Annotated in this window: 48 protein-coding genes, 1 tRNA gene and 1 pseudogene (2 of these 50 cut by a window edge); 28 read left to right on the forward strand and 22 right to left on the reverse strand. The window is 71.4% G+C overall.

The genetic code is table 11. From position 1 onward, the window contains the following. From A9O67_RS10775 to adk, 6 genes are all read left to right on the forward strand, one after another. A protein-coding gene (locus A9O67_RS10775; protein WP_068610201.1) for a MotA/TolQ/ExbB proton channel family protein crosses the window boundary here: on the forward strand, nucleotides 1–366 show its 3' portion. It extends 270 nt beyond the left edge of the window; only the last 366 of its 636 coding nucleotides appear in the window; the start codon falls outside the window, past its left edge; its stop codon occupies nucleotides 364–366. Nucleotides 367–396: 30 nt separating this feature from the next. Next, on the forward strand, nucleotides 397–816 hold the full coding sequence (locus A9O67_RS10780; RefSeq protein ID WP_068610203.1) for an ExbD/TolR family protein: 420 nt from the start codon (nucleotides 397–399) through the stop codon (nucleotides 814–816). Then, a complete protein-coding gene (lpxK, locus tag A9O67_RS10785) occupies nucleotides 816–1,892 on the forward strand; it encodes a tetraacyldisaccharide 4'-kinase (RefSeq protein ID WP_068610204.1) in 1,077 nt (358 codons plus the stop codon). Before A9O67_RS10780 ends, lpxK begins: the two co-directional genes overlap by 1 nt. Before the next feature lie 27 nt (nucleotides 1,893–1,919). Next, nucleotides 1,920–2,129, forward strand: coding sequence for a Trm112 family protein (locus tag A9O67_RS10790; RefSeq protein ID WP_068610633.1), 210 nt, complete (start codon nucleotides 1,920–1,922; stop codon nucleotides 2,127–2,129). 13 nt (nucleotides 2,130–2,142) lie between these two features. Beyond that, complete coding sequence (gene kdsB, locus A9O67_RS10795) at nucleotides 2,143–2,928, forward strand: 3-deoxy-manno-octulosonate cytidylyltransferase (protein ID WP_068610206.1); 786 nt, start codon at nucleotides 2,143–2,145, stop codon at nucleotides 2,926–2,928. 148 nt (nucleotides 2,929–3,076) lie between these two features. After that, nucleotides 3,077–3,733 (forward strand): adenylate kinase, encoded by a 657-nt coding sequence (adk, locus tag A9O67_RS10800; protein ID WP_068610207.1) that lies wholly within the window; start codon nucleotides 3,077–3,079, stop codon nucleotides 3,731–3,733. Nucleotides 3,734–3,754: 21 nt separating this feature from the next. On the opposite strand, the gene A9O67_RS10805 is transcribed toward adk, so the two are convergent. Then, entirely contained in the window at nucleotides 3,755–4,804 is a 1,050-nt protein-coding gene (locus A9O67_RS10805; protein WP_231960327.1) for an asparaginase, read from the reverse strand. 115 nt (nucleotides 4,805–4,919) lie between these two features. Between A9O67_RS10805 and rmuC the strand changes: the two genes are divergently transcribed. Further along, the gene (rmuC, locus tag A9O67_RS10810; RefSeq protein WP_068610209.1) at nucleotides 4,920–6,749 is read left to right on the forward strand and encodes a DNA recombination protein RmuC; all 1,830 of its coding nucleotides are present in this window, start codon (nucleotides 4,920–4,922) and stop codon (nucleotides 6,747–6,749) included. 123 nt (nucleotides 6,750–6,872) lie between these two features. Here rmuC and A9O67_RS10815 read toward each other — a convergent pair. From A9O67_RS10815 to cysS, 6 genes are all read right to left on the reverse strand, one after another. Continuing rightward, a tRNA-Ser gene (locus A9O67_RS10815) sits at nucleotides 6,873–6,965 on the reverse strand. A gap of 55 nt (nucleotides 6,966–7,020) precedes the next feature. Next, nucleotides 7,021–8,304 carry an aspartate kinase gene (locus tag A9O67_RS10820; protein WP_068610211.1) on the reverse strand — a complete coding sequence of 428 codons (1,284 nt, stop codon included), beginning with the start codon at nucleotides 8,302–8,304 and terminating at the stop codon, nucleotides 7,021–7,023. A gap of 83 nt (nucleotides 8,305–8,387) precedes the next feature. Then, entirely contained in the window at nucleotides 8,388–9,485 is a 1,098-nt protein-coding gene (gene tilS / locus A9O67_RS10825; protein WP_231960328.1) for a tRNA lysidine(34) synthetase TilS, read from the reverse strand. Beyond that, on the reverse strand, nucleotides 9,430–10,407 hold the full coding sequence (locus tag A9O67_RS10830) for an acetyl-CoA carboxylase carboxyltransferase subunit alpha (RefSeq protein WP_068610215.1): 978 nt from the start codon (nucleotides 10,405–10,407) through the stop codon (nucleotides 9,430–9,432). Before A9O67_RS10830 ends, tilS begins: the two co-directional genes overlap by 56 nt. Before the next feature lie 73 nt (nucleotides 10,408–10,480). Next, nucleotides 10,481–11,167, reverse strand: coding sequence for a DNA-3-methyladenine glycosylase family protein (locus tag A9O67_RS10835; RefSeq protein ID WP_082955529.1), 687 nt, complete (start codon nucleotides 11,165–11,167; stop codon nucleotides 10,481–10,483). Continuing rightward, a complete protein-coding gene (cysS, locus tag A9O67_RS10840) occupies nucleotides 11,164–12,540 on the reverse strand; it encodes a cysteine--tRNA ligase (RefSeq protein ID WP_068610217.1) in 1,377 nt (458 codons plus the stop codon). The genes A9O67_RS10835 and cysS overlap by 4 nt, the downstream gene beginning before the upstream one ends. A 101-nt stretch (nucleotides 12,541–12,641) precedes the next feature. On the opposite strand from cysS, the gene A9O67_RS10845 reads away from it, so the two are divergent. From A9O67_RS10845 to A9O67_RS10860, 4 genes are all read left to right on the forward strand, one after another. Next, complete coding sequence (locus A9O67_RS10845) at nucleotides 12,642–13,196, forward strand: tetratricopeptide repeat protein (protein ID WP_068610219.1); 555 nt, start codon at nucleotides 12,642–12,644, stop codon at nucleotides 13,194–13,196. Between the two features lie 190 nt (nucleotides 13,197–13,386). Next, nucleotides 13,387–13,896: a peptidylprolyl isomerase gene (locus tag A9O67_RS10850; protein ID WP_068610221.1), complete on the forward strand. Its 510-nt coding sequence runs from the start codon at nucleotides 13,387–13,389 to the stop codon at nucleotides 13,894–13,896. A 33-nt stretch (nucleotides 13,897–13,929) separates the two neighbouring features. Further along, on the forward strand, nucleotides 13,930–14,748 hold the full coding sequence (locus A9O67_RS10855; RefSeq protein WP_068610223.1) for a UDP-2,3-diacylglucosamine diphosphatase: 819 nt from the start codon (nucleotides 13,930–13,932) through the stop codon (nucleotides 14,746–14,748). Between the two features lie 62 nt (nucleotides 14,749–14,810). Next, entirely contained in the window at nucleotides 14,811–15,668 is an 858-nt protein-coding gene (locus tag A9O67_RS10860) for a M90 family metallopeptidase (RefSeq protein ID WP_082955531.1), read from the forward strand. A 13-nt stretch (nucleotides 15,669–15,681) separates the two neighbouring features. On the opposite strand, the gene A9O67_RS10865 is transcribed toward A9O67_RS10860, so the two are convergent. From A9O67_RS10865 to A9O67_RS10895, 7 genes are all read right to left on the reverse strand, one after another. Beyond that, on the reverse strand, nucleotides 15,682–18,216 hold the full coding sequence (locus tag A9O67_RS10865) for a DUF349 domain-containing protein (RefSeq protein ID WP_231960329.1): 2,535 nt from the start codon (nucleotides 18,214–18,216) through the stop codon (nucleotides 15,682–15,684). A 122-nt stretch (nucleotides 18,217–18,338) separates the two neighbouring features. Continuing rightward, nucleotides 18,339–19,034 (reverse strand): CBS domain-containing protein, encoded by a 696-nt coding sequence (locus A9O67_RS10870; protein WP_068610227.1) that lies wholly within the window; start codon nucleotides 19,032–19,034, stop codon nucleotides 18,339–18,341. Between the two features lie 57 nt (nucleotides 19,035–19,091). Next, nucleotides 19,092–20,306: a radical SAM family heme chaperone HemW gene (gene hemW, locus A9O67_RS10875; protein ID WP_068610641.1), complete on the reverse strand. Its 1,215-nt coding sequence runs from the start codon at nucleotides 20,304–20,306 to the stop codon at nucleotides 19,092–19,094. 23 nt (nucleotides 20,307–20,329) lie between these two features. Beyond that, complete coding sequence (gene rdgB, locus A9O67_RS10880; RefSeq protein ID WP_068610229.1) at nucleotides 20,330–20,959, reverse strand: RdgB/HAM1 family non-canonical purine NTP pyrophosphatase; 630 nt, start codon at nucleotides 20,957–20,959, stop codon at nucleotides 20,330–20,332. Nucleotides 20,960–20,963: 4 nt separating this feature from the next. Further along, nucleotides 20,964–21,728, reverse strand: coding sequence for a ribonuclease PH (rph, locus tag A9O67_RS10885; RefSeq protein ID WP_068610231.1), 765 nt, complete (start codon nucleotides 21,726–21,728; stop codon nucleotides 20,964–20,966). A gap of 17 nt (nucleotides 21,729–21,745) precedes the next feature. Further along, nucleotides 21,746–22,693, reverse strand: coding sequence for a PP2C family protein-serine/threonine phosphatase (locus tag A9O67_RS10890; protein WP_068610232.1), 948 nt, complete (start codon nucleotides 22,691–22,693; stop codon nucleotides 21,746–21,748). After that, a complete protein-coding gene (locus A9O67_RS10895) occupies nucleotides 22,690–23,709 on the reverse strand; it encodes a serine/threonine-protein kinase (protein WP_082955533.1) in 1,020 nt (339 codons plus the stop codon). The genes A9O67_RS10890 and A9O67_RS10895 overlap by 4 nt, the downstream gene beginning before the upstream one ends. Nucleotides 23,710–23,781: 72 nt before the next feature. On the opposite strand from A9O67_RS10895, the gene A9O67_RS10900 reads away from it, so the two are divergent. From A9O67_RS10900 to A9O67_RS10915, 4 genes are all read left to right on the forward strand, one after another. Then, the gene (locus A9O67_RS10900) at nucleotides 23,782–24,687 is read left to right on the forward strand and encodes a YicC/YloC family endoribonuclease (RefSeq protein ID WP_082955534.1); all 906 of its coding nucleotides are present in this window, start codon (nucleotides 23,782–23,784) and stop codon (nucleotides 24,685–24,687) included. A 5-nt stretch (nucleotides 24,688–24,692) separates the two neighbouring features. Further along, a complete protein-coding gene (gmk, locus tag A9O67_RS10905) occupies nucleotides 24,693–25,313 on the forward strand; it encodes a guanylate kinase (RefSeq protein WP_068610237.1) in 621 nt (206 codons plus the stop codon). Between the two features lie 32 nt (nucleotides 25,314–25,345). Continuing rightward, nucleotides 25,346–25,549, forward strand: coding sequence for a DNA-directed RNA polymerase subunit omega (gene rpoZ / locus A9O67_RS10910; protein WP_068610239.1), 204 nt, complete (start codon nucleotides 25,346–25,348; stop codon nucleotides 25,547–25,549). Between the two features lie 71 nt (nucleotides 25,550–25,620). Further along, the gene (locus tag A9O67_RS10915) at nucleotides 25,621–27,912 is read left to right on the forward strand and encodes a RelA/SpoT family protein (protein ID WP_068610241.1); all 2,292 of its coding nucleotides are present in this window, start codon (nucleotides 25,621–25,623) and stop codon (nucleotides 27,910–27,912) included. A 37-nt stretch (nucleotides 27,913–27,949) separates the two neighbouring features. Here the strand turns inward: A9O67_RS10915 and greB are convergent, their stop codons facing one another. Then, nucleotides 27,950–28,525 carry a transcription elongation factor GreB gene (gene greB, locus A9O67_RS10920; protein WP_068610243.1) on the reverse strand — a complete coding sequence of 192 codons (576 nt, stop codon included), beginning with the start codon at nucleotides 28,523–28,525 and terminating at the stop codon, nucleotides 27,950–27,952. A 95-nt stretch (nucleotides 28,526–28,620) separates the two neighbouring features. Between greB and A9O67_RS10925 the strand changes: the two genes are divergently transcribed. Genes A9O67_RS10925 through A9O67_RS10945 form a run of 5 tightly spaced genes read left to right on the forward strand, consistent with a single transcriptional unit; the run spans nucleotide 28,621 to nucleotide 39,592 of the window. Beyond that, the gene (locus A9O67_RS10925) at nucleotides 28,621–32,148 is read left to right on the forward strand and encodes an exodeoxyribonuclease V subunit gamma (RefSeq protein WP_068610245.1); all 3,528 of its coding nucleotides are present in this window, start codon (nucleotides 28,621–28,623) and stop codon (nucleotides 32,146–32,148) included. Beyond that, nucleotides 32,145–35,924, forward strand: coding sequence for an exodeoxyribonuclease V subunit beta (gene recB, locus A9O67_RS10930; RefSeq protein ID WP_068610246.1), 3,780 nt, complete (start codon nucleotides 32,145–32,147; stop codon nucleotides 35,922–35,924). Before A9O67_RS10925 ends, recB begins: the two co-directional genes overlap by 4 nt. Continuing rightward, nucleotides 35,921–37,849: an exodeoxyribonuclease V subunit alpha gene (recD, locus tag A9O67_RS10935; protein ID WP_068610248.1), complete on the forward strand. Its 1,929-nt coding sequence runs from the start codon at nucleotides 35,921–35,923 to the stop codon at nucleotides 37,847–37,849. Before recB ends, recD begins: the two co-directional genes overlap by 4 nt. Before the next feature lie 44 nt (nucleotides 37,850–37,893). Further along, nucleotides 37,894–38,712, forward strand: coding sequence for a proteasome-type protease (locus A9O67_RS10940; protein WP_068610250.1), 819 nt, complete (start codon nucleotides 37,894–37,896; stop codon nucleotides 38,710–38,712). A gap of 4 nt (nucleotides 38,713–38,716) precedes the next feature. After that, entirely contained in the window at nucleotides 38,717–39,592 is an 876-nt protein-coding gene (locus tag A9O67_RS10945) for an alpha/beta hydrolase (protein ID WP_068610252.1), read from the forward strand. On the opposite strand, the gene A9O67_RS10950 is transcribed toward A9O67_RS10945, so the two are convergent. Both A9O67_RS10950 and A9O67_RS10955 read right to left on the reverse strand, forming a co-directional pair. Then, nucleotides 39,576–40,406 carry an undecaprenyl-diphosphate phosphatase gene (locus A9O67_RS10950; protein ID WP_068610253.1) on the reverse strand — a complete coding sequence of 277 codons (831 nt, stop codon included), beginning with the start codon at nucleotides 40,404–40,406 and terminating at the stop codon, nucleotides 39,576–39,578. The genes A9O67_RS10945 and A9O67_RS10950 overlap by 17 nt on opposite strands. 56 nt (nucleotides 40,407–40,462) lie before the next feature. Continuing rightward, nucleotides 40,463–40,843 (reverse strand): hypothetical protein, encoded by a 381-nt coding sequence (locus tag A9O67_RS10955; RefSeq protein WP_068610255.1) that lies wholly within the window; start codon nucleotides 40,841–40,843, stop codon nucleotides 40,463–40,465. Nucleotides 40,844–40,994: 151 nt separating this feature from the next. Between A9O67_RS10955 and A9O67_RS10960 the strand changes: the two genes are divergently transcribed. Further along, nucleotides 40,995–42,428, forward strand: coding sequence for a diguanylate cyclase (locus A9O67_RS10960; protein WP_082955536.1), 1,434 nt, complete (start codon nucleotides 40,995–40,997; stop codon nucleotides 42,426–42,428). Between the two features lie 10 nt (nucleotides 42,429–42,438). After that, on the forward strand, nucleotides 42,439–44,505 hold the full coding sequence (locus A9O67_RS10965) for a glutamine--tRNA ligase (protein WP_068610257.1): 2,067 nt from the start codon (nucleotides 42,439–42,441) through the stop codon (nucleotides 44,503–44,505). Nucleotides 44,506–44,515: 10 nt separating this feature from the next. Here A9O67_RS10965 and infA read toward each other — a convergent pair whose 3' ends face one another. After that, nucleotides 44,516–44,782, reverse strand: a complete 267-nt coding sequence (gene infA / locus A9O67_RS10970) for a translation initiation factor IF-1 (RefSeq protein ID WP_068610259.1) — start codon at nucleotides 44,780–44,782, stop codon at nucleotides 44,516–44,518. Between the two features lie 344 nt (nucleotides 44,783–45,126). Between infA and A9O67_RS10975 the strand changes: the two genes are divergently transcribed. Then, entirely contained in the window at nucleotides 45,127–46,182 is a 1,056-nt protein-coding gene (locus tag A9O67_RS10975; protein ID WP_068610261.1) for an MFS transporter, read from the forward strand. Between the two features lie 12 nt (nucleotides 46,183–46,194). Here A9O67_RS10975 and A9O67_RS10980 read toward each other — a convergent pair whose 3' ends face one another. The 3 genes from A9O67_RS10980 to A9O67_RS10990 all read right to left on the reverse strand — a co-directional run bounded on the left by A9O67_RS10980 (nucleotide 46,195) and on the right by A9O67_RS10990 (nucleotide 51,058). Further along, a complete protein-coding gene (locus tag A9O67_RS10980; protein WP_068610263.1) occupies nucleotides 46,195–47,349 on the reverse strand; it encodes an alpha-hydroxy acid oxidase in 1,155 nt (384 codons plus the stop codon). 93 nt (nucleotides 47,350–47,442) lie between these two features. Continuing rightward, nucleotides 47,443–47,937: a bacteriohemerythrin gene (locus A9O67_RS10985; protein ID WP_068610264.1), complete on the reverse strand. Its 495-nt coding sequence runs from the start codon at nucleotides 47,935–47,937 to the stop codon at nucleotides 47,443–47,445. A gap of 70 nt (nucleotides 47,938–48,007) precedes the next feature. Continuing rightward, nucleotides 48,008–51,058, reverse strand: coding sequence for an Rne/Rng family ribonuclease (locus A9O67_RS10990; protein ID WP_068610266.1), 3,051 nt, complete (start codon nucleotides 51,056–51,058; stop codon nucleotides 48,008–48,010). 532 nt (nucleotides 51,059–51,590) lie between these two features. Between A9O67_RS10990 and A9O67_RS10995 the strand changes: the two genes are divergently transcribed. The 5 genes from A9O67_RS10995 to lexA all read left to right on the forward strand — a co-directional run bounded on the left by A9O67_RS10995 (nucleotide 51,591) and on the right by lexA (nucleotide 55,558). Further along, nucleotides 51,591–52,607, forward strand: coding sequence for an RluA family pseudouridine synthase (locus A9O67_RS10995; RefSeq protein WP_068610645.1), 1,017 nt, complete (start codon nucleotides 51,591–51,593; stop codon nucleotides 52,605–52,607). A 49-nt stretch (nucleotides 52,608–52,656) separates the two neighbouring features. Next, nucleotides 52,657–52,968, forward strand: coding sequence for an H-NS histone family protein (locus A9O67_RS11000; RefSeq protein WP_068610647.1), 312 nt, complete (start codon nucleotides 52,657–52,659; stop codon nucleotides 52,966–52,968). A 95-nt stretch (nucleotides 52,969–53,063) separates the two neighbouring features. Continuing rightward, the gene (locus tag A9O67_RS11005) at nucleotides 53,064–53,765 is read left to right on the forward strand and encodes an HAD family hydrolase (RefSeq protein ID WP_068610268.1); all 702 of its coding nucleotides are present in this window, start codon (nucleotides 53,064–53,066) and stop codon (nucleotides 53,763–53,765) included. A gap of 31 nt (nucleotides 53,766–53,796) precedes the next feature. Further along, complete coding sequence (gene ylqF / locus A9O67_RS11010) at nucleotides 53,797–54,774, forward strand: ribosome biogenesis GTPase YlqF (RefSeq protein WP_068610270.1); 978 nt, start codon at nucleotides 53,797–53,799, stop codon at nucleotides 54,772–54,774. A 97-nt stretch (nucleotides 54,775–54,871) separates the two neighbouring features. Then, on the forward strand, nucleotides 54,872–55,558 hold the full coding sequence (gene lexA, locus A9O67_RS11015; RefSeq protein ID WP_068610649.1) for a transcriptional repressor LexA: 687 nt from the start codon (nucleotides 54,872–54,874) through the stop codon (nucleotides 55,556–55,558). Nucleotides 55,559–55,569: 11 nt separating this feature from the next. Here lexA and thiC read toward each other — a convergent pair. After that, nucleotides 55,570–57,091 (reverse strand): annotated as a pseudogene (gene thiC, locus A9O67_RS11020) (phosphomethylpyrimidine synthase ThiC) (its annotated part continues 305 nt past the right edge of the window); the annotation flags it as partial.

A 57,091-nucleotide genomic window follows, 5' to 3' on the forward strand; every position in this document is an offset into this window, starting at 1 on the left:
GAGCTGCGCGCCGGGCTGGAATCCGCCGGCCGCCTGGCCGCGGCGCAGTTGCAGCGCTACCTGGGGGCGCTGGCCACCGTAGCGTCGGCAGCGCCGCTGCTGGGCCTGCTCGGGACGGTGATCGGCATGATCGAGATTTTCGGCTCGCAGGCCAGCCCCGGGGGCTTGATGCCGGGCGGGGGCAATCCGGCGCAGCTCGCGCACGGCATTTCGGTCGCGCTCTACAACACGGCCTTCGGCCTGATGATCGCCATCCCCGCGCTGATTTTCTGGCGCTACTACCGGGCCCGGGCGGATGCGTTTCTGCTCCAGCTCGAAGTGGGGGCCGAGCGGTTCGTCCACCACCTGCTCACCCTGCGCCGCTGACCCCTGCCCTCTCCCCTGCGCGAGGTCTGCATGAACTTCCGACACGGCAACCGCGAGGAACCGGAGATCAACCTGATCCCGTTCATCGACATTCTGTTGGTGGTGCTGATCTTTTTGATGCTCACGACCACCTTCAGCCAGGCGACCGCGCTGCAGGTCAACCTGCCGGTCGCGAATGCCGAGCCGCCCCCGCAGAGCCCCACCGAAATCGTGGTCACGGTCGGGCCGGACGGCCGCTACGTGGTGGACAACCGCGTGCTGGACGCGCACGGGGTCGACGCGCTGGTGGCCGCGCTGCGCGCGAGCCAGGCCTCGCGCAACGACAGTCTGCTCGTCATCCAGGCCGACGCGGCGGCCAGCCACCAGTCGGTGATCAACGTCATGGACGCCGCGCGGCAGGTCGGCCTGGTGCAGATCACGTTTGCCACGCAGCACGGCGAGCGCCGCTGATGCCCGCCGGCCTGGACCTGCCATCGGCCTGGCTGGGGCGGGGACCGCTGGCCTGCAGTCTGCTGCCGCTGGCCGCGCTGTACCGCGCGGTGCTGGCCGGGCGCGCGCTGGCGTGGCGTCTGAGCGGGCGGCAGGCGCAGCGACTGCCGGTGCCGGTGGTGGTGGTCGGCAATGTCGTGGTCGGCGGGGCGGGCAAGACGCCCACCGTCATCGCGCTGGTGCGCCACCTGCAGGCGCGGGGCTGGCGCCCGGGCGTCGTCTCGCGCGGCCACGGCCGCCGGCCCGGTCAGGATCTGCACGTCGTCGAGGACACGGCCGACCCCGAGCGCTGCGGCGACGAACCGGCCCTGATCGTGCGCGAGACCGGCGCGCCGCTCGCCGTGGGCCGGGACCGCCAGGCCGCCGCCCGCGCCCTGTTGCAGCGCCATCCCGAGGTGGACATCGTCGTCAGCGACGACGGCATGCAGCACTGGGCCCTGGCACGGGATTTGACGATCGTCGTGTTCGACGACCGGGACGTGGGCAACGGCTGGCTGCTGCCGGCCGGGCCGCTGCGCGAGCCCTGGCCCGGCCCCATCTGGGGCGGCGGACCGGCGCTGGTGTTGCGCACGGCCGCGCCGCGGCGCCCCCCTCGCGCCCATCCGTATGCCGAGTTTGCCGCGACCCGGGCCTTGGCGGCCGATGCCGTCGATGCCCGGGGCCACCGCCACGCGCTGGGCGACTGGGCAGCACAGGGCTCGCCAGTGGGGGCCTTGGCGGGCATCGCTAGGCCGCAGGCATTTTTTGACCTGTTGCGTCAGCGGGGACTTGCCCTGGCGCAGACCCTGGCGCTGCCCGATCATGCGTCGGCCGACCAGATCGGCGCCGCGCTGCGCGAGGCCACCGCAGCCCCCGGGGCGCCCCGCGTCTGGCTGTGCACGGACAAGGACGCGATCAAGCTGCACGGTCTGCACGACCCGCCCCTGCCCGGGCAGGCATCGCTGTGGCGCGTACCGCTGGTGTTCACCCCCGAGCCGGCGTGGTTTGCGGCGGTGGATCGGCATCTGGAACGACTGCGCCCACGGCCTGCGCTTTGACCGATCCAAGGCGCTATGATGCCCGCCATGGATCCGAAGCTGCTCGAACTGCTCGTGTGCCCCGTCACCAAGGGCCCGCTGGTGTATGCGCGCGAGACGCAGGAGCTGATCTCCCGCGGAGCCCGGCTGGCCTACCCGATCCGCGACGGCATCCCCATCATGCTGGAAAACGAAGCCCGCGCCCTGGACGAGGCCGAACTGGACCGGCTGGCCCCGCCGCGCCCCGCGGCCCCCTGACGCTGCCGACGCCATGCCTGTCGATTTCCACGTCGTGATTCCGGCGCGGCGCGCCTCCACCCGCCTGCCCGACAAGCCGCTGGCCGACATCGGCGGCGCCCCGATGGTCGTGCGGGTGGCCCAGCGCGCCCTGGTCAGTGGGGCCCGCTCATGCACCGTCGCGACCGACGACGCGGCAATCGCCGACGCATGCGCCGCCGCGGGTGTCGCCGCCCTCCTGACCCGGGTGGACCATCCCAGTGGCAGCGACCGGCTGGCCGAGGCGGTGGACCGGCTGGGGCTGCCCGACGACGCGCTGGTGGTCAACGTCCAGGGAGACGAGCCACTGATCGACCCGGCGCTGGTGCGGGCCGTGGCCCAGGTGCTGCAGGACCGCCCCGACTGCGCGGTGGGGACGGCCGCCCACCCGATCGCCACGGCGGCGGAGCTGTTCAACCCGAACGTCGTCAAGGTGGTGCTGGACCGGCGGGCGACGGCGCTGTACTTCAGCCGCGCGCCCATGCCTTGGTGGCGTGACGCACCGTGCCACGATGGCGAGCTGGACCTCGCCACCTGGCCCGCGCAGGCGCGGCCGCTGCGGCACATCGGCCTGTATGCGTACCGTGCCGGGTTTTTGCGGCGCTTTCCGCAATTGCCGGCCGCGCCCCTGGAGCGCTGCGAAGCGCTGGAACAACTGCGCGTGCTGTGGCACGGCGAGCGCATCGCCGTCACCGTCACCGAGCACGCCCCCGGCCCCGGTGTAGACACCCCGGAGGACCTGGAGCGCGTCCGCGCCCTGTGGGCACACCTGCACGGCTGAACCCCCAGTGGTATCGCAGCCTGTAAGGCTGTGTCGGGGTGCGCATGCTATTCTTTGGCGCTGGCCGAGCGCCAGCCGCCGCCGGTCTGCGAGGCACCCCACCGCGCAGCGGCCCCGCTAACACGATCGCGACGAGTAAAGGAAACCCATGAGACTGATTCTGTTGGGCGCTCCGGGCGCTGGCAAAGGCACGCAAGCCGCGTTCATCTGCCAGAAGTACGGCATTCCGCAGATTTCGACCGGTGACATGCTGCGCGCGGCCGTCAAGGCCGGCACGCCGCTGGGCCTGGAGGCCAAGAAAGTCATGGATGCCGGCGGCCTGGTCAGCGACGGCCTGATCATCGATCTGGTCAAGGACCGCATCGCCCAGCCGGATTGCGCCAACGGGTTTCTGTTCGACGGTTTTCCGCGCACCATTCCGCAGGCGGAGGCCATGCGCCAGGCCGGGGTGCGCATCGACTATGTGCTCGAGATCGATGTGCCGTTCGACGCCATCATCGAGCGCATGAGCGGCCGGCGCGTCCACCCGGCGTCGGGTCGGACCTACCACGTCAAGTTCAACCCCCCCAAGGTGGACGGGGTGGACGACGTCACGGGCGAGCCCCTGATCCAGCGCGACGACGACAAGGAAGAAACCGTGCGCAAGCGCCTGGACGTCTACGCCGCCCAAACCCGGCCGCTGGTGGATTACTACAGCGGCTGGGCCAAGCAAGACCCCGCCACCGCCCCCAAATACCGCGTCATCAGCGGTCTGGGCACGGTGGAGGAGATCACCCAGCGCGTCTTCGCGGCACTGGCCGACTGAACGCGCCGGCCCCGGGGGCGTTCAGCTCAGGGCGGCCTGCTGCCACAGCAGGTGCAGCGACAGCGCCAGCCGGGCCTTGGCAGGCGGCAGATCCGTCACCGCAAACGGGCGCCGCGCCCGCCCGCCGTCGCCGGGAATCACCTCGCCCTCGGGGCAGCGGGTCGTCACCCAGACGGTCACCCCCTGGTCCTCGGCGTCGGCGAGGGCCGCCACCAGTTCGGTATGTAACGAGCCGTTGCCCGTGCCGGCCACCACCAGGCCGGCCAATGGGGCATCGGCGTCTTCACCGGCCACGGCGGCATGCCGCTGCCGCAGCAGGGCGCGCACCAGCGCCCCATCCGCCCCTCCGTGGCTGCTGATCCACTCCACCCGCGGCCAACGCTGCGCGGTCAACACGGCCTGCACACGCGCCGCCTGATCGGGGTGGGGTGAGACGGCGGCAGGCTGGGCCAGCCACCGCACGCGCCCGGCCTCGACCCAGGCCGCCGGGCCGCCATCGCCCGCACCGAACGCATCCGCCCGAGCCGGATGCACCTTGCGCACCGCGCGGGCATCGAATACGCGCCCGGCGAGCGTCACCCACACCCCGCCCGCCGTCTGCGCGACGGCATCCCCCGCCAGGGTCAGGGCATCGGCCAAGTTCTGCGGGCCATCGGGCGCTGCCGCCGAGGCCGGCCGCATCGCCCCCACCAGGACCACCGGCCGGCGCGGTTGCAGCACCGCGTGCAGCAGCCAGGCGGTCTCCTCCAGCGTGTCCGTGCCGTGGGTGATGACCAACGCCGCCACCTCCGGCCGCTGCAGGTGCCGCCACGCGGCCGCCAGCAGCGCCTGCCACAGGGCGGGCGTCATGTCCTTGCTGTCCACGTTGGCAACCTGCTCGGCCTCTAGCCGCATGCCATCGGGCGGCACCAACCCCGCCAACAGGTCGGCCACCGGCACGACCCCGGCCTGGTACCCCACCACATCCTGCGCGTTGGCGGCGCGGCCCGCGATCGTTCCGCCCATGCCCAACACCACCAGCACGCGCGGCGGCTGCGCCGCACGGCCCTCCGTCATCGCGACCATCGTCATGATTCGGCCCGTGAAATGACAAACCTTTGAATGTTCCGCACTATGCTAACGTAGCGCCGGCTGGCGACGGCAGGGCGGCTGCCGCACGCCGCGAACGCCAAACAGGGAGATCCCGATGACCCCCGACACCCTCATGCTCGCCGGGCTGGGCCTGGGCCTGATCAACGCCGTGCTGCTGCTGGTGCTGTTGCTGCGCCGGCCCCGCTTCGACACCCCGGCCGACCTTGCGGCGCGCATCGGTGTCATGGAGCAGGCCCTGCAGGGGCTGGCGCAGGCGGGGGCCCGCGCCGATGCCGGCCTGACACGGCTCGATGCGCAACTGCGCGACTTCACCCAAAATACCCACCACAACCTGGATGCCAAGCTCGCGCTGATGATGGACGAGTCGCGCCACGGCCGCAACGAACTGACCGGGGCATTTCAACAGTTCGCGGCCCGCCTGGAGCAGCGCATCGGGGGCTTCGATGCGTCCATGGGGCAGCGATTCGACTCGCTGCAGCACGCCCTGCTCTCCCGGCTGGCCGAAGCCACCCAGGCGCAGACGGCGCAGTTTGCCCAGGCGCAGGCCGATGCGGCGACGGCCCGCCAGGAACTCACCGCGGCGCTGGAGGCCTTCCGCAAAGATCTGTCCACGACGCTGAAGGCCCTGTCGGACGAGACGCAAACCGCGCGTCTGACGCTCGCCCAAAATGCGCACGCCTTCGAGCAGCAGATTCAGAACCGCTTCGAGGCGCTGGGCCAGATCACCGCGACGACCCTCGATACGCTCAAGAAGGACGTCTCCTCACAGCTGGGCACCCTGGCGACGGCCCTCAAGGATTTGCTGGAAGCCACGAGCGGCCACATGCACCGCCAGTTTGCGACGCTGCAGGAGGCCGTGGCGCAACAACTGCAAACCATGACCCAGGGCTGGCAGCAAAGCGCCGAGCAACTGCGCCACGCCCTCAACGAGCGCCTGGCGGCCATCCAGGCGGACAACACCGCCAAGCTCGAAGAAATGCGCCGCACGGTCGATGAGAAGCTGCACGCGACCCTGGAGCAGCGCCTCGGGGACTCGTTCCGCCTGGTGAGCGAACGGCTCGAGCAGGTCCACGCCGGCCTGGGCGAGATGAAGCACCTCGCCGGCAGTGTGGGGGATCTCAAGCGCGTCATGACCAATGTCCGCACACGCGGCACCTGGGGCGAGGTGCAGCTGGGCGCGATCATCGAGAGCCTGCTGACGGCCGAACAGTACGATCGCAATGTCAAGACGGTCGAGGGCAGCGCGGACCTGGTCGAGTACGCCATCAAAATGCCGGGCAAAAACGACCACGAGGCCGTGTGGCTGCCCATCGACTCCAAGTATCCGGTGGAGGACTACCAGCGCCTGCTCGACGCCCACGACAGCGGTGACAAGGAGCAGGTCCTCAAGGCGAGCAACGCCTTTGCGGCCGCCGTCAAGGCCGAAGCCAAGAAAATCCGCGAAAAATACGTCGCCCCGCCGAAAACGACGGACTTTGCCATTCTGTTCGTCCCGACCGAGGGGCTCTTTGCCGAGATTTGCCGCATCCCCGGCATGGTCGAAACGCTGCAAAACGACCACCGTGTCGTGATCGCCGGGCCAACCACCCTGGCCGCCATGCTCAACAGCCTGCGCTTGGGTTTTCGCACCCTGGCCATCGAGAAGCGCTCGTCCGAGGTCTGGAACATCCTGGCCAGCGTCAAGACGGAATTCCGCAAATTCGGCGACACCATCGAAGCCACCCGCAAATCCATCGACAACGCGGCCAAAAAGTTCAGCGACATCGGCGTGCGCACGCGGGCCATCGAACGCCGCTTGCGCGGGGTGGAAGAACTGCCCGCCGACACCCCGACGGGCCTGGAAGCGGCCGACCTGCTGGCGCTGGACGACGAGGGGACGGGCGATCCGATGGCGACGAACGGCCGCGACGGCGGGGAGGGGTGATGGCACTCCGCCTGGATCGTCGGCTGTTTCCGCAGCCCGACGCCCGCATCGCATAACAAAAAGCCCCGCATCGTGCGGGGCTCTGTCCTTCCCGAGCCTGATGGGCGGATGGGAGGCTTGTGCTGGCGGAGTGAGAGGGATTCGAACCCTCGATGCGGCTCTACACCGCATACTCCCTTAGCAGGGGAGCACCTTCGGCCTCTCGGTCATCACTCCGAAGAACCGACATTATGCCCCAAGTTTGGGGGATGACGGCCCGGAATCCGGAAAATCAGGCCCCCTGCAGGGTGTCGGCGGGCTGATCCAGGTCGAACTCGCGGTGCAGCGCGCGCACGGCCAGCTCCATGTACTTCTCGTCGATCACGACAGACGTCTTGATCTCCGACGTGGAGATCATCTGGATGTTGATGCCCTCCTGCGCCAAGCAGCGGAACATGCGGCTGGCCACACCCACATGGCTGCGCATCCCGATGCCGACGATGCTGACCTTGCAGATGCGGGCGTCGCCCACCACGTCGGCCGCGCCGAGGGCCGGCACGACCTGCGCTTTGAGCACATCGATCGTGCGGGCGAGATCGTTGCGGTGGACGGTGAAGCTGAAGTCGGTCTTGCCGTCCTTGCTGACGTTTTGGATGATGACATCGACCTCGATGTTGGCATCGGCCACGGCGCCCAGGATCTGGGCGGCGATGCCGGGCTTGTCGGGCACGCCCAGCACCGAGACCTTGGCCTCGTCGCGGTTGAACGCGATGCCGGAAACGACGGCTTGTTCCATGGATGCGTCTTCCTCGAAGGTGATGAGGGTGCCGGAGCGGGCCTCCTCGTGGATGTCGATGTCCCAGGGGGTGAAGCTAGACAGCACGCGGATGGGCACCCGGTATTTGCCCGCAAACTCCACCGAGCGGATTTGCAGCACCTTGCTGCCCATGCTGGCCATTTCCAGCATTTCCTCGAAACTGATGCGCTCCAGGCGCCGGGCTTCGGGCACGACGCGCGGATCGGTGGTGTACACGCCGTCCACGTCGGTGTAGATCAGGCACTCGTCGGCCTTGATCGCGGCCGCGACGGCCACCGCGGAGGTGTCCGAGCCGCCACGCCCCAGCGTGGTGATGTTGCCACCGGCGTCCACGCCCTGAAAGCCGGTGATGATGACCACGCGCCCGGCATCGAGGTCGGCGCGGATGCGCTGGTCGTCGATGGATTCGATGCGGGCCCTGGTGTAGGCGCTGTTGGTGCGGATGGGCACCTGCCAGCCGCAGTAGGAGACGGCCTCGATCCCCTCGGCCTGCAGCGCGATGGACAGCAGCCCGACCGAGACCTGCTCGCCCGTGGCTGCCAGTTGGTCCAGCTCGCGGTAGTAGGCGTCACCGGGCTTGGCCGGAGCGACTTCCTTGGCCAGGCCAAGCAGGCGGTTGGTCTCGCCGCTCATCGCGCTGGGCACGACGACCATCTGGTGGCCGGCGCGCACCCATTTGGCGACGCGCTTGGCGACGTTGCGGATGCGCTCGGTCGAGCCCATGCTGGTGCCGCCGTACTTGTGAACGATCAGTGCCATGGAGATTTCGCGGGTGTGACGGCCGGCCGCGACGCGCGGGGGCCGGCGGGGGCGCCCGGGCCACCCCCGGGCAAACCCTGCCATTATAGGGGGCGAGGCACGGCCTGCCCCGCGCCCGGCCCCGCCGGGGCCGCGACATCGGCCCGGTAGTCGAGCACCGGGCCCGCCCGCAACAGGTAGCCGGCGCCCACCCGCAGCCGGATGGCATGGCCGCGCGTGCGGGCTGCGGCGATCTGCCGGGCCACTTCCTGCCATTGGGCCTCGGTCCCGCTGGCGCCGTGGCGCTGGCGCAGCCAGTGGCGCAGCGCATTGATGGCGCGCTCCGGCGACAAGGCGCGCAGCCCAGCCAGCGCGGGGGGATCGCCCAGCCGCGCCAGATCCTCGGCCGCCAACTCGTCCAGCAGGCGCTGGGCCGACGCGGCGTGGCGCGCGCTGCGCGCCAGGGTTGCGGCATAGGCGGGAAACGCCTGCGCCAGCGCGGGGATGACCTGCAGCCGGATGCGGTTGCGGGTGTAGGCGGGATCGGCGTTGGTCGGGTCGCTGACCCAGGCGATGCCCTGCCCGTCCAGCCAGCGCCGCAGCGCGTCGCCGTCCAGCGCCAGCAGCGGCCGGCCAAACCACACCCCATGGATGCGGCGCCGCTCGGGCATGCCGGCCAACCCCGGCAGCCCCGCCCCGCGCGTCAGCGCCAGCAGCAGGGTTTCCGCCTGGTCCTGCGCATGGTGCCCCAGCAGCACGGCGGCCAGGCCCCGCGCCCGGGCGGCATCGGCCAGCGCCCGGTAGCGGGCACGGCGCGCGGCGTCTTCGGGGCTATCCCCCGGGGCGGGCCGGGCATCGACACGCAAGGCGGCAAACGCCACGCCCCAGCGGGCCGCCGTGGCCGCGGCATGCGCTTCGAAGGCATCCGCCGCCGCCTGCAAGCCGTGATGCACATGCAGGGCGTGCACCCGCCCCGGCCAGCGCGCAGCCGCCGCCAGCAGCAACGATGTGGAATCCGCCCCGCCGCTGAAGGCCACCCCCAGCCCCGCCCCGGACGGCAGCGCGGCGCCGTGGCGGCGCCACCATGCATCGAGCGCGGCCAGCACGGCGGGGTCGGCCGTGGGGTCGGCGGGGCGCGGATCGGGCTCAGCCGCGGCTGGCCTTGGTGTCGTTGAAACGCCCGTAGGCATTGAGGCGGGCATGGCGGCGCTCGATCAGCTCGGCCGGCTCCAGATCCACCACGTGCCGCAGCGACTCGGCCAGCGCCCGCTTGAGCAGCGCGGCCATCTGCTGCGGGTCGCGGTGCGCGCCGCCCACCGGCTCGCTGACGATCTTGTCCACCAACCCCAGCGCCTTGAGGCGGTGCGCGGTGATGCCCAGCGCCTCGGCGGCGTCGGGCGCCTTGTCGGCGGTCTTCCACAGGATGGAGGCGCAGCCCTCCGGGCTGATCACCGAGTACACCGCGTACTGCAGCATCAGCACCTGGTCGGCCACGGCGATGGCCAGCGCACCGCCCGAGCCGCCCTCGCCGATGATGGTGCTGATGATCGGCACCTCCAGCTGAGCCATCTCGAAGATGTTGCGCCCGATCGCCTCGGACTGGTTGCGCTCCTCGGCGTCGATGCCGGGGTAGGCGCCCGGCGTGTCCACGAAGGTGAACACCGGCAGCCGGAACTTCTCGGCCAGCTTCATCAGGCGCAGCGCCTTGCGGTAGCCCTCCGGCTTGGTCATGCCGAAGTTGCGCAGCGCGCGCTCCTTGGTGTCACGCCCCTTTTGGTGACCGATGACGACGCACGGCTGGCCGTTGAAGCGCGCCAGCCCGCCGACGATGCTTTGGTCATCGGCAAAGTGGCGGTCGCCGTGCAGCTCGGTCCAGTGCGTGAAGATGGCCCGCACATAGTCCAGGGTGTAGGGCCGGTCGCTGTGGCGCGCGATCTTGGTGACCTGCCACGGCGTGAGCTTGCTGTAGATGTCCTTGGTGAGCTGCAGGCTCTTTTTGCTCAGGCGGTCGATCTCTTCGGAGATGTCGACCGCGGACTCGGTCTGCACATAGCGCAGCTCTTCGATCTTGGCTTCGAGTTCCGCGATCGGCTGCTCGAAATCCAGAAAGTTGCGTTTGGCCAAGTTGTCACTCCACGGGCGCTCGGGCCCTCGTGTCGCCGATGGGCGCGCGGCACACGCGCCCGGCCGGCGGGGTTCAGTACGCCACCGGGACCGGATCCAGCGAGCGCCAAATATACCAAGTCGCCACGCTGCGGTACGGCGCCCAGGCGGCGGCGACCTCGCGCGCGTCGCTGCGGCTGACTGGCTCGCCGGAAAAATAGCACTGACTGATGCCGCGCAGCAGCCCGACGTCGTCCAGCGGCAGTACGTCCGGGCGCATCAGGTGAAAAATCAAAAACATCTCGGCCGTCCAGCGGCCGATGCCGCGAATCGCCGTCAGGTCGCGGATGATGGCCTCGTCGTCCATCGCGTGCCAGGCGGCCGGATCGATGCGGCCATCGTCGAAGTGCCGCGCCAGGTCGAGCAAATACTCCACCTTGCGCGCGCTCAGGCCGGCGGCGCGCAGCTCCTCGGGCGCGCGGGCCAGCACGGCCGCGGCCGTGCAGCCGCCCAGGCAGGCTTCCAGCCGCTCCCAGACGGCCTGCGCAGCCTTGACGGAGATCTGCTGCCCCACCACGCTGCGCGCCAGCGTGGTGAAGGCGTCCCCGCGCGACTGCAGGCAAGCGCCCGGAAACTGCGGGATCAGCCGCGCCATGACGCGATCGCGCCCGGCCAGATGGTCGCAGGCCTGCGCCCAGAACGCCGGCACGAAGCCGTCGCCGGCCGGCAGCGCCGCCGGCGGCACACAGGCGCCGTCGGGCGCGCGGCGGGCTGCGCTCATGCGCGCTCCCACGTGGTGCCGCCGGGGCCGTCCTTGAGCACGATGCCCTGCGCGGCCAGCTCGGCACGGATGCGGTCGGCCGTGGCGAAGTCGCGCGCCGCCTTCGCCGCGGCCCGCTCGGCGATGCGCGCGGCGATGGCGGCCTCGTCCAGGCCGGCGCCGGCGCGCAAAAACGCCTGGGGGTCTTGCTGCAGCAGGCCCAGGGTACCGCCGAGTGCGCGCAGCAGGCCGCTCAGGCGCGCATCGCGCGTGCGGTTGACCTCGGCCGCCAGCTCGAACAGCACCGCCACCGCCTCCGGCGTGCCAAAGTCCTCGTCCATCGCGGCCTTGAAGCGCGCCGCATGCGGCTCGGCCCAGTCAATGGCGGCGACGGGCTGGGGCGGCACCGCATCAAGCGTGGTGTAGAGCCGCTTGAGCGCCGCGCGTGCGTCCTCCAGGTGCTGGTCGCTGTAGTTGAGCGGGCTGCGGTAGTGCGCCCGCACGATGAAAAAGCGCACCGTCTCGGCATCGAACTTCTCCAACACCTCGCGGATGGTGAAGAAGTTGCCCAGGCTCTTGGACATCTTTTCGTTGTCCACGCGCACGAAGCCGTTGTGCATCCAGATGCGCGCCAGCGGCTTGCCCGTTGCGCCTTCGCTCTGGGCGATTTCGTTCTCGTGGTGCGGGAACTGCAGGTCGGCCCCGCCACCGTGGATATCGAAACTCTCGCCCAGCATCTCGCAGCTCATGGCCGAACATTCGATGTGCCAACCCGGGCGGCCCACGCCGTAGGAGCTGTCCCATTTGGCCTCGTCCGGCTCCTCGGGCTTGGCCGCCTTCCACAGCACGAAGTCGAGCGGGTCGCGCTTGCCGTCGCCGACGGCGACGCGCTCGCCCGCGCGCAGCTCGTCCAGGCTCTTGCCCGAGAGCTTGCCGTACCCCGCAAAGGCGCGCACCGCATAGTTGACGTCCCCGTTGTCGCGGCGGTAGGCCAGGCCCTTGGCCTCCAGGCGGCCGATCAGGTCGAGCATCTGCGGCACGAACTCGGTGGCGCGCGGCTCGAAGTCGGGCCGCTGGATACCAAGTGCATCGGCATCGGCGTGCAGCGCCTCGACCATGCGGTCGGTCAGGCTGCGGATGGTCTCGCCGTTCTTCAGGGCGCGGGCGATGATCTTGTCGTCGATGTCGGTGATGTTGCGCACATAGGTCACCCGCAGGCCGCTGGCCTTGAGCCAGCGCTGCACCACGTCGAACGCCACCATCGAGCGCGCATGACCCAGGTGGCACAGGTCGTACACGGTCATGCCACAGACGTACATGCGGACGTGGCCGGGCTCGAGCGGCTCCAGCGGATCGAGCCGGCGGGTGAGCGAGTTGTAGATGCACAGGGTCATGACGATACCCGCCCGGCGGGCGCGAACCCCCGGGCTACAATCAGCCGAAAGGCGCGTATTGTGCACCGATGCCCGATCTGTTTCACCCCCTTCGCCCCGTGATGCGCCGGCCGCGCGCGCGCCGCCTTGGCCTGGCGCTGAGCCTGGGCGCGGCGCTGCTGGGCGGCTTGCCGCTGGCTGCCACGGCGCAGAGCGCGCCCCCGACCGCCCCCTATGCCGAGGCCCAGCGCCTGATCGCCACCGGCGAGCTGGCACTGGCGCGGCAAAGGCTGGAACAATGGCTGCAGGAGCGCCCCACCGACCCGCAGGCGCGCCTGCTGCTGGGCGTGGTGCTGGCCAACCAGGGGGATGCGGATGGCGCGCGCCAGGTTTACGAAAGCCTGACCCAGACCTACCCGGAGCTGCCCGAGCCGTACAACAACCTGGCCGTGCTGCACGCCGCCCAAGGGCGCCTGCCCGAGGCGCGCGCGGCACTCGAGTCGGCCCTGCGCTTCAACCCCGACTACGCCACCGCCCACCGCAACCTGGGCGACGTGTATGCCCGTCTGGCGCTGGGCCATTGGCAGCGCGCCCTGGCCCTGCAACCCGACAGCCCCGGCCTGGGCGAGCGGTCGCGGGCGCTGCGCGACCTGCTGGGGGCCGACGCCCCGCGTTGAACCCCGGCACCGTCTTCGCCTCTCATCTGCCATGACGATCCCAACCTTCTTCGCGCATCGCCGGGCCGCGCTCGGCCTGCTGGCGGGCAGCGCCCTGCTCGGCTGGTCCGCCGCCCACGCCCAGTCGTCCCCATCATCCGTTCCCCCCTCTGTGGCGGGTCCCCGACCCGCCCCCACTGGAGCCCGTTCCGTGAATCCCCAAGTCGAACTCCACATCGCCGGCCATGGCGTCATCACCCTCGAACTCGATGCCGCCAAGGCGCCCAAGTCGGTCGAGAACTTTCTGGCGTATGTGCGCGACGGCCACTACGACGGCACGATCTTTCACCGCGTCATCGACGGCTTCATGATCCAGGGGGGCGGTTTCGAGCCCGGCATGAAGCAAAAACCCACGCGCGCCCCGATCGAAAACGAGGCCGCCAACGGCCTGAAGAACGACCGCTACACCATCGCCATGGCGCGCACGCAGGCGCCGCACTCGGCCACGGCGCAGTTTTTCATCAACGTGGCGGACAACGGCTTTCTGAACCACACCGCCCCCACGCTGCAAGGCTGGGGCTACGCGGTGTTTGGCCGCGTCGTCAAAGGGACCGAGGTGGTGGACGCCATCCGCAAGGTGGCCACCGGGCGCCGCGGCTTTCACGACGACGTGCCGGTACAGGACGTGGTCATCACCAAGGCGGCAGTCGTCACCCCCTGACGCGCGCCGCGCCCGGCCCCGCCCCATGAGCGCATGAGCGGCCCGGCCCTGCTCGACCACATCGACGCGCCGCCGTCATGGCAGCGCGTCGATTGCGTTTCGGACATTCACCTGCACGCGCAGGATCCAGAAACCGCCGCCGCGTGGCACGCCTATCTGGCGGCGGCGCCATTCGACGCGCTGTGCATCCTCGGCGACCTGTTCGAGGTCTGGGTCGGGGACGATGCCTTGACCGCCGATCCGGCGGCCGATCCCGAAATCGCGTTCATGCAGCACGCCGTTGCGGCGCTCGGCGTGCTGGCTCGCCGCCGCCCGGTTTATCTGATGCATGGCAACCGCGACTTTTTGCTCGGCGACGGCTTTGCCGCCGCCAGCGGGGTGCGGCTGCTGGCCGATCCGGCCGTGCTCGCCTTCGGTGCGCACCGGTGGCTGCTCAGCCACGGCGATGCCTGGTGCGTGGCCGACCGGGACTATCAAACGTTTCGCGCGCAGGTGCGTGGGGCAGATTGGCAAACGGCCTTCCTGGCGCGGCCGTTGGCCGACCGGCTGGCGCAGGCGCGCGCCCTGCGCCAGCGCAGCCAACAGCATCAAACGGCACAGCGCCAAGCCGGGGTGGCGCCGGCCGATGTGGATACCGACTTGGCCGCGCAAGCGGTCGCAGCCGTGGGGGCGACGGGCCTGATCCACGGCCACACGCACCGGCCCGGCCTGCACCGCCTGGGCGCCACGGCCCATCGCCTGGTGTTGAGCGACTGGGATGCCGCGGACCAGCCGCCACGGTTGCAGGCGCTCAGTCTGGACCGCCACGGAGGCTGGCAGGTGTGGCCCTTGCCCCGCGCCACCCCGGCATGAGTCCCCCGCCATCGTCTTCACCGTCCCAACCGGCCTCGGGCGGGCCCCGCTGGTTGCGGGGGGTGACGCGCTGGCTGACACACAAGCTGACACACTGGCGGCGACGCTGGCAGGCGCGGCGGGGCGATGGTCGCGCCATCCCCGACCGGCTGTGGGCACGCGTCGTGGCCGATTTGCCCTGCCTGCAGGCCCTGGACGGGAACGAACAGGCCCGATTGCGCGACCTGTGCGCGGCCTTTCTGGCACGCAAGGAGTTCAGCGGCGCCCACGGGCTGGTCGTGGACGACCGCATGGCGCTGCTGGTCGCGGCGCAGGCCTGTCTGCCCTTGCGGCACCGGGGGCTGTCCGCGCTGGCGTGGTACGACGACTTCGTGGGGATCGTGCTGCATCCGGACGAGGTGGTCGCCCCGCGCCGCACCCGGGACGAGGCGGGCGTCGTGCACGAATACGACGAGGCGCTGGCCGGCGAGGCCATGCAGGGCGGCCCGATCGTGCTGGCGTGGCCGCGCGTGCTGGGCTCGGCACCCGGCGCGACGGGCATCGGCCACAACTTGGTGATCCACGAGTTTGCCCACGCCATCGACCTGCACGGCAAGCCGCTGGGCCAGCCGGCCGACGGCTGCCCGCTGCTGCCCGCGGGCTTTTTGGGCCTGTCGGCTGCGGCGGCACGGCAGCACTGGCACACCGTGCTGACCGAGGCGCACGCCACGCACCGGCAACGGGTGGCGCTGCACGAGCGGTTTGGCGCCCCGCCGCCCTGGCTGGACGCCTACGGCGCCGAATCCCTGGCCGAGTTTTTCGCCGTGGCGTGCGAGGCGTACTGCGTGGACCGCGAGCGGCTGGCCGAGGCCCACGCCGATCTGGTCGCGCTGTTGGACGCGTTTTTTGCCCGGCCGACGGCGCCGGGCGACACCCGGTGACCGTCGGCGGCCATCAGCGCCGCAGCAACACCTTCAGCGCCGCCTGCAGCCGCCGCTCGTGGCTGGCGTCGTGGGCCGTGGCCAGCACCCGGGCCACATCCTGCGCCCAGGTCTCGGCCGGCCCGGGTTCGTGCCGGCGCGTGAGCAGCCGAAGCTGCAACTGACGCCGGGCATCGACTTGGTCGGCCGACGTGGGCACATCGGCCGCAATCTCCAGCCGCAGCAGGGGTTCGGCGGCTTCGCTGGCGGGGGCGGCGGCCCGCCCCAGCGCCTGCACCCACGCGGGACGCGCCGCCGCGGCCTGACGGCCGCCCAGCTGCTGCCCGGGCGGGACGCGCGCCGCATCGCGCGCCGACCACGCGGCCAGCAGCTCGGTCAGGGCCTCGCCGTGGGCACGCGCCGCCAACTGGCGCAACTTGGCCTCGGCACGCTCCAGGGCCTGGCGCTGGGCGCGGAAGGCCGCATCGCCCAGCCGCGGACGCGCCGGGCCCTCCGGACGGGGGGACCGCTCCGGCCGTGCGCGCGGGGCCAGTTTGGCCGGCGCCAAGCGGGCCGCGGCCGCGGCACTGGCCGGGGTCGCCCCGGGCCGGTCGTCGCCCCGCCGGGCCACGACGGGACGCGGGGCCGCCGGAGCGGGCGCATCGCGGGAAGCGGCGGCCGCTGCCCCGGCCGGTGTTTCGGCCGTTGTTTCGGCAGACATCGCGGCCGGGGTGGGGGCCGGCGGGGTCTCATCCGCCGTCGCGCCCTCCCCTTGCGCCGCGGTCCGCAGGGCGGCCATCGCTGCGCGGATCTGCTGGGCGTCGTCGGCGGCGCAGGCGGCTTCCAGGGCGCGCGCAGCCTCCAGCACGGCGGCGTCGAGCCGGCTGGTGGCGGCCTGGGTCTTCTCCCGCTCGGCGCTCTTGCGCGCAAAGGCTTCGTCGATGGGTTGGCGGAACGCCTCCCACAGCTTTTGCTCCTTGCGGCGGTCCAGCGGCACACGGTGCGCCTCCAGCTGCCAGCGCTGTTGCAGGTCCTTGACGGCATCCAGCCGCAGGCGCGGCTCGGCCGCCAGGGCCTGGGCCTCGGCGATCAGGGCTTGGCGGCGTGCGGTGCTGTCGGCCTGCGCGGCCTCCAGCCGTTCGTGGGCGGCGGCGATGGCGGCCTTCCACAGCGGCTGCAGCTCGGCAAAGATTTTTTCGCTGACGTGGCCGCCCTGGCGCCAGCGCTCGGCAAAGGCGTGCAGGTCGCGCAACTGGGCCTTCCAGTCCTCGCTGGCGGCGTGGGCGGCGGTCCAGGCCTGCACTTCCTCGATCAGGGCCAGACGGGATTGCCGCGCCGCCTCGTTGTGGGCCTTGAGTTCGCGCCGCCAGGCTTCGACCGCCTGATAGGCTTGGTTGCACGCTTCGTCGAAGCGCTTCCACAGCGCGTGGTTGGAGGTGCCGCCCTGGTCCGTCTGCTTCCACTGCTCGCGCAACTGACGGATGGCCTCCTGCAGCTTGCGGCCGGTGGGCCGCTCCGCCTCGGGGCCCTGGGTCAGGGCGACGGCCTGGGCCAGCAGCCCTTCGCGCAACTGGTCGGCACGCCAGCGCTGCCAGTCCTCCAGCTCCTTGGCCTTGGCCAGCGCCGCGAGCGCCCGGGCGTCGAGCTCCGGCCCCGCATGGCGGCCGTGCACCTTGTGTGCATGGCGCAGCTCGCCGGCGTAGCGGCTCATGGCTTTGGTGTGGCCGGTGGCCAGCTCGCGCTCCAGCGCCTCGATCGCCGGCAGCAGCGCGGCTTGGGCCAGCGCCTGTACGGCCTTGGGCACGGGGGCGGCCGACTCGGCCTCGGCGGCCAGCGGCTCGCCGCGCTGGGCGCGGATTTCGTCGGCCCACACGGGCACCCCGGGCAGGGGTGCCTGGGGGTCCTCGGCCGCGGCGGCGGCCTGGGCGAGCGCCGCTTCGAACGCCTGCCAGACGGCCTCGAGCTGCTGGCGCGCGGCGTCGAGCTGGTTCGGGTAGCGTGGATCGAGGTCGGCCCAGCCCGCGGCCGACGTCAGCCCTTGCTGGCGCTCGCGCCAGTCGTTGACGTCCTGCGCCAAGCCGTCGCGTGCAGCCTGCGCCTCGGCGCGCGGCTTGGTGGACGCCAGGTCGATGCGCTGCACCAGCAGGCCGGCGGCCTCGCGCTCGACCTGCACGCGGGTTTGCAGGTCCTCGATGGCCTTCATGCGCTCCGTCAGGCGTTGGCGCAGGCCGGCCAGCGGCTCGCGCGACAGCGGAGCCCCGGCCTTGGCGGCATCGCGCTGCCAGGCCATGGCGTCGGCCAGATTCAGCCGGGGAGCACCCAACAACGCCTCGGCCCGGGCGGCCCATTCGGCGGCCAGGGCATCCTGGGCGCGGGCGCGGCGCAGCTCGTCCAGCCGTTCCTTGACCAGTTTGGCGGCCCCCTTGTCGCGCGTGGCCAGCTCGCGGTAGACCTCGGCCACATCGTCGGCCGGCGGGTCGGTGGCCAGCCACTCGCGCAGGCGGGCGGCACGCTCGCCCGAGGTCGGCGCCGTGAAGGCGCCGCGGGTGCGCTGGTCGAGTTCGGTCAAAGAAACTTTCGCGGAAGGGGAGTCGGACGCGTTCACGGTGCGGGGCGCGGGTTGGCCGCTCGGGGAAGTCGGGTCATCGGATCCGGCAGTCATGCAGACCGCCGCCAAAGGGTTATTGTCACCTACCCGGCCCACAGATCCAGCGGCGGATCGTGCACGACCGCCTTGAGCAGGTCGCTGCGGGATACGAAACCCATCAGCGCGCCCCCACTGTCCACGACCGGCAGACCCGGCAAACCGGTGTGCAGCAGGGCCAGCGCCAGCCGGCGCAGCAGGGTGTCCGGGGTAACGGCGGGAATGGGGGTGACCATGATCTCGGACAAGGGCAGCGCCAAAAAGGCGCGCCAGACCAGGGCGCTGTCCTCCGGGCGGGGCAGGCGGTCGATGTGCAGCAGCTCGGCCCGGGTGAGCAGGCCGACCAGCCGCCCCTGCGCATCCAGCACCGGGGCCTGCCCCAGGCCGCGCTCGGCCAGGCGCCGCCAGCCATCGGCCACGGTCATGGTCTCGGTGACCGTGACCGCCTCGCGGGACATGACGTCCTGCACCCGCTCCAGCGGGTGGCGGGTGGTCGGGGGGTGCTGCACCTCGCCGTAGGCTTGGACGGCGGCGGCCGCGGGCCGCGGCAGCGGGGTGTCGGCCGCGGGCTCGTCGCCCGAGCGGCGGCCCGCCACACGAAAGCCGCTGTCCGCAAAATCGGGGCGGTCGATCTCCACCGCCAAGGCGCGCAGGCGCCCGGTGCGCAACGAGGGCAACACCCGCCGCAGGTCCTCGATCGGGCCGCGGTACATCAGGCCCGAAGTGCCGTAGATGGCCAGCATGCACACCCTCCTGTCCGGATCCGCAGACCGGCGCCCCGGCGGTGCGCAGATCCCGCCTCAGTCGGGCAGGAACAGCGCCTGCAGATCGCTCAACCAGTCGAAGCCACGCGCGGTCGGCGCCAGCCAGCCGTCGTCTCCCACGGCGAGCCAGCCGCGCTCGCGCGCGCGCTCGATGGTCGCCGATACCGCATTCATCGGCAAGCCCGTGCGTTCACTGAAGGTCCGCAGCGCAAATCCGTCGCGCAGCCGCAGAGCATTGAGCATGAATTCGAAAGGCAGATCGCGGGCCGCCACCTCGTGCTCCTGCGCCACGGGTGTGCCCGCCAGCGCCTGCTGCACATAGCGCGCCGGGTCGCGCCAGCGCACTTGACGCACGATGCGCTGGGCAAAACTCAGCTTGCCGTGCGCGCCCGCCCCGATGCCCAGATAGTCGCCAAATTGCCAGTAGTTCAGGTTGTGCCGGCAGCGGTGGCCCGCGCGGGCGTAGGCCGAGACCTCGTAACGCACCAACCCGGCGGCGGCCGTGCGCTCGGCAATGCGGTCGAGCATGGCGTAGGCCGTGTCATCGTCCGGCACGGTCGGCGGGTGCTTGGCAAACCAGGTGTTGGGCTCGATGGTCAGGTGATAGACGGACAGATGGGGAGGCTGGTGGGCCAGCGCCGCGTCCAGGTCCCGCTCCAGATCGGCGGGGGTCTGGCCGGGCAGCGCATACATCAGGTCCAGATTGAAGGTGTCGAAGTACCGCGCCGCCTCGTCCACTGCGGCGTGGGCCTGGGCGGCATCGTGCACCCGCCCCAGCGCGCGCAGAAAACGGTCGTCGAAACTCTGCACACCGATGCTCAGCCGCGTCACGCCCGCGTCGCGAAAGGCGGCAAAGCGCTCGCGCTCGAAGGTGCCGGGGTTGGCCTCCAGCGTGATCTCGGCGCCCGGCTCCAGCGGCAGGCGGGCACGCAAGTCCGACAGCAGCCGCCCGATCACATCCGGGTCGAACAGGCTGGGCGTGCCCCCGCCGATGAAGATGCTGCCCACCGGCCGCCCCCAGACGAGCGGCAAGCTGGCCTCCAGGTCGGCCAGCAGGGCGCGCACATAGTCCTGCTGGGGCAGCGGCCCGGCCTGGCCGCTGGCCGCCCCCCATTCGTGCGAGTTGAAGTCGCAGTACGGGCACTTTTTCAGGCACCACGGCAGGTGCACATAGAGCGCGAGCGGCGGCAGGCCGTGCAGCCGGACCTGGCCCGGGCGCTGCCACAGCACGGCGGCCTCGGTGGCCCCCATGGGGCTGGTGGGACCGGGCCCGCTCAGCCCGCCGGCCATCCGCGCTCCTGCATGAGGGCCAGCATGGCACGCGCCGCGCGGCCACGGTGGCTGTGGGCGTTCTTCACTTCGGTGGGCAGTTGGGCGAAGGTGCAGCCGAAGGCCGGGATGAACATCACCGGGTCGAAGCCAAAGCCGCCGTGGCCGACCGGTTCGCGCGCGATCAGCCCCTCGACGCGGCCGCTGGCGACCAGCGGCTCGGGGTCCTCGGGGTGGCGCACCGCCACCAGCGTGCTGACCATCGCCGCGCGGCGATCGTCGATGTCGCGCATCTGCTCCAGCAAGGCGCGCACATTGTTGGCATCGCTCTTGGGGTAGCCGAACTGCGTGCAGTAGTGCGCCGTGTCCACCCCCGGCCGGCCGCCGAAGGCCGCCACGCACAGCCCGGCGTCGTCGGCCAGGGCCGGCAGGCCGCTCGCGGCGGCCGCATGGCGGGCCTTGGCCAGCGCGTTTTCGATGAAGGTGTGGTGCGGCTCCGGCGCCTCGGGGATGCCCAGGCTGCCCTGCGTCACCAGCTCCAGGCCGAGCGGCGCGAACATCGCCTGCAATTCGGCCAGCTTGCCCGGATTGTTGGAAGCCAGCACCAGACGGCGCGGCAGGGTCGCATCCGCCATGGCCTCACCCCACCTCGGCGCCGGCCAGCGCGGCGCGCTGCATCGCGATCAACTGCTGGATGCCGCCGTCCGCCAGGGCCAGCAGCTGCTGCAGGTCCTCGCGGCTGAAGGGCTCGCCCTCGGCCGTGCCTTGCAGCTCGACGAAGTGGCCCGCCCCGGTCATGACGACGTTCATGTCCGTCTCGCAGCCGGCATCTTCCACATAGTCCAGGTCCAGCACCGGCACCCCGCCCACGATGCCGACCGAGACGGCCGCCACCGGGTGCAGGATGGGGCTGCGCTGCAGCTTGCCCTCGGCCAGCAGCTGGTGCACGGCGTCGTGCGCCGCCACCCAGGCGCCGGTGATGGCCGCGGTGCGGGTGCCGCCGTCGGCCTGCAGCACGTCGCAATCCAGCGTGATGGTGCGCTCGCCCAGGGCGCTCAGGTCGAAGACCGCACGCAGCGAGCGGCCGATGAGGCGCTGGATCTCCTGCGTGCGGCCGCTTTGCTTGCCGCGGGCGGCCTCGCGGTCGCTGCGGGTGTGGGTGGCGCGGGGCAACATGCCGTATTCGGCCGTCACCCAGCCTTCGCCGCTGCCCTTTTTGTGCGGGGGCACGCGCTCTTCCACCGAGGCCGTGCACAGCACGCGGGTGCGGCCAAATTCGATGAGCACCGAGCCTTCGGCGTGGACGGTGTAGCCACGGGTGATGCGCACGGGGCGCAGCTGGTCGGGGGCGCGGCCGTCGTGGCGCCGGTGGGCGCCCGCGGCCGCCGTCGGGTCGTGGGTCATGGGGTCTTCCTGGGAGGTCAGCGCCGCCGACCGGGCCGCGCCGGCGCGGGGGCCTGGGGCGGGGGCCGGCGGGTGCGACGGATCGCATCGTTGATTTCGGCAATGGTACGCTCGATCGCGTCGTCGTCCAGCTCGACGGCGGTCAAGCCCTCGATGCCCGAGGGGGGCGCGGCCGTCGCGGGCGTGTGGGGGGCCAGCGCGGCGGGCGGGGGCTCCAGCACTTGGGTGGAAGGGAAGTCGTCGTCCGCCTGCCACTCCAGGCCCAGCAAGGACACATTGTCCCCGTGCCGGCCGCCCAGGCGCACCGCCACTTCGGACAACTGCGCCACCGCATCGGCCAGCGGCTGCCCGTGCAGGCCCGCGGCCACATCGTCGTCGTCCATCACCCCCCACAGCCCATCGGAACACAGCAGGATGCGGTCGCCGTGCTCCAGCGGCAGCGGGCCCAGCACGTCGTACAGGGGCGGCGTGTCCGACCCCAGGCAGGTGAACAGGACGCTGCGGTGCACGCCTGGCGGCAGTTGGGCAAACAGTTCCGGCTTGTCGTGGTAGCTGTGGTCGCGCGTGCGCTGCAGCAGCCGGCCGCCGCGCACCCAGTACAGGCGCGAGTCGCCGCTGTGCAGCGCGGTGAGCTGCCCGTCCTGCACCACGGCCGCCACAGCCGTGGTGCGCGGGTGCTCGGCCAAGCCGTGCGCGCGCGCAAAATCGACGATGGCCTGACTGGCCTGCAGCACCGTGGCCTCCAGAAAGGCGCGCGGATCGGCCAGCTTGGGGTGGGCCTGATCGACGAACGCCTGCACGAAGGTGCGCACCGCGATCTCGGCCGCGCGGTCGCCGTCGGGGTGGCCGCCCATACCGTCCGCCAACACCAGCAGCACCGATTGGCGGGTGTAGGTGTAGCCCAGGCGATCCTCGTTGCGCGTCCGCCCGCCGGTGTGGGTGGCCTGGTAGACGGCAAACTTCACGGCGGCTCCAGAAAGCTGGATCGCTGGCTGTGGTGGCTGGCCGCCTCGCGCGCATCGTCCCCGGCGAGGCCCAGGCGCGCGCGCACGCGGTCCCACCAGCGCGGCGGCGTCGGCTCGGGCGACTCCTCGCGGGCCAGCTCGCGCTGTAGGGCAAAGACCGACTGCGGACGCGCCAGCGGATCGAGCGCCATGCACCAGCGCACCACATCGAGCAGATTGTCGGAATACACGCCGCGCAGCCGCGCCAGCGACGCCTCCAGCCGGTCTTTGTCCTGTCGCTGGGGCGCGTCGTGGGGCGGATAGCCCTGCATGCACGAGTACATGCACGCCCCGATGGCGTAGATGTCGGTCCACGGCCCCAGGCCGGTGCTGCCGGTGCGGCGGTACATCTCCGGCGCGGCAAAACCCGGGGTGTACATGGGGCGCACGAAAGTGCCCTCGGTGTTGAGCACCTCGCGCGCGGCGCCAAAGTCGATCAGCACCGCGCGGTTGTCGTCGGTGATGAAGATGTTGGCCGGCTTGATGTCCAGGTGCAGCATCTTGTGCTGGTGCACGATGCGCAGCCCGCGCAGCACCTCGTCGAAGAGCGAGCGGATGGTCGCCTCGCGCAGCACCTTCTTGCGCTGCCGGCTGCGCGCCGCCACGATGAACTCCTGCAGCGACGCGCCCTGCAGGTAGTCCATGACCATGTAGACGGTCTCGTTCTCGCGGAAAAAATTGAGCACGCCCACCACCGCTGGGTGGGAGATCTGCGCCAGCGCCCGCCCTTCCTCGAAAAAACTGCGCAGGCCCAGCCGGTAGAGGGCCTGCTTTTCGGGCGCCACGACCGGCAGCAGTTCGCCGGGCGAGCGCAGCGCGAGCGACGCGGGCAGGTACTCCTTGATGGCGACTTCGTGCCCGTTGGCGTCCAGCGCCAGATAGACCAACCCAAAACCGCCGGCCGCCAGCAGGCGCACGATGCGGTAGCCGCCAATCACCGTGTCGGGCGGCAGAGGGGCCGGCTTGGTCTTTGACATAATCCGTGCATGAGCAAACCTTACGCCCAGGCGGCCGGCGCCGCCCTCGGGGCCGCCCTCTGCTAAAGGCCGATGTCAGTGTACAGCATGACCGGCTACGCCACGGGGCAATGCAACCCCCACGCGGCGGCCTCCGACACCCACACGCCCGGCGCCAGTGTGCTGGGGCTGGAAATCCGCGCCGTCAACGGGCGCTTTCTGGACTTGGCGCTGCGCCTGCCCGAAGACCTGCGCGCGGCCGAGCCGGCTTTGCGCGAGCGCGTCGGCGCGCGCGTGCGCCGCGGCAAGGTGGAGCTGCGTGCCTGGATCGAACAGCGCGGCGATGGCGGCGTGCGCGTGCCGCCGGCGGCCGAACTGCAGCGCCTGCTCGGCGCGCAGGAGCAGGTGCAGGCCTGGCTGCCGCAGGCGCGCGGCCTGTCGGTCGCCGAGGTGCTGCAGCTTGCCCAGCGCGGCGCCCCGGCGGCCGCCGACTGGGTGGAGCCGCTGCTGGCGCTGACCGATCGGGTGCTGGACGACTTCGCCGCCGCGCGCGAGCGCGAGGGCACACGGCTGGTCGCCATGTTGCGCGACCGCGTGGCGCAACTGCGCGGGCTGGCGGCGCAGGCCGAGCCGCTGGTGCCGCAGATCGTGGCGCAGCAGCGCGAGCGCTTTCTGCAGCGCTTTCACGACGCGCTCGGCGCCACCCCGGCCGACCCCGCCGCCCTGCAGGAGCGCGCACTGGCCGAGGCGGCGGCGTTTGCGATCCGGGTCGACGTCGCGGAAGAGCTGACGCGGTTGCAGTCGCACCTGAGCGAGATCGACCGGCTGCTGCAGCGCGGCGGCGAGGTCGGCAAGCGGCTGGACTTTCTGATCCAGGAGCTGCACCGCGAGGCCAACACGCTGGGCTCCAAATCGGCCAGCCTGGAGCTCACGCGCCTGTCGGTGGACATGAAAGTGCTGATCGAGCAGATGCGCGAGCAGGTTCAAAACCTCGAATGACCCCCATGGAATACCCCGGCAACCTGTTCGTCGTGGCCGCCCCCAGCGGCACGGGCAAGTCCAGCCTCGTCAAAGCGCTGCTGGAGGTGGACTCGCGCATGGAGCTGTCCGTCTCCCACACCACGCGCGCACCGCGCGGGCAGGAGGTGCACGGCCGCGAGTACTTCTTCGTCAGCGACGAGGAATTCGACCGCATGGTCGCGGCCAATGCGTTCGTCGAATGGGCGCGGGTGCACAGCCGCCGCTACGGCACCTCGCGCAAGGCCATCGAAGACAAGATCGCCGCCGGCGCCGACATCGTCCTGGAAATCGACTACCAGGGGGCGCTGCAGATCCGGCGCCAGTTTGCCAACGCGGTGCTGATCTTCATCCTGCCGCCAAGCTGGGACGAGCTGCGCAACCGCCTGTTGCGCCGCGGCGAGGACAGCGAGGACGTCATCGAACTGCGCCTGCGCAATGCCGCCGAAGAGATGGCGCATGTCCATGAATTCGACTACGTTATAATTAATGAGGTTTTCGAGCGGGCATTGTTCGACCTCAAGACGATCACCCACTCGCAGCGCCTGCGGGTCGCGGCCCAGCGCAGGGCCCGCGCCGAAGTGTTCCAGGCGCTGGGCATCCAATAACCCCCTGTTTCAACGCTTTGCCGGAGGTTTCCATGGCACGCATCACCGTCGAGGATTGCCTGGAAAAAATCCCCAACCGCTTCCAGCTCGTGCTGGCCGCCACCTACCGTGCGCGCATGCTCAACCAGGGCCACGCGCCCAAGCTGGAGACGCGCAACAAACCCGCCGTGACCGCGCTGCGCGAAATCGCCGCCGGGCTCGTCGGCCTGGAGATGCTGCGCAAGGTCCCAGTCTGAGTCGCGACCGCGGCCATGCCTCAAGGCGCCTACCCAAGGCGCCTTTTTTGTTTTTTGTTTACATTAGCAGGGTGAGTGTCGACGCCGTAAGTCCTGCCGAGGCAACCGCCTACGGCACCCGCCCGCCCGCCTCGCCGCCCCAAGCCGCGGCCAGCGCGGCGGCGGCCAGCTTTGCCGCCCTCGAGTCGCGGCTGGACTACCTCAACGCGGCCGAAATCGATCTGGTGCGGCAGGCCTATCGCTTCGCGGATCAGGCCCACCTGGGCCAGATGCGCAAAAACGGCGACCCCTACATCACCCACCCGATTGCAGTGGCGCAGATCTGCACGGAGTGGAAGCTGGATGCCCAGGCCCTGTGCGCCGCCCTGCTGCACGATGTGCTGGAGGACTGCGGCGTCACCAAGGCGGAGCTGACGCAGCGCTTCGGCCCTGCGGTGGCCGATCTGGTGGACGGGCTGACCAAGCTGGACAAGCTGGAGTTCGACAGCCGCGAGCAGGGGCAGGCCGAGTCCTTCCGCAAGATGCTGCTGGCCATGGCGCGCGATGTGCGGGTGATCCTGATCAAGCTCGGGGACCGGCTGCACAACATGCGCACCATGGGCGACATGCCGCGCCACAAGTGGGGCCGCATCGCGCGCGAGACGCTGGACATCTACGCCCCCATCGCGCACCGGCTGGGCCTCAACAATTTCTACCGCGAGCTGCAAGACCTGGCCTTCCGCCACCTGCACCCGTGGCGCTACCAGGCGCTGTCCAAGGCGCTGGCCCGCTCGCGTGCCCGCCGGCGCGACCTGATCGCCCGCGTACAGGGCGAGGTGGAGGCGGCCTTCGCGCACAGCGGGCTGGAGGTGCGCATCGCCGGCCGCGAAAAAACCCTGTACTCCATCTACCGCAAGATGGATACCAAACACCTGTCGTTTGCGCAGGTGACCGATATTTACGGCTTTCGCATCATCGTGCCGCAGGTGCTGGACTGCTACACGGCGCTGGGGGTGCTGCATCAGCTCTACAAGCCGATGCCGGGCAAGTTTCGCGATTACATCGCCATTCCCAAGGTCAACGGCTACCAGTCGCTGCACACGACGCTGATTGGGCCGTTTGGCACGCCGATCGAGTTTCAACTGCGCACCCCCAGCATGGACGTGGTGGCCGAATCGGGCATCGCCGCGCACTGGCTGTACAAGGCCGGGGGCGCGGCCGACGCCTCGGCGCAGGCCCTCAATGTGCAGTGGCTGCAGTCGCTGCTGGACATCCAGCAGGAGACCAAAGACTCCGGCGAGTTCTGGGACCATGTGCGCATCGACCTGTTCCCCGACTCGGTCTATGTGTTCACCCCCAAGAGCAAGATCATGGCGCTGCCGCGCGGCGCCACGGTGGTGGACTTTGCGTACGCCATCCACAGCGATGTGGGACACCGGGCCATCGGGGCCACGGTCAACGGCGAGCAGGTCCCGCTGCGCACCGAGCTGCACAACGGCGACGTGGTCGAAATCACCACCTCGCAGCACGCGCGGCCCAATCCGGCGTGGCTGGGCTTCGTCAAAACGGGGCGCGCACGCTCCAAGATCCGGCACTACCTCAAGACACTGGAGCAGGAGGAATCGCGCGCCCTGGGCGAGCGGCTGCTGCAGCAGTCGGTGCGCGCCGAGGGGATGGCCAGCCTGCCCGGCGACGACGAGGCCGGTCAGGCCATCTGGGACAAGCTGCTGCGCTTCACGGGCAATCGCTCGCGCGATGAGCTGCTGATCGACATCGGCCTGGGGCGGCGCATCGCCGGCATGGTCGGCAAAAAACTCGCCGCCCTCATGGTCGAGGCGGGCGTGCGCCCCGACGTGCTGCTGATCAGCCAGGAGCGTTTCGGCACGCCGCGCGAGGACCAGCCCAGCCAAGGCGTGGTCACGCTCGACGGCAGCGAAGGCGGCTCCGTCACCTACGCCAGTTGCTGCCGGCCCATCCCAGGGGACCGCATCGTCGGCTATCTGGGCCGGGGCGAAGGCTTGGCCGTCCACACCGAGGACTGCCCCGTGGTGCGGCGCCTGCTGCACTGCGACCGCGAGCGCTTTCTGGAAGTGGAATGGGCCGAGGAGCCGACCCGCGCCTTCGAATCGACGGTGACGGTCACCGTGAACAACGGCAAGGGGGTGCTGGCGCGCGTGGCGGCCGCCATTGCCGCGGCCGAGGCGGACATCACCCACATCCACATGGGCGACGAGGCCGCGCAGACCACGACCGAGCTGCGCTTTACCGTGGCGGTGCGCGACCGCGTGCACCTGGCCCAGGTGCTGCGCCAACTGCGGCGCACGCCGTCGGTGGTGCGAGCCCAGCGGCTGCGCCCGGCGCGCCGGGGCGACGCCGGCAATTGACGCGGCCGCCCGCGCACTGACACTGACCGCGCGCCGATCAGGCCGCGGATGGCGCGCCGGGTTCGGGGTAGCGGACCTTCAGGATCTCCAGCATCTCGACCCCGGCGGGCGTGTGCAAGCGCACCTCGTCGCCCTCGCGCGCCTTCAGCAACGCCTGCGCCACCGGGGAGATCCAACTGATCTGCCCCCGGCTGCTGTCCGCCTCGTCGATGCCCAGGATGGTGACGGTGACCTCGCTGCCATCGGGGCGCGCGTAAGTGACCGTCGCGCCAAAGAACACCTGGTCCTTGCCGTGGTGCACGCTGGGGTCCACCACCTCGGCGCGCTCCAGCCGCTTGGTCAAAAAGCGGATGCGGCGGTCGATCTCGCGCAGCCGCTTCTTCCCGTACAGATAGTCGCCGTTTTCAGAGCGGTCCCCGTTGCTCGCGGCCCAGGACACCGTCTCGACCACGCGCGGGCGCTCCTCGTCGATCAGGTGCATCAGCTCGCCGCGCAAGCGCGCGTAGCCCTGCGGCGTCATGTAGTTCTTGCCCCCGGCCGGGATGCGCTGCCCCACGGGCAGCGCGTCATCGTCCTCGTCGTGGTCCTGCTCGCGCACGAAAGCCTTGCTCATGGGGGTGGATGGTAGCGCAGGGGGGCCTCCGGACCGTCGGCCACTCGCCTATTCGCAGCCAAGGTAAGCACAGCTTTCCTCTACGATTACCGGCTGTGACACGTGCCCCATCCACCCCGACCCCGCTGCGCATCGTCCAGAGCGACCGCATCGAGACGCTGCTGCAGCGCGCCGCGGCCGAGGCCGCCAAGGCGCAGGCGGCGCAGCCGCTGCAGCCGCAGCGCTGGCTGGTGGCCAGCCACGGCATGGCGCAGTGGGTGCAGCAGGCGCTGGCGCAGCGCGACGGCGTCTGCGCGGGGCTGGAGTGCCTGCTGCCGGCGCAGTGGCTGTGGCAGACCTACCGCGCCGTGCTCGGCGAGGCCGAGGTGCCGGACGAGGCACCGCTGGACCGCGGCCCGCTGCGCTGGCAGCTGTGGCGGCTGCTGCCGACGCTGGCGCAGCGCGCCGACGCCGCCGTGCACGCCCCGCTGATCCACTACCTGGGCGACGGCGACCCGCTGCGGCGCGCGCAGTTGGCACGGCGCGTGGCGGATCTGTTCGACCAGTATCAGATCTACCGGCCCGACTGGCTGGCCGACTGGGCCGCCGGGCACGACCGCCTGCGCGACGCCGACGGGCGCGTGGAGCCGCTGCCGGAGGATGAGCGCTGGCAGCCGGCGCTGTGGCGGCTGCTGCGCGCCGACGCCGAGGCGCAGGGCCACCGCTGGGCCAGCCGCTGCGACATCCACGCCGCGTGGCTGCAACGCATGGCCGACGCGCACGCCTGCCCGCTGCCGGCGCGCGAGCCGCCGCGGCTGACGGTGTTCGGCGTCAGCGCCCTCACGCCCGACGTGCTGCAGGCGCTGCAGGCGGTGGCGCGCTGGCGCGACGTGGCCGTCTACGTGCTGAACCCGGCGCGCACCGACTGGTTCGACCGGGCCGGCGCACGCACCGGCCACCCGCTGCTGGCGGCCTGGGGCCGGCAGGGGCGCGAGTTCATCGCCGGTCTGCAGGCGCTGGGCGCCGAGGAGCCCCCGGCGGGCCTGGCCCCGGTATCGCTGGAGGACGCCTGGGACGACGAGCCCGCCGACGACGCCGCCCCGCCGCACCTGCTGGCACAGCTGCAGGACGACCTGCGCCACGGCCGCGCGCCGGGCGAGCGCGACTGGCCGCCGCTGGATCTGGCGCGCGACGGCTCGCTGCGGCTGCACGTCGCCCACACCATGCTGCGCGAGGTGGAGCTGCTGCACGACCAGGTGCTGGCCGCGCTGCAGCGCGACCCGACGCTGCAGCCGCGCGACGTCGCCGTCTTCGCGCCCGACATCGCCGCCTACGCGCCGCTGGTGCACGCGGTGTGGGGCAGCCTGCCGCCGGACGATGCGCGCCGCATCCCGTACCAGCTGGCCGACGTGGAGGACGACACCACCGCGCGCCTGCGCGAGCTGCTGCGCGCGCTGCTGCGCCCGGAGGCGCTGCGACTGACCGGCAGCGATGCGCTGGACTGGCTGGACGTGCCGGCGGTGGCGCGCGCCTTCGGCCTGGCGGCGGACGACCTCGACACCCTGCGCGCGTGGCGGCGCGAGGCCGCGATCCGCTGGGGCCTGGACGGCGCGCACCGCCAGCGCCTGGGGCTGGCCGCGGGCGGCGCCGCGCTGGCCGAGCGCTACACCTGGCGCGAGGGGCTGCAGCGCCTGTGGCTCGGCGCCATGCTCGGCGCCGAGGACGAGCCGTGGCAGGACCGCCTGCTGCCGGCGCGCGGCGTGGCGGTGTTGCAGGGCGAGCTGCTGCACCGGCTGCAGACCTTCATCGACGCGGTGGCGACGTGGACGCATCGCCTGGCCGAGCCGACCGACGCCACCGCGTGGGCCGATCGGCTGCACGCGCTGCTGGCGCAGTTCCTGCAGCCCGCGGCGGACGACGTGGAGGGGACGCTGGCGGTGGCGCGGCTGCGCGCCGCGGCCGATCGCTGGGCGCGGCAGGCCGAGCAGGCCGGCACGGAGCCGATCCCGGCCGCCGTGGTGGCCGACACGTGGCTGGCGCTGGCAGGTGGCGGCGGCGCGCCGGCCCGCTTCCTGGGCGGCGGGGTGACGTTTGCGACGCTGCTGCCGATGCGCGCGGTGCCGTTTCGCCGCATTTACCTGCTCGGCCTGCACGACGGCAACTTCCCGCGCCGGCCGCAGGGCGACACGCACGACCTGATGGCCGCCGCGCCGCGCCCGGGCGACCGCCTGCGCCGGCATGAGGACCTCTACCTGCTGCTGGAGGCGGTGCTGTCGGCGCGCGACCACCTGGGCGTCTCGTGGCTGGGCCGCCGCCCGGTGGACGACACCGAGCGCCAGCCGGCGCTGCCGGTGGCCCAGCTGCGCCACCACCTGAACCGCCAGTGGCGGCTGGCGCCAGGCCTGCAAGGCGACGTGGCCGCGGCGCTGACGCGCGCGCACCCGCTGCATCCGTTCGACCCCGCCAACTTCAGCCCGGCGTCGGCGGCCGATGGCGCCGCCCCGCCGCTGACCGGCGCGTTCAGCTACGCGCGGGAGTGGCTGGCCACGGGCGGGGCCGCCCCGAATCCCGCCACCCTGCGCGCTGCGCCAGCCATCCCGTCACGCCCGGACGAGCCGATCCCGGTGACGGTGGCGGCACTGGCCGAGCTGCTGCACGACCCCGCGCGCGCCTACGCACGCCAGCGCCTGGGGCTGGCGCCGCCACGCGACGACGAGGCCGACGACGACGCCGAGCCGTTCGCGCCCGACGGCCTGCAGCAGTGGCGCACCCGGCTGGCGTGGGTGGACGCTGTGGTGGACGCGGCGCTGGCCGGCGCCGACGAGGCCGACGCGCAGGCCGCCGCCCGGCGCGCCCGCCGCCACGCCGAGCTGGCCGGCGACTGGCCCGCCGGCGCTGCCGGGGCGTGGCTTGCGCGCGATTGGGACGAGGCGATCCGCCGCGTCTGGCAGCACGCCCGGGAGCTGGCCGCGCGCCACCCCCACCCGGTGGCCGAGCGGGCGCGGCTGGAGACGACGCTGGCGCTGCCGGACGGCCCGACGCTTGCGATCCGCGACGTGCTGCCGGCGCTGCGGCGCGGCGACGACGGCGCGCTGGCGCGGCTGGTGACGCTCGGCAGCGCCCTCGTCGAAGGCAAGAAGCTCGACGCCAAGACCTACGCCCTGCACCGGCTGCTGCGCCCCTGGGTCGAGCACGTCGCGCTCAACGTCGCGCTCGGGCCCGTGACGAGCTGGATCGCCACCCCCCTGGGCGTCGGGCGGATGCAACCGCTGGAGCCGCAGACCGCCACCGCCGCCTGGACGACGCTGGGGCAGGCGTGGCACGCGGGCCTGCACGGCCCCGCCCCGCTGCCGCTGCCGCGCCACGCCGCCGCGGCCTACTGGGGCAAGCTGCGCGGCAAGGACGCCACCCCCGCCGCAGCGTGGGAGAAAGCCCGCGATCAATACGAAAGCGACCACGGCCAGGCCAAGGAACCCCTTTGGCGGCGCCATTACCCGACGTTCGAAGCGCTGGCCGGCCCGCGCGAGGCGCACACGGACGGGCCGTTCGCCCGCTGGACGCAGGCGCTGCTCGCGCCGCTGCACGCGCATCTGGCCAGCGGCCACGGCGACCGCGAAAACTCCGCCGAGGAGACCGCCGCATGAGCGCCGACCTGCCTCAACTGGACCCGCTGACCCTGCCGCTGGATGGCAGCCAGCTGATCGAGGCCAGCGCCGGCAGCGGCAAGACCTGGACCATGGCGCTGCTGGCGGTGCGGCTGGTGCTGGGCACACCGCCCGGCGAGGCCGGGCTGCCGCCGCTGTCGCCGCGGCAGATCCTGGTCGTGACGTTCACCGACGCCGCCACGCAGGAGCTGCGCAGCCGCATCCAGGCGCGCCTGCTGCAGGCCGCCGCGGTCTTCGGCGGCGAGGCGCTCGACCCGGCCGATGCGGCGGTGCAGCGGCTGCTGGCGCTGCGCGAGCGTTACCCGCAAACCCAATGGCCCGCGCTGGCGCGCCGCCTGACCGAGGCCGCCGACGCGCTGGACGAGGCGCCGATCAGCACCCTGCACGGCTGGTGCCAGCGCATCCTGCGCGAGCAGGCGCTGCTCAGCGGCGAGCCCTTCCAGCCGCGCATCCTGCAGGACACCGCCGCGCTGCGCCTGGAGGCGGTGCGCGACTGGTGGCGGCTGCACGTGCTGCCGCTGGACGAGGCCGACGCCGCGGCGGTGCTGGACGTCTGGGGGTCGCCGGACGGGCTGGACAAGGCCATCAAGGATCTGCTCGAGCACGCCGAACGGTGGGCGGCGCAGGATCCGGGCCTGTCCATGCGCAGCCTGCCCGAGGCGCTGCGGCAGGCCGAGACCACGCGCGCGCAGGCGCTGGCGGCGCTGAAAGCCCCGTGGCCAGCGTGGATCGACGAGGCCGAAAAGGTGCTCGGTCAACACGGCCTGCTGAAGCACATCAGCACACCGCACTGGGTGAAGACATGGTTGGCCGACTTGCGGGCCTGGGCCGCTGACCCGCTCGATGCGCAATGCCCTCTGACGGAGAAGGCCACCGCCAAGTTCACGCTCGAGCACCTGCGCATCAAGGCCGGCCCCCTCCCCCCCGAGGTCGAGGCGCTGCCGCTGCTGCGCGAGCTGCCTGAACTGGAGGCGCGCCTGGCCGCCCTGCCCGGCCCGCGCGGGGCGCTGACGCGCCACGCCGCCGTGTGGGTGGCGCAGCGCATGCGCGCGCAGCTGCGCGCCGCCGAGCAGCTCACCTTCGACGAGATGCTGCGCCGCGTGGACGAGGCGCTGGCCGGCCCGCAGGGCGCAGCGCTCGCCCAGCGCCTGCGCCAGCAGCAGCCGGTGGCGCTGGTCGACGAGTTCCAGGACACCGACCCGCGCCAGTGGCGCATCCTGCAGGCCATCTACCGGCCCGAGCAGCCGCACCCCGGCACCGCGCTGCTGCTGATCGGCGACCCCAAGCAGGCCATCTACGCCTTCCGCCACGCCGACATCCACAGCTACCTGCAGGCGCGCGCCGCCTGCGCCGGGCGCATCTGGTCGCTGGCGGTCAACCACCGCAGCAGCACGGCGATGGTGCAGGCCGTCAACGCCCTGTTCGGCCACGCGGAGCGCACGCTGCCGGACGGGGCGTTCGGCTTTGCGCGCGACGGCGTGCAGACGGTGCCGTTCCTGCCGGCGCGGCCGGCCGGCCAGGCCGAGCACTGGCGCGACGACGACGCCGCAAGCGGCGCGGCGCTCACCTTCGCGCTGTGGCGGCCGGAGACGGACAGGCTCACGCGCGACGACGTGCGGGAGCGGCTCGCCGCCGCCTGCGCGGCCACCGTGGCGCGGTGGCTGGCAGGCTCGGCGGCGGGGCGCTGCGGCTTCGAGCGCGACGGGCGGCTGCGCCCGCTGCAGCCGCAGGATCTGGCCATCCTCGTCAACGACGGCCAGGAGGCGCAGGCGGTGGCGCGCGCGCTGCGCCGGCATGGACTGGCCAGCGCCTACCGCTCCGAGCGCGCCTCGGTGTGGGACGGCCCCGAGGCCGACGACCTGCAGGCGTGGCTGCACGCCTGCGCCCACCCGCACGACCGCGACGCCCTCGCCCACGCGCTGCTGACGCCCGCCCTGGGGCTGGACGCGGCGGCGCTCGCCGCGCTGCTGCGCGACGAGGACGCCTGGGACACGACGCTGGAGCATTTTGCGCACTACCACGCGCTGTGGCAGCGCCACGGCGTGCTGGCCGCGGTGCGCGCGCTGATGCACGACTTCGGCGTCGCGGCGCGGCTGCTGGCCCGCCCCGCCGACCACCCGAGCCCCGGCGCGCGGGCGCTGGCGGACCTGCTGCACATGGCCGAATGGCTGCAACAGGCCGCACGCCAGAGAGGCCGCGGCGGGGTGGAGGCGACGCTGGCGCTGCTGCGCCTGGCGCGGCAGGAGGGTGCCGCCCCCTCCCCCGCCGGCGACGACCCGACGCTGACCGGCGTGGAGCGCCGGCTCGACGGCACGCCGCAGGCCATCCCCGTCATCACCGTGCACAAGGCCAAGGGGCTGCAGTTTCCGATCGTGCTGCTGCCGTTTGCGGGCCGCGCGCGCCCGCTGGACGACAAATACAACCGTCCACGGGTGCTGCGCTGGCACGACGACGCGGGCCACGCGCACGTCACGCTGCCGGACGAGGGCGAGGCGTGGCGGCAGGCGCTCGAGCGCGCCGAGCGCGAACGCCTGCTGGAAGACACGCGCAAGCTCTACGTGGCGCTGACGCGCGCGGTGCACCTGACCTGGGTCGGCGTGGCGCTGGAGCCGGGTCTCGCATCCAGCGCGCTGGCGCGGCTGCTCGGGCTGCAGGGGGCGGACGCCGCCACGCTGGCCGAGCAGACTCCAACGCGGCTGGACGAGGTGGCGGCGGCCAGCGGCGGCACCATCGCTTGCACCGGGCTGGCCGACGACAAGACCGCCCCTACCGCCCGGGCCAGCACCCCAGCCGTGATGCCCACACGCCCCGCCGCCTGGGCGCACGTGGCGCGCCCGCGCAGGGGCCCGAGCTGGTGGATCGCCAGCTACAGCGCGCTGGCGCGCGCCGCCCACGAGGCGCCGGCTGGCGCCGACGCCGCCACCGAGGCGCACGTCGGCGACGACGACCCCGGCGCATCCGCCCCCGACGCCACCGGGCTCCGCGACGAGGCCCCCGCCACCGCGCCGTGGCACCGCTGGCCACGCGGCGCGCAGCCCGGCGTGGCGCTGCACGCGCTGCTGGAAACCTGCCAGCGCCACGGCTGGCCCGCGGGCGCCCCGGATGCCCTGCAGCCGCTGGCGCAGCGCACGCTGCAGGGACTCGGCTGGGCGCCCGAGCGCCTGCCGGCCGACGCCGGGGACCTGGCGCGCTGGGCGCATGCGATCGGCGACGCCGCGCTGCCCTTGCCCGGCAGCGCGGGCGTGCGGCTGCGCGACCTCACGCACGCCGAGCCGGAGGTACCGTTTTGGCTGCGCATCGACGCCGCCGCCGAGGCGCGCGCGCTCGACCGCCTGCTGCTCGCCCACGTCGCGCCAGGCCAGCCACGCCCGGCGCTCGCCGCCGTCACGCTGCACGGGATGCTCAAAGGCTTCATGGACCTGGTCTTCGAACACGACGGGCGCTACTGGGTGCTGGACCACAAGTCCAACGCGCTGGGGCCGGACGACGCCGCCTACCACGCCGCGGCGGTGCAGGCCGAGGTGCTGCGCCAGCGCTACGACGCGCAGGCGGCGCTGTACCTGCTGGCGCTGCATCGCTGGCTGGCGCAGCGGCTGGGGCGGCGCTACGACCCGGTGCGGCACCTTGGCGGCGCGCTGTGCGTGTTCTGGCGCGGCGTGGCTGCCCCCGGCGCCGGCATCTGGCAGCTGACGCAGCCGTGGCCGCTGGTGCAGCGGCTGGAGGCTCTGTTCACCGGCGCGGAGGTGACGGCATGACCGCGCCCCGCCCCGAGCTGGAAGCCTGGCTGCAGCGCGGCCTGCAGGCCGGCGAGCTGCGCCCGGCGGACGCGACGCTGGCGCGCCAGGCCGCCGCGCTGTGCCCGCAGGCGAACCTGGAGGCCCTGCTGGCCACCGCGCTGCTGATGCGCCGCGCCGCCGACGGCCACGTCGCCTGGCGCTGGGCCGAAGCCCGTCCGGACGACGCCCGCGGCCCCTGCGCGCGCTGGCTGCTGCAGCGCCTGCACGCCGACGGGCCGGCGGCGCTGAGCGGCCCCGGCTGGGTCGGCGCGGACGCGCCGCTGACGCCGGTGGTCGCCGCCGGCGGCGTGCTCTACCTGGGCCGCCACTTCCGCCGCGAGCGGGAAGTGGCGCAGGCGTTGGCGCAGCGGCTGACCGCTGCCGACGCCCCTGCCCCCGACGCCGTGCGGCCGTGGATCGAGGCGCTGTTCGGCCCGCCGTCCCCCGAGCCGGATGCGCAGCGGCTGGCCTGCGCGCTGGCGCTGCGGCAGCGGCTGGCGGTCATCACCGGCGGCCCCGGCACCGGCAAAACCCACACCGTCGCGCGGCTGCTGGCGCTGCTGCAGGGGCTGGCGCTGCAGGGCGGCGGCGCGCCGCTGGCCGTGGGCCTGGCGGCCCCCACCGGCAAGGCCGCCGCGCGCCTGAGCACTGCACTGACCGACGCGTGGCGGAAGCTTGCCACTTGGGCGCTGCCGCTGCCGTGGGCGGTGCTGCAGCCGCACCTGCCGCACCGCGCCGTCACCGTGCACGCGCTGCTGGGCCAGCGGCCCGACGGCACCGGCGCGCGCCACGACGAGCGCCAGCCGCTGCCGCTGGACGCGCTGGTGGTCGATGAGGCGTCGATGGTCGATCTGGAGCTGCTGCACGCGCTGCTGCGGGCGCTGCCTCCGCAGGCGCGGCTGATCCTGCTCGGCGACCGCGACCAGCTCGCCTCGGTGCAGGCCGGCGCGGTGCTGGCGGAGCTGTGCGCGCATGCACGCGAGGGCCGCTGGCAGCGGGAGACCGCCGCGTGGCTCACCGCCGCCACCGGGCAGGCACCGCCGGCGGCGTGGATCGATGCCGACGGCGACGCGCTGGACCAGGCGGTGGCGATGCTGCGGCTCAGCCGCCGCTTCGACGCCGGCGGCGCCATCGGCCGCTGGGCCGCCGCGGTGCGCGACGGCGACGAGGACACCGCGCTGGCGCTGCTGCGCGACCCGGGCGAGGGCGTCAGCGTCCACCTCGGCACGCAGGCCGCCGACGGCTGGCTGCCGACCTGGCGCGCGGCGGTGGCGCCGTGGCTGCAGGCGGCGGCGCCACCGCCGGCGGACGGCGACCCCGACGCCTGGGCCGCCGGCCTGCTGCAGGGCCAGGCGCGGCTGCAGGTCCTGGCCGCGCTGCGGCGCGGGCCGTGGGGCGTGGAGGGGCTGGACGCGCGCCTGCAGACCGAGGCCGCGCGGCTGGCCCCGCACGCCCCCACAGGCCCCTATGGCCGCAGCGGCCAGCCGTGGCTGGTCACGCGCAACCAGCCGCGCCTGGGCGTGATGAACGGCGACCTGGGCCTGCTGCTGGCGCGGCCGCACGCCGACGGCACGCGGCGCTGGCGCCTGGCGCTGCCGGCGCCGCAGCGGCCGGGCAGCGTGCAGTGGGTTGCCGCCGGGCAGCTCGCCGACACCGCCAGCGCCTGGGCGCTGACGGTGCACAAGTCGCAGGGCAGCGAGTTCCACCACGTGGTGCTGGTGCTGCCGCCCGACGCCGACAGCCCGATCCTGACGCGCGAGCTGCTCTACACGGGCCTCACGCGCGCGCGCGAGCGGCTCACGCTCGTGCTGCCGGGCGGCGCGGCCACGCTGCGCGCGGCGCTGCGGCGGCGCACCGAACGCGACAGCGCCCTGCGCGACGCGCTGCGGCAGGCGCTACCATAGGCGCCCGTCCCACAGCGAACGGTGGTTCGTTCGACCGCCACTCCATGACCTACTGCGTCGCCGTCAAACTCAAGGCTGGCATGGTGTTCCTGTCCGACTCGCGCACCAACGCCGGGCTGGACCAGATCAGCATGTTTCGCAAGATGATCGTCTACGAGAAGCCCGGCGACCGCTTCATGTGCCTGTTGTCGGCCGGCAACCTCAGCATCTCGCAGTCGATCCGCGAAATTCTGCAGACCGAGCAACTGAAAGACCCCGACGGCGGCGAGCCGATCACCATCTGGAACGCGCGCAGCATGTTCGACGCCGCGCGCGTGCTGGGCTCGGCCGTGCGCCACGTCTACCAGCGCGACGGCGAGGCCCTGCGCCGCTCCGGCATCGAATTCAACGCCAGCCTGATCTTTGGCGGCCAGATCCGCGGCGAAGGCATGCGGCTGTTTCAGGTCTACTCCCCCGGCAATTTCATCGAGGCCACCGCCGAAACCCCGTTTTTCCAGATCGGCGAGAGCAAGTACGGCAAACCCGTGCTCGACCGCGTCATCACCCCCGACACGCCGCTGGAAGAGGCCACCAAGTGCCTGCTGATCTCCATGGACTCCACGCTCAAGTCCAACCTGTCGGTGGGGCTGCCGCTGGACCTGGCGGTCTACGAGGCCGACCGCTGCACCAGCGACCGGGTGGTGTGCATCGACGAGCACAACGCCTACTTCCACATGCTGCGCAGCACCTGGGGTCGCAAGCTGCGCGAGGCCTTCGACCAGATCGAAGCCCCGGACTGGGACCCCACCGGCCCGCTGGCCGCCCCGAGCGGGCGCCACGCCGCGCTGCGCAAGATCACAGACCCCAAGGACAGGCTGATTTGACCCCATGAGCGCCGCATCCCCCCGCCCCTGCATCGTCTTTTCGCACGGCAACAGCTTCCCCGCCGGCACCTACAGCGTCGTCTTCCAGGCCCTGCGCGAGCGGGGCTACCGCGTCACCGCGGTGGAGCGCTACGGCCACGATCCGCGCTACCCCGTCACCAGCAACTGGCCGCACCTGGTGCAGCAGCTCGCGGACTTCGTCGAGGCGCAGGTCGGCCCCGGCGACACGCCGCTGTTCCTCGTCGGTCACTCGCTCGGCGGTTTTCTGAGTCTGATGTGCGCCGCCCGCCACCCCGTGCTGGCCGGGCAGCCGGTGCGCGGCGTGGTCATGCTCGACTCCCCCGTCCTGGGGGGCTGGAAGGCGCGTGCCCTGGCCGCGGCCAAACACACCCGCCTGATCGGTGCCGTCTCACCGGGTCAGGTCAGCCGCAAGCGCCGCAACCGCTGGGCCAACGCCCAGGAGGCGCTGGAGCACTTCCGCCACAAGCGCGCCTTCGCCCGCTGGGACCCGCGCGTGCTGGCCGACTACATCGCCCACGGCACGCACGATGTGCACACGCCGGAGGGCACGCAGCGCGTGCTGACCTTCGACCGCGACATCGAGACCGCCATCTACAACACGCTGCCGCACCACCTGGACCGGCTGCTGCGCCGCCACCCCCTGGCCTGCCCGGTGGCCTTCGTCGGGGGCACGCAGTCCGAAGAGATGCGCCGCGTGGGCCTGACGATGACGCACAAGCTGTGCGGGCGCGAGCCGTCCGAGCGGCTGCAGTTCATCGACGGCACGCACCTGTTCCCCATGGAGCACCCGGAAGCCACGGCCGCGGCCATCGACCGCGCGCTGCGGCACTTCATGGCGCCCGTCACGGCGTCCAGTTGACCCAGCCGAACGCCCCGCTGGCCAGGATCAGCACGCCAAAGCCGATGCGGTACCACGCAAACGGCACGAAGGTGTGGGTGGCCACGTAGCGCAGCAGCCAGCGCACGCACACCCACGCCGACACGAACGACGCCACCAGCCCCACCGCGAACAGCGGCAGGTCCGCCGCCGCCAGCAGATCGCGGTGCTTGTACAGATCGTAGACGGCCGCGCCAAAGATGACCGGAATGGCGAGGAAGAAGCTGAACTCGGTCGCCGCGCGCCGCGACAGGCCGAGCGCCATGCCGCCGATGATGGTCGCCCCCGACCGGCTGACCCCCGGCACCAGGGCCGCGCACTGGATCAACCCCACCGCCAGCGCATCGCGCCAGCCCAAATCGTCCACAGTCGCCACCCGCGCCGCGGGCTGGCGGGCCTGGACGGCTTCCACCCACAGCATGATCAGCCCGCCGGCGATGAAGCCGGCCGCCACCACCCAGGCGTTGAAGAGCACGGCCTTGATCGGCCCGATGAACCAAAACCCCGCCAGCGCCGCCGGCAAAAACCCGAGCAGCACATTGACCGTGAAGCGCTGCGCCTGCGCCTCGCGCGGCAGTCCGCGCAGGGTGCCGATCAGCCGCTGCCAATACAGGCCCACGATGGCCAGAATGGCCCCGGTCTGGATGACCACCTCGAACACCTTGATCGTCTCCCCCGTCAACCGCAGCAAGGCGGCGGTGAGGATCAGGTGACCGGTGGACGAAACGGGCAAAAACTCGGTCAGGCCCTCGACCACCCCCATGAGGGCGGCCTTGAGCAGCAGGGTGACATCCATGGACAGACGCGGGAGTGGGCGAAGCGGCGAGTGTAACGGCCCGCCGCCCCCGGGCCTCAGCGTCGGTCGCGCCAGCCGTCGTGGCGGTGCCAGCCGTCATCACGCCAGCCGCGCCGGTCGTCCCAGCCGGGGCGCTTCTCCCATTCGCGGGGGTGCCAATGCCGGTGCTTGCGGTGCCCGGGAGGCATCGCATAGCCGTAGGCGGGGGCCACAACGGCCACCGGCGGCGACACCACCACCGGGGGCACCATCACCACACGGGGCGCCGGTGCGATCACCACCGGCGGGGTGTTGCCCACCCCCACGGTCACGCCCGGCTGGTGTACGCCGATCGACCAGTACACATCGCCGGCATGCGCCGCGCCGGCCAGTACCAACGCCACGGCAGCCAGGCCCCGGGCCAGCGACGCGGGGCGCAACGGAGTCAGAGGGTTCATGGTTCGCGCTCCTGAACAACGATACCGACATTGAACCACCGCTGCCGCGCTTGGCCGGTTGCCGTTTTGTGACGGCTGTAAACAGACGTAACGGACCGGCGCAGCGGGCCCGACACGCGCCCCATAACCCGACCCCTACAATCCCGGCCTCATGAGCCCGCCCGCCCCTCCTGCCACCGACGCCCTCGCCCACCAACACCCCCAATCCCCGCACGGCAGCGCCGATCCCGTCGCCGAATGGTGCGCCCTGCTGGACACCGCCACGCCGGCGGTGCGCGCGCATGTCGCCCGGGTGGTCGAGCAGCACCGCGCGGAACTGGCCGAGGGTTTCTATCAGGACATGATGGCCCATCGGCAGGCCCAGGTCTTTCTGGACGCGGACATCGTGCACCAGCGGCTGCACGCCTCGCTGCAGCGGTGGTTGACCGAGCTGTTCGCCCCACACACGGCGCAGGACGTGCCCGCCATCGTGGCCCACCAGCGCCATGTGGGCGAAGTCCACGCCCGCATCCAACTGCCCATGCACCTGGTGGCCCGCGGCGCGCGGCTGCTCAAGGGGCGGCTGCTGCAGCGCATCGCGGCCGGTGGCACCGCGCCCGCGCTGGTCGAGGCATCGATGGCCCACATCGGCGCACTGTTCGACTTGGCACTGGAGCTGATGGCCGAATCCTATGTGGGCGACACCCAGCGCGTCGTGCGCAGCGAGGAGGCCTTTCGCCTGCACGCGCTGAGCCAAAACCTGCAGGTCGAGCGCGAACGCCAGCGCTCGCTGCTGGCCGAATGGGAGCAGGACGTGCTGTTTGCCCTGCACCGCGGCGGCGCGCCACTGGACCTGCCCCGGCTGGGCAGTTCGGAATTCGGCCTGTGGTTCACCCACAAGGGCAGCAACCTGTTCGACGGCACGCCCGAGGTAGACCTGGTGCACCAGACCATGGAGCGGCTGGACGACGCGCTGCTGCCCCAACTGGAAAGCGGGCACGGCGACGCCCAGCGCCGCCATGCCCTGCTGATCGAGCTGCAGTCGGCGCTGGACACCCTCAAATACCTGGTCAACACCCTGTTCGAGCGCCATGTGGAGCTGGAGAGTGGCCGCGACACGCTCACGCGGCTGCTCAACCGGCGCTTCCTGGCGCCGATCCTGGCGCGCGAGATCCACCTCGCCCAGATGCGGCACAAGGTCTTTTCGGTGCTGCTGCTCGATCTGGTCCACTTCAAGCACATCAACGACGTCCACGGCCACGACGCCGGCGACAGCGTGCTGCAGCAAATGGCCCCCATCCTGCTCAACAGCGTGCGCTCCAGCGACTTCGTGTTCCGCTACGGGGGCGAGGAGTTTCTGGTCCTGCTGGTGGACGCGCCGAGCGAGCAAGCCCAGGCGCAGGCCGAAAAGCTGCGCCAGCGCATCGCCGCCACACCGTTCGCGCTGGCCAACGGCGTGCACCTGTCGCTGACCGCCAGCATCGGCGTCGCGCCCTACAGCGGCCACCCGGATTACCAGTACCTGATCAACCAGGCCGACGAGGCCCTCTACCGCGCCAAGCGCGGCGGGCGCAACCGGGTCTGTCTGGCGACGGGGGCCGCCTAAAATCGGGGGCATGAGCGATCACGCCCCGCACTCTTCCCCCCATCCGCCCGCTGCCAGCAATTTTCTGCGCCAGATCATCGAGCGCGATCTGGCCCAGGGCCGCTACCACGGCCGCCTGTGGGGCGGCAGCCCCGGTGACGGCAGCCACCACGAGCGGGGCGTGGCCGACCCGGCCCGGGTGCGCATGCGCTTTCCGCCGGAGCCCAACGGCTACCTGCACGTGGGCCATGCCAAGAGCATCTGGCTCAACTTCAGCCTGGCGCAGGCCTACGGCGGCGTGTGCCACATGCGCTTCGACGACACCAACCCCGAGAAGGAGGACCAGGAGTACGTCGATTCCATCCTGGACGCCGTCCAATGGCTGGGCTGGAGCTGGGAGGCCCACGGCACCCGCCACCTGTACTACGCGAGCGACTACTTCGACTTCATGTACCGGGCGGCCGAGTACCTGATCGAAACCGGCCACGCCTATGTGGACGAACAGACGCCGGAGCAGATGCGGGCCAACCGCGGCACGCTGACCGCACCCGGCATCGACAGCCCCTACCGCAACCGCCCGGCCGAGGAGAGCCTGGCGCGTTTTCGCGAGATGCGCGACGGCCGACACGCGGACGGGGCGATGGTGCTGCGTGCCAAGATCGACATGGCCTCGCCCAACATCAACCTGCGCGACCCGGCCATCTACCGGATCAAGCACGCGACGCACCACAACACCGGCGACGCCTGGTGCATCTACCCGATGTACACCTTCGCGCACCCGATCGAGGATGCGCTGGAGAACATCACCCACAGCATCTGCACGCTGGAGTTCGAGGACCAGCGGCCGTTTTACGACTGGCTGCTCGAACGCATCGTACCGATTCTGCGCGCGCCGCAGTTCGCGCGCGCCCGCCAGCTCATCGAGCGCATCGAACAGCAGGGGGTGGAAGCCGGCAAGGAATTTGCCCTGCACTGCCACAACCATGCGCACAAGCTCGGCGTCAACACCGAGCCCGAGCTGCACATGCGGGCGCTGTTCACGAAGTGGGAGCACGACCGCGACGCGGTGCTGCGCGACCTGGGCGAGTTCTTCGGGCTGCTCAAGGACCAGACCCACCAGTTCACGCCGCTGCTGGCCTCGGCGCTGGAAGCCCACCGCATCGAGCCCTTCAACCTGCCACACCAGTACGAATTCGCCCGGCTGAACCTGACCTACGTGGTCACCAGCAAACGCAAGCTCAAGCAACTGGTGGACGAGGGCATCGTCAGCGGCTGGGACGATCCGCGCATGCCCACCATCGTCGGTCTGCGCCGCCGTGGCTACACGCCGGAAGCCATCCGCCTGTTCTGCGAACGCACCGGCGTCAGCAAAGCCGGGGGCTGGATCGACTACGGCAACCTGGAGATCGCCCTGCGCGACGACCTGGAAGGTAAGGCCCCGCGTGCGATGGCCGTGCTCGACCCGGTCAAGCTCAAGCTCACCAACTGGGCGCAGGTGTTTGGCGATGCCGACCACCGCGAGGCCTGCAGCGCCCCGGTGCATCCACAGCGGCCCGAGCTGGGGCTGCGCGCATTCAGCCTGGGCCCCGAGGTGTGGATCGAGCGGGAGGACTTCATGGAGCAGCCTCCCAAGGGCTATTTCCGCCTTTTCCCCGGCAACAAGGTACGCCTCAAGTACGGGTATGTGGTCGAGTGCACCGGCTGCGAGAAGGACGCCGACGGCCGCGTCACCGCCGTACTGGCCACGGTGGTGCCCGACACCAAGAGCGGCACCCCCGGGGCCGACGCCGTCAAGGTCAAGGGCACGCTGACCTGGGTGGGCGTGCACGAGGCGGTGCCCGCCGAAGTGCGCCTGTACGACCGGCTGTTCGCCGATCCGCAGCCCGACGCCGGTGGCAAGGACTTCAAGGCCGCGCTCAACCCCAACAGCCTGCGGGTGGTGACGGCCTACCTGGAGCCGTCGCTGGCAAACGCCCCGCGCGAGGAGCGCTACCAGTTCGAGCGGCACGGCTATTTCGGCACCGACCGCGTGGACCACACGCCCGAGCGGCCGGTGTTCAACCGGATTGCGGGCCTGAAGGACAGCTGGGGCAAGTGAGCCGCGCCGGTCAGCGCGGCTTGCGCCGGGCGGCGGGGGCCTCGCCGCCCGTGCGCGGCTCCAGGTGCCGGAAGGTGATGCGGCCTTTGCTCAGGTCGTAGGGCGACAGCTCCAGCGACACCCGGTCGCCCGCCAGGATGCGGATGTGGTGCTTGCGCATCTTTCCCCCGGTGTAGGCGACCAGGGTGTGGCCGTTTTCCAGGGTGACGCGGTAGCGGGAGTCGGGCAGGATCTCGTCGACCGTGCCGCGCATCTCGATCAATTCTTCTTTGGCCATGGGGGCCTCCTTGGGGTGGCGATGCGGAAGGGGGCAGGCACGCCTGGCCTGCTGGCCATCGAGCGCATCAGGGGGTGTGGGGGACGATGGCCGAGAAATCTGCCGCCGGAACCGGCGGCCATGTTCGGCCGGACGTGGGCGCGCGCCAACGCCTGGGCAACGCGGTGTCACGAACCACCGCGATCCGTGGACCACGATGCACGCGGGGGCGCAAGCGGAAAAAACGCCCCGACACCGCCCGACTCTAACACAGAGTGACCCCGGGCGCGATTGACAATCGCCCGCCACCGGAGCTGTCCGCACCGGCGTATGATGGGGCGCTTCGCAGCCCGTCTCTTCGCACCATGTGGCAGACGATCCGCGCGCTGCCGCCCACCGTATGGCTCATCGGCTTGATCAGCCTGATCAACGATTCGGCATCCGAGCTGGTGTACCCCCTGGTTCCGCTCTATCTGACCTCGGTGCTGATGGCGGGCCCGCGCGCGCTGGGCCTGATCGAGGGGATTGCCGAAGCGACGGCCAGCCTGCTCAAATGGGTCTCCGGTGTCGTGGTGGACCGCACACGGCGCAGCAAACCCTGGATCGTCGTCAGCTACGGTCTGGCGGCCCTGGGGCGCCCCTTGATCGCCTGGGTGACCAGTTGGCCGGCGCTGCTGACCATCCGGTTTGCGGACCGGGTGGGCAAGGGGCTGCGCACGTCGCCGCGCGACGCACTGCTGGCCGCCAGCGTCGGGGCGGATCGGCGCGGGCTGGCCTTCGGGGTACACCGGGCCATGGACAACGCGGGCGCGGTGATCGGCCCGCTGCTGGCCGCGGCCTTGCTGGCCAGCGGCATGCCGCTGCGCGAGGTGTTTTTGTGGACCTGGGTGCCCGCGCTGGCGTGCGTCGCCCTGGCCCTGGCGCTGCGCGAGCCGGCCACGCCGGCACCGGCCCCGAGCGCCCCGCAGATCGACCTCAGCGGCGGTGCGACCCTGCCGCCGGTCTTTCGCCGCTACCTGGTGGTGGTGGCGCTGTTCGCGCTGGGCAACTCGTCCAACATGTTCCTGCTGCTGCACGCCAGTGAGCTGGGCGTTCCCCAGGCCCAGATCCCGCTGCTGTGGGCGGCCGTCTCGTTCATCGCCATGGTGCTGTCCGTTCCGCTGTCGGGCCTGTCGGACCGCGTGGGCCGGCGCCGGCTCCTGCTCATGGGCTATGGCGCCTACGCACTGTTCTACCTGATCATGGGCCCGTCCGCGCCCCCACGGGCGTGTGGCTGGTCGGCTGGTTTGCGTTCTACGGCGTCTTTCTGGCCGCGACCGAGGGGGTGGAAAAAGCCCTGGTTGCCGACCTGGCCCCGGCGCAGCTGCGCGGCACCGCGTTTGGCTGGTTCAGCCACCACGGCCGGGGCCGGCGGCCGTTGAGCGCCCGAAACGTCAGGCCACCGGGTAGGTGCCCGGGATCAGGATCGAGCGGTCCACCGTCTCGATGTTGGTGTGGCCGGTGAAGGCCATGGTGATGTCGAGCTCCTTGTGCAGGATTTCCAGCACCTTGGTCACACCCGCCTCGCCCATGGCCCCCAGGCCGTACAGGAAGGCGCGGCCGATGTAGGTGCCGCGCGCCCCCAGCGCACGGGCCTTGAGCACGTCCTGGCCGCTGCGGATGCCGCCGTCCAGGTGCACCTCGATGCGGTGTCCCACCGCCTCCACGATGCGCGGCAGCGCGCGGATGCTCGACTCCGCCCCGTCGAGCTGGCGCCCGCCGTGGTTGCTGACGATCAGCGCATCCGCGCCGGAGTCGGCGGCCAGCTTGGCATCTTCCACATCCATGATGCCCTTGAGGATGAGCTTGCCCCCCCAGCGCTTCTTGATCCACTCGACATCGCCCCAGTTGAGCCGCGGGTCGAACTGCTGCGCCGTCCACGCCGACAGGCTGCCCATGTCGGCCACGCCCTTGACATGCCCGACGATGTTGCCGAACTGCCGCCGGGGCGTGCCCAGCATGCCCAGGCACCAGCGGGGTTTGGTCATCATGTTCACGATGTTGGGCAGGGTCAGCTTGGGCGGCGCGGACAGGCCGTTTTTCAGATCCTTGTGGCGCTGCCCCAGAATCTGCAGGTCGAGCGTGAGCACCAGCGCGCCGCAGTTGGCGGCCTTGGCGCGATCGATCAGTCGCTCGATGAAGTCGCGGTCGCGCATCACATAGAGCTGGAACCAGAAGCCTTCCCCCGCGTGCCGGGCCACGTCCTCGATGGAGCAGATGCTCATGGTCGACAGCGTGAAGGGCACGCCAAACGCGCGCGCCGCACGGGCGGCCAGGATTTCGCCATCGGCGTGCTGCATGCCGGTCAGCCCCGTGGGCGCCAGCGCCACCGGCATGGCCACGGGTTGGCCGACCATGGTGGTGCGGGTGCTGCGCCCCTCCATGTTGACGGCGACCCGCTGGCGCAGCTTGATGGGCTGAAAGTCGGATTCGTTGGCGCGGTAGGTGCTCTCGGTCCACGAGCCGCTGTCGGCATAGTCGTAGAACATGCGCGGCACGCGCCGTTGCGCCAGCCGGCGCAGGTCTTCGATGCAGGTGATGACGGTCATGGGGACTCCTTCTTCGTGCGCATCCTAGCGCCGAAGCCCCCGGGCGTCACTTGAAATGCCGGTGCGCGCCGTTGAAGAAACGTCGCAGCCGCCTCAACTGCAATGCACGCTGCCGCAGCCGGTCATGGTCGCGGGCCGCACCCGGCTGGGATCGGCCAGGGTCTCGGTGCGCGAGTCGAAGCCCACGGCCCGCATGTGCTGCGCCAGCCCGGCATCCATGGTTTGCGCGTGCATGGGAAACCACTCGGCCAGCGCCGCCGCCATGCGGTCGATGATCTCGTGATCCCCTTGCAGGAAGTGCGCTTCCACGGCCCGCATGGTGTCCAGAATCTGCCGATGGTGCGCGGCGTGGCAGTTGTCCTCGGCAAAGCCGACGGCGACCATCCAGCGCTCCTCGCGCTCGAAGTGCTCCACCGTGTGCGCCACCAACGCCCGGTAGGGCTCGAGCTGTTGGTCGTGCGGCAGCGCGCGCAGCCGGGCCAGCTGGGTGACGAACTCCTCGTGGGTCTCGTCCATGCGGCCGTCGCCCGTGACCAGCGACTCGCCCCAGACAAGGTCGGGGATTTCGGGGAAAGTATCGGTCTCCATGACAGGCAGCGTAGCGGGGTCGGCGGCTGAGGGACTTGACGCAGGTCAAGCCCCCAGCCGAGGGGGGCGCTCAAGCGTCGAAGGGGAACTTCAGCGCACGCAGATCCCGCTTGGTCTCGATGAGCACCAGCGGCTCGTCGCTGACCGCAGGGGCGGGACGCGGCTCGCGCGGCACATGCACCGGGAGCGGTTCGGCCGCGATGGCGGCCTGCACCGCCGCCACCTTGTCCGCGTCCGACTGCACCCATTCCAGGCCGGCTTGACGGGCCAGAACGGCCAGATCCTCGACCGGCAAGCGGTAGGGCTGCGCGGCGGCGGACGGCTGTGCCGCGGGGGCCGCGGCCGGGGGCATCGGGGCGAGCGTCGTTGCGGGCGCTTCGGCAGGCGCTTCGGCAGGCGCCTCGCTGGGCGCCGACACCGATGCGGGGGCCGGCGGCTCCACGGGCACTGCCGTCGTGGCGGCGGGCTCCGCCGGAGTCGGCGGCACCGTGAAGTACGAACGACGCGGGGGTTCGAGCGCGCCGCCGTCGGCAGCGTCGACGGCTTCCGGGGCCTCGGCACCACTCGGGGCGGCGCCCTCCCCGTCCGGACGGCGGCTTCGGTCGCGCCCGTAGCGGTCGCGGCTGCGGCGCTCGCGGGGTGCGCGCGCGGCTTCGGCCGGTTCGGCCGCCGCTGCGCCACCCGCACCGCCGTCCTCCGCCACCGGCGCGGCGGCAGTGGCGGCATCGGTCAGGGCATCGGGCGCGGCCTCGGTCACGGCAGACACAGCCCCGTTATCGGCGGCCTCGCCGCGCGAGCGGCGCCCGCGGCGGCGACGTTCCCCGCGCTCGCGCGGCTCGCCCGCCGCGCCCTCGTCGGCGGAGGGCGCTACGTCGGCCGCCCCCTGGCCACCATCGGTCACGGGCGCCAGAGTGGCGGCCGCTTCGGTGGCGGGGGCCTCGTCCGGCCGGGCGGGACGCATCCCGCGTTCACCACGATCGCCCCGCTCGCCGCGGGGGCGTCGGTCGCCGCGCTCCCGGCGCTCGCCCGGGGCGCCATCGCCACGCGGCTCGGTCAAAGCAGCCTCCGTAGCCGTCACACCTTCGTCGCGGGTCGGGGATCGGGCCTCGCCCCGCTCGGGACGGGGGGGCCGCTCGGCGCGTTCGCTGCGCTCGCTGCGTTCCGCGCGGCCTTCACGACCCTCTCGACCTTCACCATTGCGCACCACTTCCCCACGGCCGCGACCGCCGCGGTTGCCCCGGCCCCGGCGCTCGTCGCTGCCGGGGCGCTCGGGCACGCCCGTGGCCGGGGCCGCGGCGGGGGTGACCACAGGGACCGGCGCCTGCGCCGGCGGGGTGGCCGGGACGGCCTGCCACCCGAACAGGCGTTTGAGCCAAGCCAGGAAGCCCGTCTCGGCCGGCACCACAGGGGCGACGGGCGCGGCGGCCGGCGCCGGTGTAGGGCTGACCGGTGCCAAGGCCGGGGCGGCGCTGGTGGGCGCGGCCGGTGCCTCGGCCCGCGGTGCGGTCACCGGGGCGGGGCTGTCCGGCAGCACGCCCTTGATGATCGGCTCCTGCCGGTTGGTGCGCTCCTGGCTGCGCCGCGTCACCATCGCCACGTCCTCGACGATGTCGGCGAGCTTGTAGCTGGCGTCCAGGTTGTCCAGGCGCGGGTCGTCGTGCTTCAAGCGCTCCAGCTTGTAGTTCGGCGTCTCCAGCGACTTGTTCGGCACCAGCAGCACGCTGATGCGCTGCTTGAGCTCGATCTTGGTGATCTCGACGCGCTTTTCGTTGAGCAGGAAGCTGGCCACGTCCACCGGCACCTGCACCAGCACGGCGGCGGTGTTGTCCTTCAGCGACTCCTCCTGGATCACGCGCAAAATCTGCAGCGCCGAGCTTTCGGTGTCGCGGATGTGGCCCGAGCCGCCACAGCGCGGGCACGGCATGGAGGCGCCTTCGGACAGCGTCGGACGTAGGCGCTGGCGGCTCATCTCCAGCAGTCCGAACTTGCTGATGGGCGCAAACTGCACGCGCGCGCGGTCCTGCCGCAGCGCCTCGCGCAGGCGGTTTTCCACCTCGCGCCGGTTTTTGCTGTCCTCCATGTCGATGAAGTCGATCACGATCAGACCACCCAAATCGCGCAGGCGGGCCTGACGGGCCACTTCGTCGGCGGCCTCCAGGTTGGTGCGCAGGGCGGTCTCCTCGATGTCGCCGCCCTTGATGGCGCGCGCCGAGTTGACGTCGATGGCCACCAACGCCTCGGTCTGGTCGATCACGATGGCACCGCCCGACGGCAGCGTCACCGTTCGGCTGTAGGCGGTTTCGATCTGGTGCTCGATTTGGAAGCGCGAAAACAGCGGCGCGTTGTCACGATAGCGCTTGACCCGATTGACGTACTCGGGCATGACGTGCGACATGAAGCCGCGCGCCTGCTCGTAGATGTCGTCGGTGTCGATCAGGATTTCGCCGATGTCGCTGTTGAAATAGTCGCGGATGGCGCGGATGACCAGCGTCGATTCCTGGTAGATCAGTTCGGGTTTGGTCAGCGACTTGGCCGCGCCCTCGATGGCACTCCACAGCTTGAGCAGGTAGTTCAGATCCCATTGCAGCTCCGCGGCCTCGCGTCCGATGCCGGCGGTACGCGCGATGATGCTCATGCCGCTCGGATATTCCAATTTGTCGAGTGTGGCTTTCAATTCTGCCCGGTCGTCGCCCTCGATGCGCCGGCTGACGCCGCCGCCGCGCGGATTGTTCGGCATCAGCACCACGTAGCGGCCCGCCAGGCTGATGAAGGTGGTCAGCGCCGCGCCCTTGTTGCCGCGCTCCTCCTTTTCCACCTGGACGAGCAGTTCCTGGCCTTCCTTGATGACGTCCTGGATGCGCGCCTGCGACGGCGGCACGTTGCCCTGGAAATACTGCTTGGAGATTTCCTTGAACGGCAGGAAGCCGTGGCGGTCCTCGCCGTAATCGACGAAGCACGCCTCCAGCGACGGCTCCACGCGCGTGACGACGGCCTTGTAGATGTTGCCCTTGCGCTGTTCGCGTCCTTCGATCTCGACTTCGTAGTCGAGCAGTTTTTGCCCGTCGACGATCGCCAGCCGGCGCTCCTCGGCCTGCGTGGCGTTGATCAGCATGCGTTTCATCGTGTGTTCCTCAGACTCGGTCGTACAAGCGCCCTCGATGGGCGCGGATGCCGCGAACCGCGGACCGGTCGAGCGAACGGGGAGGAATTGCCGGAGAGCCTCTGGGATGCGCGCAGCCCTGCCCGGCGTGCGCCGGGCAGGGGGTCACGCGCTCCCGGGCATGGGCGCGTGGATCACGGTGAACAGGGACGACGGACCGTTGTGCAGCACGGGAAGGCGGGCGTCTCGGTGGTCACTGAATCCTCGTGCAGCCCGCCACACGGCGATTCGGCTCGGCCGCGGGCTGCACGTTGGGGGTATTCCGTATCGGGTTCGCTGACTGAATGAACGTCGGTTCTACCGGGGCAAGGCGCATCCATCCGGGGACCGGTGGCCCAAACACGACGGACCTGACCCGGATGCGCCGCCCGCCCAGGGTTCGGCAAGAATATGCCTGTCAGCGCTCTGCAGCGACCGGCGTGCCGTACACTTCGCGGCGACCCGATCCTTTTTTGGCGCACGGACAGACGCTGGGATTATAGGCGTGGACCGCATGGCGTGCGATGTGCTGGGGGCGGGTCGCCGCTTGCCCATGTCCAATGCCGCCGTCCGTCACCTCACCGTCGATGCCGAGTCCGCCGACCAGCGGCTCGACAATTTTTTGCTGCGCGAACTCAAAGGCGCGCCCAAAACGCTGATCTACCGCATCATCCGCAGCGGCGAGGTTCGGGTCAACAAGGCGCGCGCCCGCGCCGACACCCGGCTGCAAGCGGGCGACGATGTGCGGCTGCCCCCGGTGCGCCTGCCCGAACGGGTGATCGGCGCGGCACCGGCGGCCGTGCCCGCGCGGGAGTTCCCCGTGCTCTACGAGGACGATTGGCTGCTGGCGATCGACAAGCCCGCCGGCGTGGCCGTGCACGGCGGCAGCGGTGTGTCGTCCGGCGTGATCGAACAACTGCGCCGGGCACGGCCCGGTGCGGCGCTGCTGGAACTGGTGCACCGCCTGGACCGCGAGACCAGCGGCGTGCTGCTCGTGGCCAAGCGGCGCAGCGCGCTCAAACGCCTGCAGGACCAGTTTCGCGAACGCAGCACGGGCAAAACCTATCTGGCGCTGGTGCGCGGCGAATGGCCCGCCGCCCGCAAGGTGATCGATGTCCCCTTGCACAAATACCTGCTGCCCGACGGCGAGCGGCGCGTGCGGGTCACCGATGCGCGCGACCCCCTGGGACAGCGCTCGATTTCGCTGGTGCGGGTGCTGGGGGACGTGCATCCGCCACCCGGTGCGGCGGCAGACGCCCCGCGCATGACATTGTTGGCCGTGACCATCAAAACCGGCCGCACCCATCAGATCCGGGTGCATCTGGCCCACGTCGGCCATCCCATCGCCGGTGACGACAAGTATGGCGATTTCGAATGGAACCGCCTGCTGGCACGGCTCGGGCTCAAGCGGATGTTTCTGCACGCCTGGCGGCTGACGATACGGCATCCGGTGACGGAGCAGGAGTTGCGATTGCATGCACCATTGCCGCCCGAATTGGCCGATTGGGGCGACGTGCGGCGATTTTTTTGATTACAATCGCGCCGTCCGATCCATTTTGTTCAACCGTTGGGGAATGCTCATGGCAACCTATGCAGAACTGAAAGCCCAAGCCGAAGCCCTTCTGGCCCAGGCCGAGCAATTGCGCAAGCAAGAGCGCGCCGGCGTGATCGCCGAGATCCGCGCCCGCATGGCCGAATACGGCATCACGGCCGAAGAATTGGCCACCACCGGCACGCGCGGCGGCAAGACCAAGGCCGGCCGCTCCAAGGCCGAGCCCAAATACCGCGGCCCCAACGGCGAACTCTGGTCCGGCGGCCCGGGCCGCAAGCCGGAATGGGTGCGCAACATTCTGGCCGCCGGCGGCAACATCGAGAACTTCCGCATCGCATAAGCCCTCCAACACAGGGACGGCAAAAGGCGCCTGTCATGCGCCTTTTGTCATTTTGGCGCCCCGGATTCGGGGCCGTTGCCATTTCCGGGCCCACCGTGACCGATTCCACCGTCTCCGATCCCGCTTCTTTTGTCACCGACCGTCCCCGGCGTTACGACCTCATCGCCTTCGACTGGGACGGCACATTGTTCGATTCCACCGCGCTGATCGTCGGCTGCATCCAGGACGCGGTGCGCGACGTCGGCGGACGGATGCCATCGCGCGAGCGCGCGGCCTGGGTGATCGGCATGGGTTTGGCCCAGGCGCTGGCGCACGCCGCGCCGGACGTGCCTCCCGATCGCCAGCCGCTGCTGGTGGAGCGTTACCGCCACCACTGGTTTGCGCGCCAGCACGAAGTCACCCTGTTCGACGGGGTGCTGCCGCTGCTGACCGATCTGCGCGGCCGCGGCCACCGCTTAGCCGTGGCCACGGGCAAAAGCCGCCGCGGGCTGGACGTCGCCTTGCAGACGGTGGCGCTGCACGGTGTCTTCGACGCCTCCCGCACCGCCGACGAGACGGCCGGCAAACCCGACCCGCAAATGCTGCTGGAACTGATGGCCGAATTCGACGTGCCGCCCGAGCGCACCCTGATGATCGGCGACACCACGCACGACCTGCAGATGGCGCGCAACGCCGGCTGCGCCGCAGTCGCGGTCACCTACGGCGCCCATGCGCACGAGGACCTGCGCTCGCTGCAGCCAGCGTTCGTGGCACACACCGTGGCCGACCTGCATGCCTGGCTGCGCGTGCATGCCTGAGCGTCCGCCCCCCCCGTTCAGGAGCCCGCCCGTGAGTGTCCAATGGTTTCCCGGTCATATGCACGCAACGCAAAAGGCGTTGCGCGAGCGACTCAAGACCACGGACGTCGTCATCGAACTGCTCGATGCCCGGCTGCCGGGGTCGAGCGCCAATCCGCTGCTGGCCCAGCTGATCGGTGATCGGCCCACGCTGAAGGTGCTGAACAAGGAAGACCTGGCCGACCCGGCGCGCACCGCGCAGTGGCTGGCCTACTACAACGCCCAGCCCCGCACCCGTGCGATCGCCTTGCACGCGCATACCCCGGGGCCGGCGCGCACCCTGGTGGCCGAATGCCGTCGGCTGGCGCCGAACCGCGGTGGCATGGTCAAGCCGCTGCGGGTGCTGATCGCCGGCATCCCCAACGTGGGCAAGTCCACCCTGATCAACACCCTGCTCGGCAAACGCGCCGCCAAGGCGGCGGATGAGCCGGGCGTCACCCGGCAGGAGCAGCGCGTCGTGCTGGCCGACGACGTGTATCTGTACGACACGCCGGGCCTCCTGTGGCCCAAGATCATCGTGCCGGAAAGCGGGGACCGGCTGGCCGCCAGTGGCGCCGTCGGGCGCAATGCCTTCGACGAGGAAGCCGTCGCGCTGGCCCTGCTGCGGGCGCTGCAGGCCGATTACCCGGCGCTGCTGGAGGCCCGCTACCGCCTGGGGCTGGCGCCGGCGGCCATCGCCGCGCTGCCCGACCATGAGCTGCTGGCCGCGATCGGGCGCAAGCGCGGCGCATTGCTGCCCGGGGGGCGCATCGACCCCCACAAGGCGGGCGAAGCGGTGCTGGCGGATTTTCGCGCCGGGGCCATCGGGCGCATCACGCTGGAGACGCCGCAAACATTTGCCGCTTGGCTGGAAGCGGCGCGGGCGGCCGAAGCGCAGTCGCAGGCGCAGCGCCAGGCCCGCCGTGCCCCGCGCCGCCCGACCGGGCCCGAGGCCGCGCAACGCCACCCCGACGCTGGCACAAACCCCTGAGGCGCTGCTACAGTCCGCGGTCATGCATTCGCAGCCCCCTCAGCCCCCGCGGTCCAGGTCCGCTCGGGCGGCCGCTGCGCACGATCCGGCGGATGGACTGACGCCCCGGCAGCGCGAGGTGCTCGATTTCATCGCCGGCCATGTGCGCGATCGCGGCGTGCCCCCGACGCGGGCGGAGATCGCGCACGCCTTCGGCTTTCGATCGCCCAATGCGGCCGAAGCCCACCTGCGGGCGCTGGCGCGCAAAGGCGCGGTGCAGTTGCTCGACGGCAGTGCCCGGGGCATCCGCGTGCTGGGCGCAGCGCTGGCGCCCGGGGCCCCAGCGATCCCCAATGGCAACGCAGATGCGCCCGCCGCAGCCCCCGCACCGCCTTGGGATAACGGCGAGGCCACCCTGCTCCACTTGCCCCTGATCGGGCGGGTGGCGGCTGGCTCCCCCATCCTGGCGCAAGCGCACGTCGAGGCCACCTACCCCGCCGACGCGCGCTGGTTTGCCCGCCGTCCCGACTACCTGCTGCGGGTGCGCGGCTGGTCCATGCGCGACGCCGGCATCCACGACGGGGACCTGCTGGCCGTTCAGGCCGTGCGCGAGGCCCGCCCCGGCCAGACCGTGGTGGCCCGCCTGGGGGACGAGGTCACGGTCAAGCGCCTGCAGCGCGAGGGCGCGCATTGGCGGCTGCAGGCCGCCAACCCCGAGGTGGCAGACATTCTCGTGCGCCCGGGCGATGCGTTTGCCATCGAGGGGGTGGTCGTGGGCCTGCTGCGCCCTCAAGGCTGGGATTGATTGCCGCGCGGCTGCCCCGCGGCGAAGTCGCGCACATCCTGCGTGATCTTCATGCTGCAAAAGCGCGGCCCGCACATGGAGCAGAAATGCGCGACCTTGGCCGAGTCCTTGGGCAGGGTCTCGTCGTGGAATTCACGGGCTTTGTCCGGATCGAGGCCGAGGTTGAACTGGTCCTCCCAGCGGAACTCGAAGCGCGCCTTGCTCAGCGCGTTGTCGCGGATCTGCGCGCCGGGGTGGCCTTTGGCCAGGTCGGCGGCGTGGGCGGCGAGCTTGTAGGTGATGATGCCTTCCTTGACGTCTTGCTTGTTGGGCAGGCCCAGGTGCTCCTTGGGCGTGACGTAGCACAGCATGGCGGTGCCGTACCAGCCGATGGTGGCGGCGCCAATGCCGCTGGTGATGTGGTCGTAGCCGGGGGCGATGTCGGTGGTCAGCGGGCCCAGGGTGTAGAACGGCGCTTCGTGGCACTGCGCCAGTTGCAGGTCCATGTTTTCTTTGATCAGGTGCAGCGGCACGTGGCCGGGGCCTTCGATCATCACTTGGACGTCGTGCTTCCAGGCGATTTGCGTCAACTCGCCCAGGGTGCGCAGCTCGGCCAGTTGGGCGGCGTCGTTGGCGTCGTAGATGGAGCCGGGGCGCAGGCCGTCGCCCAGGCTGAAGGCCACGTCGTAGGCCTTCATGATCTCGCAGATTTCCTCAAAGTGGGTGTAGAGGAAGTTCTCCTGGTGGTGGGCCAAGCACCATTTGGCCATGATGGAGCCGCCGCGGCTGACGATGCCGGTCATGCGCTCGGCGGTCAGCGGCACGTAGCGCAGCAGCACGCCGGCGTGGATGGTGAAGTAGTCCACGCCCTGCTCGGCCTGCTCGATCAGCGTGTCGCGGAAGATGTCCCACGTCAGTTCCTCGGCCTTGCCGTGGACTTTTTCCAGCGCCTGGTAGATCGGCACGGTGCCAATGGGCACGGGCGAGTTGCGGATGATCCACTCGCGCGTCTCGTGGATGTGCTTGCCGGTGGAGAGGTCCATCACCGTGTCGGCCCCCCAGCGGATGGCCCAGGTGAGCTTGTCCACCTCCTCCTGAATGGAGGAGGTGACGGCGCTGTTGCCGATGTTGGCATTGACCTTGACCAGGAAGTTGCGGCCGATGATCATCGGCTCGCTTTCCGGGTGGTTGATGTTGGCGGGGATGATGGCGCGGCCGCGGGCCACTTCATCGCGCACGAACTCGGGGGTGATTTCGGCGGGAATGCTGGCACCGAAGCTTTGACCGGGGTGCTGGCGCCCGATCATGGCGGCCATCTTGCGCCCCGTGGGGCCGGCGGCCTGCAGCGATTCGAGGTATTCGCGCCGACGCAGGTTTTCGCGGATGGCGATGAACTCCATCTCCGGCGTGATGAGGCCGCGTCGCGCGTAGTGCATCTGGGTGACGTTGGCGCCCGCCTTGGCACGGCGCGGCTGGCGCTGCAGCCCGGGGAAGCGCAGTTCGTCGAGCCCGGGGTCGGCAGCGCGGGCGCGTCCGTAGGCGCTGCTCAGGTCC

This window comes from Tepidimonas fonticaldi (genome assembly GCF_001675355.1).
In the GTDB taxonomy this organism is placed as follows: Bacteria; Pseudomonadota; Gammaproteobacteria; order Burkholderiales; family Burkholderiaceae_C; genus Tepidimonas; species Tepidimonas fonticaldi.

Coding starts and splice junctions, on each gene's coding strand:
- A9O67_RS10780 (WP_068610203.1), top strand. CDS start 397: ATGAACTTCCGACACGGCAACCGCGAGGAACCGGAGATCAACCTGATC.
- lpxK (WP_068610204.1), top strand. CDS start 816: ATGCCCGCCGGCCTGGACCTGCCATCGGCCTGGCTGGGGCGGGGACCG.
- A9O67_RS10790 (WP_068610633.1), top strand. CDS start 1,920: ATGGATCCGAAGCTGCTCGAACTGCTCGTGTGCCCCGTCACCAAGGGC.
- kdsB (WP_068610206.1), top strand. CDS start 2,143: ATGCCTGTCGATTTCCACGTCGTGATTCCGGCGCGGCGCGCCTCCACC.
- adk (WP_068610207.1), top strand. CDS start 3,077: ATGAGACTGATTCTGTTGGGCGCTCCGGGCGCTGGCAAAGGCACGCAA.
- A9O67_RS10805 (WP_231960327.1), bottom strand. CDS start 4,804: ATGACGATGGTCGCGATGACGGAGGGCCGTGCGGCGCAGCCGCCGCGC.
- rmuC (WP_068610209.1), top strand. CDS start 4,920: ATGACCCCCGACACCCTCATGCTCGCCGGGCTGGGCCTGGGCCTGATC.
- A9O67_RS10820 (WP_068610211.1), bottom strand. CDS start 8,304: ATGGCACTGATCGTTCACAAGTACGGCGGCACCAGCATGGGCTCGACC.
- tilS (WP_231960328.1), bottom strand. CDS start 9,485: ATGCCCGCCTCAATGCCTACGGGCGTTTCAACGACACCAAGGCCAGCC.
- A9O67_RS10835 (WP_082955529.1), bottom strand. CDS start 11,167: ATGAGCGCAGCCCGCCGCGCGCCCGACGGCGCCTGTGTGCCGCCGGCG.
- cysS (WP_068610217.1), bottom strand. CDS start 12,540: ATGACCCTGTGCATCTACAACTCGCTCACCCGCCGGCTCGATCCGCTG.
- A9O67_RS10845 (WP_068610219.1), top strand. CDS start 12,642: ATGCGCCGGCCGCGCGCGCGCCGCCTTGGCCTGGCGCTGAGCCTGGGC.
- A9O67_RS10855 (WP_068610223.1), top strand. CDS start 13,930: ATGAGCGGCCCGGCCCTGCTCGACCACATCGACGCGCCGCCGTCATGG.
- A9O67_RS10870 (WP_068610227.1), bottom strand. CDS start 19,034: ATGCTGGCCATCTACGGCACTTCGGGCCTGATGTACCGCGGCCCGATC.
- hemW (WP_068610641.1), bottom strand. CDS start 20,306: ATGGGGGCCACCGAGGCCGCCGTGCTGTGGCAGCGCCCGGGCCAGGTC.
- rdgB (WP_068610229.1), bottom strand. CDS start 20,959: ATGGCGGATGCGACCCTGCCGCGCCGTCTGGTGCTGGCTTCCAACAAT.
- rph (WP_068610231.1), bottom strand. CDS start 21,728: ATGACCCACGACCCGACGGCGGCCGCGGGCGCCCACCGGCGCCACGAC.
- A9O67_RS10895 (WP_082955533.1), bottom strand. CDS start 23,709: ATGTCAAAGACCAAGCCGGCCCCTCTGCCGCCCGACACGGTGATTGGC.
- A9O67_RS10900 (WP_082955534.1), top strand. CDS start 23,782: ATGTCAGTGTACAGCATGACCGGCTACGCCACGGGGCAATGCAACCCC.
- gmk (WP_068610237.1), top strand. CDS start 24,693: ATGGAATACCCCGGCAACCTGTTCGTCGTGGCCGCCCCCAGCGGCACG.
- rpoZ (WP_068610239.1), top strand. CDS start 25,346: ATGGCACGCATCACCGTCGAGGATTGCCTGGAAAAAATCCCCAACCGC.
- greB (WP_068610243.1), bottom strand. CDS start 28,525: ATGAGCAAGGCTTTCGTGCGCGAGCAGGACCACGACGAGGACGATGAC.
- recB (WP_068610246.1), top strand. CDS start 32,145: ATGAGCGCCGACCTGCCTCAACTGGACCCGCTGACCCTGCCGCTGGAT.
- recD (WP_068610248.1), top strand. CDS start 35,921: ATGACCGCGCCCCGCCCCGAGCTGGAAGCCTGGCTGCAGCGCGGCCTG.
- A9O67_RS10940 (WP_068610250.1), top strand. CDS start 37,894: ATGACCTACTGCGTCGCCGTCAAACTCAAGGCTGGCATGGTGTTCCTG.
- A9O67_RS10945 (WP_068610252.1), top strand. CDS start 38,717: ATGAGCGCCGCATCCCCCCGCCCCTGCATCGTCTTTTCGCACGGCAAC.
- A9O67_RS10950 (WP_068610253.1), bottom strand. CDS start 40,406: ATGGATGTCACCCTGCTGCTCAAGGCCGCCCTCATGGGGGTGGTCGAG.
- A9O67_RS10955 (WP_068610255.1), bottom strand. CDS start 40,843: ATGAACCCTCTGACTCCGTTGCGCCCCGCGTCGCTGGCCCGGGGCCTG.
- A9O67_RS10960 (WP_082955536.1), top strand. CDS start 40,995: ATGAGCCCGCCCGCCCCTCCTGCCACCGACGCCCTCGCCCACCAACAC.
- A9O67_RS10965 (WP_068610257.1), top strand. CDS start 42,439: ATGAGCGATCACGCCCCGCACTCTTCCCCCCATCCGCCCGCTGCCAGC.
- infA (WP_068610259.1), bottom strand. CDS start 44,782: ATGGCCAAAGAAGAATTGATCGAGATGCGCGGCACGGTCGACGAGATC.
- A9O67_RS10975 (WP_068610261.1), top strand. CDS start 45,127: ATGTGGCAGACGATCCGCGCGCTGCCGCCCACCGTATGGCTCATCGGC.
- A9O67_RS10980 (WP_068610263.1), bottom strand. CDS start 47,349: ATGACCGTCATCACCTGCATCGAAGACCTGCGCCGGCTGGCGCAACGG.
- A9O67_RS10985 (WP_068610264.1), bottom strand. CDS start 47,937: ATGGAGACCGATACTTTCCCCGAAATCCCCGACCTTGTCTGGGGCGAG.
- A9O67_RS10990 (WP_068610266.1), bottom strand. CDS start 51,058: ATGAAACGCATGCTGATCAACGCCACGCAGGCCGAGGAGCGCCGGCTG.
- A9O67_RS10995 (WP_068610645.1), top strand. CDS start 51,591: ATGGCGTGCGATGTGCTGGGGGCGGGTCGCCGCTTGCCCATGTCCAAT.
- A9O67_RS11000 (WP_068610647.1), top strand. CDS start 52,657: ATGGCAACCTATGCAGAACTGAAAGCCCAAGCCGAAGCCCTTCTGGCC.